Source organism: Desulfitobacterium sp. LBE (assembly GCF_007830365.1).
GTDB lineage: Bacteria > Bacillota > Desulfitobacteriia > Desulfitobacteriales > Desulfitobacteriaceae > Desulfitobacterium > Desulfitobacterium hafniense.
Window position 1 is genome coordinate 3,757,856 of record NZ_VLKD01000001.1, and the last position, 42,160, is coordinate 3,800,015.

Here is a 42,160-nt window from a genome sequence, read left to right on the forward strand (position 1 = left end):
CAAACACAAGAAAAGGATATTGGCGAACAGCTCATAGTCCAATACTGAGGACTGCCTTACCCAACAAACGATTCGAACAAGCTGGATACCTCAGTTTCACGGGATGTTACTCTGCGAAGTAAGGTGTAAACTTTGGAAGCGCCGTATACCGAACGGTACGTACGGTGCTGTGGGAGGTCGGCTGACCAAATAATGGTTAGCCTCCTACCCGATTGCAGACTTTTCGCGAAGATTGCTTACCTGCTCGCTTAAATTCGTTCTCTGCTGCAAATCAAAATCCTTGGGCAGTTTCTGGAGATCTCTTAAGAATAGCCCTGAAGACAGGGGATAGCTGCCCCTGAGTTCAAGGAAGAGGTACTTTAAGCTTTTGGGCAGTATTACTGCTTTTAGAATGACCATAATGTCGATACATCAAAAAATGCTCAAGCATCTTAAGATGCTGCCCAAGGATTTTGCGTTACAATAGTGAAGTGACTTCAAAGCGAGCAGGATGCCAAACTTCGCGAAAAGCTAGCAGCGGAAACGGGTTGGGAACAGGACGTTCCCAAGCGGCTACGGAGCAGGAGCGACTTAGCCGGGTACCCATTGGAGCGGAGAGCTTGAGCGTTAGTTTGGCACCGCGCAGCTTTCTGAGCGAACGGTGTAACGCAAAATCATGGAGAGGCTATACCTATAAACAATACGAAAAGACCAATGGCTAACAATTTAATCTTTACCGAGGAGGCCCCCTATGACCCAGAATTTTATCAAAGTCCGCGGCGCCCGCGCCCATAACTTGAAAAATATTAATGTGGATATTCCCAGGGACCAGCTGGTGGTTGTCACCGGTTTATCCGGCTCTGGAAAATCTTCCTTGGCTTTTGACACCATTTACGCTGAAGGCCAACGCCGCTATGTGGAATCTCTGTCTGCCTATGCCCGTATGTTTCTCGGGCAAATGGACAAGCCGGATGTGGATTATATCGAAGGGCTGTCGCCGGCTATCTCCATTGATCAGAAAACGACCAACCGTAACCCCCGTTCTACAGTGGGAACGGTGACGGAGGTCTATGACTATCTGCGTCTCCTTTATGCCCGGGTCGGCCACCCCCATTGCCCCCAATGCGGCAGGGAAATCAGCCAACAGACGGTACAGCAAATGGTGGATCAGATCATGGTCTATCCCGAGCGAACCAAACTGCAAATCCTCGCTCCTTTAGTCAAAGGAAAAAAAGGTGAGCATGTCAAAGTGCTTGAGGATGCCCGCAAGGCGGGATATGTACGGGTAAGGGTGGATGGTGAAAATCGGGACTTAAGCGAAGAGATTAAACTAGAAAAAAATAAGAAGCACTCCATCGAAGTGGTGGTGGACCGTATCGCTTTAAAGCCTGATAGTGCGGTCCGTCTGGCCGACTCCCTGGAAACGGCTTTGAAGCTGGGGGAAGGAAATGTCCTTGTGGACATTATTGATAATACGGAAATCCTGTTCAGTGAAAATTTTGCCTGCCCTGACTGCGGTATAGCCCTTGAAGAGATTTCCCCCCGTCTTTTTTCCTTTAACAGCCCTTATGGAGCCTGCCCTGATTGTACGGGCTTAGGGGCGAATCTGGAAGTGGATATCGATCTGATCATTCCCAATAAGAAGCTGAGTCTCGGCGAAGGAGCCATCGTGCCCTGGGCCAAATCCCAATCCAGCTACTATCCGGCCATGATGGCGGCGGTCAGTGAAGCCCTCGGTTTTACCATGGATACTCCCTTGGCAGAACTCTCTGAGGAGCAATGGAAGGGCCTGCTTTACGGCATTGAAAAGCCCATAAAATACACGTTTATGAGTTTCTTTGACGACAAGCCGAAAATTCATTCAGGACCTTTTGAGGGGCTTATTCCCTTTTTTGAGCGGCGCTACAAGGAGTCCACTTCCGATTATGTCCGAACTGAAATCGAAAACTTTATGAGCGAGCATGATTGCCCCTCATGCAAAGGAAAGCGCCTCAAGCCGGAGGCTTTAGCGGTGACCGTAGGAGAACTATCCATCGATGATTATACCCGCTTGCCGATTACAGAAGCTTTAGAGTTTATCACCCAATTGCAGCTTAGTGAAAAAGAGCAGACCATCGCCCGGCAAATTATCAAGGAGGTTCGGGAACGCCTGGGCTTCTTAGTCAATGTAGGGCTGGATTATCTTACCCTGCATCGGGCGGCGGGGACCCTCTCTGGCGGGGAAGCCCAGCGGATTCGGCTGGCCACTCAGATTGGTTCCAGTTTGACCGGAGTTCTCTATGTCCTGGATGAGCCCAGCATCGGCTTGCATCAGAGAGATAATGAAAAGCTCCTGACGGCTTTAAAGCATTTGCGGGATTTAGGCAATACCTTGCTGGTGGTTGAGCATGATGAGGATACCATGCTGACTGCGGATCATATCATCGATATCGGTCCGGGAGCGGGAGCCCATGGCGGGAAGATTATTGCCGAGGGAAAGATCGAGGAGATCAAAGCCAATGCGGAGTCCATCACCGGGCAATATTTGAACGGCACCCGGAGAATTCCTGTTCCTGCGGAAAGAAGAAAGCTCAACGGCAAGTGGCTGGAGGTTAAAGGAGCCCGGGAAAATAATCTGAAGAACATCAATGTCCGCATTCCCCTTGGGGTTTTCAATGTGGTCACAGGTGTATCGGGTTCCGGAAAAAGCACCTTGGTTAACGAGATTGTTTATAAGACCTTGGCCACCAAGCTTAACAAAGCCACCAAGCTGCGGGCCGGACTCCATAAGACTGTTGAAGGTTTGGAGCACCTGGATAAGGTTATAGATATTGACCAATCTCCGATTGGCCGCTCGCCCCGTTCCAATCCTGCCACTTATACCGGGGTATTTGATTATATTCGTGAACTTTTCTCCCATACTCCCGAGGCGAAAATGCGTGGTTATGCTACGGGGCGCTTTAGTTTCAATGTCAAGGGCGGCCGCTGTGAAGCTTGCAAAGGGGATGGGATCATCAAAATTGAGATGCACTTCCTCCCCGATGTCTATGTTCCTTGTGAAGTTTGCCGGGGAGCCCGCTATAACCGCGAGACCCTGGAAGTGAAATATAAGGGAAAAAGCATTGCGGAAATCCTGGATATGACGGTGGATGAGGCGGTGGAATTTTTCCAGGCTGTTCCCCGGATTTTACGGAAGATGCAAACCCTGCAGGATGTGGGGCTGGGTTATATCCGGCTCGGTCAGCCGGCGACTACCCTGTCCGGTGGTGAGGCTCAGCGGATTAAACTGGCCACTGAACTCAGCCGGCGCAGCACGGGCAAGACGATCTATATTTTGGATGAGCCGACCACGGGGCTGCATATGGCCGATGTGGATCGTTTGCTGGAAGTGCTGCACCGCCTTGTGGATGGGGGCGATACCGTCCTGGTCATTGAGCATAACCTGGATGTGATCAAGACTGCGGATTATCTCATTGATCTTGGTCCGGAAGGGGGCAGCGGCGGAGGCCGGGTGGTCGTTACAGGAACCCCGGAAGAAGTTGCCGCTTGCCCAACATCTTACACCGGCAAATTCCTCAAGAAATATTTGAGCTGATCATTAAACGAGACTTCTTTCAGTGGGGGATTCGACCCCCGCTGAAAATTAGTCGAGTCCATACTGGACTTAGCCGCCCTTGGCACCCGCCGCCTTTAGAGGCGGGGGTCTTAGGGCGGCTAAGTCCAGTGATAAAGATGCGTATGACTGTGAAAGATTAGCGGACGATTCCTCCAAATAGGTTATTAAAATAAGTCATAAGATAGAATTGAACTGCACTTCCCATTGCTGGTAAATAACAATGGGAAGTGCAGTTCAGTTTTTTGGCTTCTTTTTTGTTTTGGACAGATACTCTCTGGTTCTTATTTTAGGCAGATGTCTTTGGCGGTTTTCTTTATACTGAGAAATGGTTTTATGGGTGGTCTTAAAATCAGGGGTACTATGGGGTTATTATAATCTGATAGAAACAGGTTGTAACATGGCTTGAGCGTCAGGGCTTATGCTTTAATAGGGACACGCTTAGTAAGATGACGGATGCAGCAGAGGATAAAACCGATAACTAGAACAGAACCGAGGAAGGAGGCTGCCATAGGAAGAGTGAGAGAGAGGAGCAGCCTTCCAAAGGGCAGGAAGACGCCTACAGGTGTTCCCCAAAAAGAACTATAAACCATGCCAAGCAGGATGCTCAGCAGGATTGTACCCAGCCCAACCAAGCCATTATAGCGGTAATAGGCTGAACCGATCATCCACCCGACCACATAGTAAAAGTATTTTCCTAAGGTGGCAAGGCTGATTCCGATCAGGGAAAAGCCGCTGGCTTCCAGAGGAGAAGGAACGATGAGGGTCTGGATAAGGTTAGCGATGAAGACCTCTTCAGCCTCCAGCTCAATGGCGGAAGAGGATTCCAGGACAAGAGGCAGGTTCAAACCGTTAACAAGCAAATGTTCTAAACCGGTCAACAGCAAAGTGACCAGAGTGATAGCGATAGCCAAGGCAAAAGAGCCTAAGGCTGCACCTTTGAAATAATCTTTGCGGGTCACACCATTCTGAACATAATAAGGGAGAAATGAATAAGCAGCGATAATTCCGATAACCAGCATATAGATTCGTGAAGAAACATGGGCGGATACGAAAAAGCTGGTGTTGGAATTCCCTGTATTGAGGGCGAGGACATGCTGGATGATTTGAACAAGGACAATAATGCCGAGAAAGAAGAGGGTCCAGACTCCCTGGGCCATAAATGAATCTACCGCTACTTTAGGATAAACGGCTTTTTTGGTGTTCATATTATTCCTCCTCCTTGGTCAAATGTATGAACAGCTCCTGAAGTGAAACAGGCCCAATCTGCAATCCTTTGGCCTGAGCGGCGCGCTGCTGCCCCTCGCTAAGGGTACCGTAGATCATGACTGATTTAGTGTTGCCAAGTCTTTGTTCGTTAAGCTTCTGGAGGCTGTGCACGAATTCATCCACCACTTCGGCAGGACCGGTAAGGGAAGAACCCCGGGAGATAAAGTCTTCATAATTTTCCTGAAGGATGAGACTTCCCCGATCCAGGATCAGCACTTCATCGAAAAGGTAATCCATTTCCGAGACCAAGTGGGTTGAGAGGATAAAAATACGAGGATGGCTCTCCTGATCTGCCAGCAGTTCCTGATAAAAAATTTCCCTGGTGGGAGCATCCATGCCTAGATAAGCCTCATCCAGAATGGTAATGGGGCAGCGGCTGGCCAAGCCTGTAACTACGTTAAAGACGGATTGCATTCCCCTGGAGAGGCTTTTCAGTGGTTTATTCATCGGCAGCTTGAAACGTTGCATAAGCTTATGGGCGTAGTCCTTATCGTAGTGGGAGCGATAGCGCTCTGCTGTTTCCAATAAAGTAGAGACATCTTCCGATTCGTCTTTATAGTCTTTCTCGTAGATAAAGCAGACTTGCTCCATCACCGAGGGGTTTTCAAAGGGCTCTTCCCCATTGATGAGAATTTTTCCTGAGGTAGGCTCCCGGAAGGAGGCCAGCAGGGAAAGCAAAGAAGTTTTTCCGGCACCATTGCGACCGATGAGGCCGTAAATTTTACTCTCTGCCAAGGTAAAGGAGATGTTTTTTAAAGCAGGAAAGTTCTTATACTGAAGAGATACATTCTGAACCTCAACTTGAATATTCATAGAATCACGTCCTTTCATCGCAGTAATTAATCCCGTTTCATCTTGTGGATGAGTTCAATGATTTCTTCCGTGGATATTCCCAGTTTACCAGCTTCCTGGAGTAAGCCTACGAGATACTCATTAATAAAGGCGTCCTTACGCTTTTCCAGAAGCCGGGCCCGGGCTCCCTCTGTGACAAACATGCCTAAGCCTCTTTTCTTAAACAAAATACCCTCGTCGATCAATTGATTAACCCCCTTGGCTACCGTTACATGGTTGATCTTATAGAAATTGACCAGTTGATTGGTGGAAGGAGCTTGCTCTCCCTCCTTAAGCTGATTGTTAACAATTTGATCTTCAATCAATTCCCGGATTTGCATGTAGATGGGTTTGCTATTATCCAATGGTTGACTCAAGGAGTAACACCCCCCTTCATAGAATACAATAAGTGTTTAACGCTGGTTGAACGGAACTTCTTAGCCCCTCTTGGGCACCGCTGTCTATAGAGGCGGGGAGGGGAACGCAGTTGGTTCATTGATAAAGTGTCTGGTATTATGGTTATATACTTATGTATATAACCATAATACGAAAAACATCCGGTGTCAAGAAGAGTTGGGGGATTTTCAAGGATTCCATCTTTGGCATGTCGAATTAAATAAATCAAGGAGTTGAAGTCACTTGAAGATTAAACTGGTAGCCACAGATTTGGATGATACTTTGTTAAGGGATGATTTAACCCTTTCGGAGCGGGTTGTTGAAGCTATTCGGCAGGCCAGGGGACAAGGTGTTTATGTGACCTTTGCCACTGGAAGGATGCCCGTTTCAGCCAGACCCTATGCTGAGCAGTTGGGTTTGGATGTTCCGATTATTACTTATAATGGTGCCATGATTCAGGAAGCGATCAGCCGGGAGATTCTGTACCGCAAGGTCATTCCGGTGGCCATAGCCCGGGAAGTGGTTGGTTTCCTGCTGGGAGAAGGGGCTCATCTTCATATGTACCGCAAGGATAGGGTTTTTGTTCAGAAAATGAATGAATGGTCCCAGTCCTATGGGCAAAAAACCAAAGTCACCGTCGAAGAGGCTGACCTTATAACAATCCTGGAAGAGGAAAAAGAGGGCGTGGAGAAGATCATCGTCTTTGGTCCTCCGGAAGAGCTGGCAGATTGGCGGCAAAAATTAGGGCAAAGATTGCCAGGCAGGCTTCATTTGACCTCTTCCAAGTCTTATTTTCTGGAGATGGGTCATCCGGAGGTTAACAAAGGGAACACCTTGCTGACCTTTGCCCAAGGGCTGGGCATCAAGCCGGAAGAGGTCATGGCGATTGGCGATAGCCTCAATGATCTGGAAATGATCCGCTGTGCAGGTCTCGGGGTGGCTATGGGTAATGCTCTGCCAGAGGTAAAGGATGCGGCCGATGTGGTGACTGCTTCCAACGAAGAGGATGGGGTCGCCAAGGCTATTGAGGAGTATGTGCTGCTTAAGCATCGATGAGCCTGGACATGAAAAAGGACAGAAAAATGCCAAAGAGGGTCTTTGCAAGACTCTCTTTGGCAAAATCCAGGGTGAAGTCGGTGAAGTGGTTAAGGTGATATGACGCGAATTTGCGGGGAAATTTCTAAGGTCGCTGTGCCCGTCACGCCGGTCTGGGGATCGGTAATCGTTACAGTAACCCCGGCCAGGGAGTAAGCATCCAGATTCGGACCGAAATCCACTTTCAGCAGGCCCTTGTAGGCTGTGGCAGCAATACCCACATTACTGGTAGCCTTTAGATTAGCCGCAAGAGATGTGTTGGTGATATCACGGCCATCTTGATCCTTTACAATATAGGTTGCATAACCCATGTCGTTACTGCTGCCATCGCTCCATGCTATACCCAGTATGGTTGATGTGATCGTAATTTCATTGATTTTTTGGTTGGGGTTTGGGGGCGGCAATTCAGGTCGGGGAGTGTTGATGGGATACGTGTTGCTGGAGGAACCTGTACCAGAGGTTGAATCAAGAATGACCACTACGCCGCTCATTAAGTCAACGAGTGTAATGATAATGGGTTTATCCGTATCGGGGGCAGAGTTAAACGCTACAGTCCCTATCCCTTTGCTGGGATCGAGGGAAATGGTGGATCTTAGGGAGGCAACCGCAGATAGCTGAGAGCTGGGAATTGCTGTAGTAATATCTTTACCCGTTTCATCAAGCAGTTGGTATCTAAAAGTAGCAGTATCAGCACTGGTTTTGGTATAGTTGCTTAAATTCATCGTCATATGTTTTCCGGTTAAGCCAATCACGGTAACAAGGCAGGAAGCTTGGTTGCCGTCCTTTGTCTTTACCGTAATAGAGGCCGATCCGTTATTTATCCCCACAACTTTCCCCTGATTTACTGTTGCCACAGCGGGGTCGCTGGATAACCAAACAAGCTCATTGCTGTTTCCTTCAGCTGAACCTGCCGGCTTATCCAGTATAGCTGTCAGAGATTCGCTTTGTCCTATGGTTAGGGCGATGTTGCTTTTGTCCAGTCTGATTCCAGTCGGTAAATCAGCAGGGGGATTTAAATCCTGCATGACCTTATCTGCAACGATCCCTGTTCCACCAAACACAATGATATGATCTAAACTTGTCAACCGCTGCTGGTAATACTTTTTCGTGGTATCAGGAGTAGCGTTATTGACGAGAAGAATCGGCTGGGATTTTTGGGCTGCCAGTGCGGAGCCGGCAAGAGCGTCGGCAAATCCTTCTCCATTGGCGATGCAAAGGGCCTCGGTACTAAATAGGTGATTGAATTTTTCATTGACGGCAATATTTCGTGCATATTTATCGGCCCCGACAATGCGCTCAACATGAGGGAATTGACCGGCGACCTGATCCCTGATAACATCTGAATAACCAATGACAAAGGTTTTGGTGATATGAGCAGAATTTAAATCAAGGTATTCTTGGACAGAGCTTGCTAAAGAGTCGCCGGAAACTAAAATAATCGGAATCTGTTCGATGGCCGCAATGGGTGCCACAGAGAGAGCATCCGCAAAATCATCGCCGGTGCAAACGAACAATTGGGAGGGTGAGCTTTGAACTTGGTCGGCAATTTTGAGAGCGGTCTCATAGCGGTTCTGACCGGCCAGCCGGGTTGTGGAGATTCCCATGGCTTGTAGTTCTGCTTCCATAGAAGGTGCAATAACTCCGGTACCGCCAACGATGATGACCTGGTTCACCTCTAAATCGGCTAAAGCCTGTTTCGTGGAAGCCGGCAAACTATCTGAAGTAGTTAAGAGGATCGGTGCCTTATGTTTTTGAGCCAGGGGTGCACTGGCAAGAGCATCCGGATAGTTTTCACCGGACACCAGAATCGCATAGTCCGAATGTGACCATTGTTTGGCAATGGTTGCTGCCGTTTCATACCTGTCCTGGCCGGCTAGCCGATTCACTGTAGGCGTTGTGCTTGCCAAGGTCTGTCCGGGAAAGCTCAAAGCAAAGAGCATGATTAATGTCAAGACAATACTTGCAGCTTTTTTCTCAAACATGTTTATTCGCCTCGCTTTTCTATAATTTTACAATAATACTATAAACCAAAGAAGGCTTTTAAGGCCCTCTTTGGCAAGGGCTGAGATACCTGTGTGAAGGACCGGAGTGGATGGAGCGATCCGTAGATGAATCAGTTTAAGGAGATATGACGCGATACTGCGGAACGATTTCCAAGGTGGCTGTGGTACTCACGCCGCTCCGGGAATCGGTAATGGTGATGGTGACCTCGGGAATGGATGAAGGATCCTCGTCAGGGCCGAAATGTACTGTCAGCAACCCGTTCCTTGCCTCAAAGGAAATGCCCACATCGCCTGTAACCTCTAAAATCGGGACAAGGTATGAAGAACGAGTGACATCACGGCCATCTTGATCCTTTACAATGTAGGTTGCGTAACCTGTAGTATCGGTCGCACCTAGTTTGGTGGAAGTGATGATGATTTCACCGACCTTCTGGTTGGGGTCGATGGGGGGAGTTACAGGTCGGGAAATATAATCAGGATCACCAACAGGATAGGTGACACGGGCGGAATCTGCACTGGAGGCCGGATTAACCAGGCCTACGGCTGATTCTAAACCGCCTGCTGCATCAAAAAGGATAAGGGTAAAAGGTTTGTCGATATCTGAAGGAGTGTTAAAGGTTATGGTCCCGATTCCTTTGCTTAGATCTAAGGAAACATCTGCGTTTAGGGGGGACCTCACGAGTAACGCAGAGGGTGAAAGTTCGGCAGTAATATCTTTGTTTGTCTTATAATCAAGCACCTGAAATTTAAACGTGGCGGTCCCGGCACCAAGCTTGGTATAATCAGTCAAAATAAGGGTCCGGTAGTCGATACCTCGGGCAACCACAATGACACGACAGGAAGCCTCGTGGCCGTCTTCTGTTTTGACCGTAAGAGTGGTTGAGCCAAAGAAGCCTAGAATATGTCCATAGTTGGCTTTCACCATAGGATTACTGGAGGACCAAATAAGATCGTAGTTGTTGAGTTTAACAGGACCTTCAGGTGTATTTCGGTAGACTGTCAGAGTGGCACTCTGGTCTTGCAACAGGTGGATATAGGTCTTATCAAGCCAGATTTCCGATGCCAAATCAGCGGGAGGCGGTACGTTATCTGATGGAAAATCGGCGGCAGATTGTAAATTTTGTATGACTTGCTCCGGAATGACCTCTGTTCCCCCAAAGACAGTAACCTGCTCCAAATCTGTCAACCGCTGCTGGTAATACTTTTTCGTGGTATCAGGAGTAGCGTTATTGACGAGAAGAATCGGCTGGGATTGTTTGGCTGCAAGTGCAGAGCCGGCAAGAGCGTCGGCAAATCCCTCGCCGCTGGCGATGCAAAGGGCCTCGGTACTAAATAGGTGATTGAAATTTTTATTTACGGCAATATTTCGGGCATATTTATCGGCCCCGACGATGCGCTCAACATGAGGGAATTGACTGGCGACCTGATCACTGATAACATCTGAATAACCAATGACAAAGGTTTTGGTGATATGAGCCGCATTTAAGTCAAAGTATTCTTGGACAGAGTTTGCTAAAGAGTCGCCGGAAACTAAAATAATCGGAATCTGTTCGATGGCCGCAATGGGTGCCACAGAAAGAGCATCCGCAAAATCATCGCCGGTGCAAACGAACAATTGGGTCGGTGAGTTTTGAACTTGGCCGGCAATCTTCAGAGCGGTCTCATACCGGTTCTGACCGGCCAGCCGGGTTGTGGAGATCCCCATGGCTTGCAGTTCTGCTTCAATAGAAGGTGCAATAACTCCGGTTCCGCCAATGATGATGACCTGGTTCACCTCTAAATCGGCTAAAGCCTGTTTCGTGGAAGCCGGCAAACTATCTGAAGCAGTTAATAGGATCGGTGCCTTATGTTTTTGAGCCAGGGGTGCACTGGCAAGAGCATCCGGATAGTTTTCACCGGACACCAGAATCGCATAGTCCGAATGTGACCATTGTTTGGCAATGGTTGCTGCCGTTTCATACCTGTCCTGGCCGGCTAGCCGATTCACTGTGGGCGTTGTGCTTGCCAAGGTCTGCCCGGGAAAGCTCAAAGCAAAGAGCATGATTAATGTCAAGACAGCACTTGCCATTCTTTTCTCAAACATGTTTATTCGCCTCGCTTTTCTATAATTTTACAATTAATAGTATAGCATCTCGGGTTTTTAATTCAACCGATCAAAGGAGACTGGGGTACCGGGGCTGATGATTGTTTGATAATTGTTTGCAGGGCTGAACTTCCCTGAGCCGCCTATCATCATGGTTGAGAAGGAAAAGGTACACTTTGACATTGAGAAATATTAATTTTTTATTAACTCCCATTTTCGCGGAACAAAAGGATTGCGTTATACGTCTATTAATGTAAAGGATTCTTGTATACATAAGAAATCTTGACGTACAGGGGAGACAGGCAGTAGAAAAGAGGCGTATAATCGTGAAAAAAGACAGCAGCAAATGGAGAAGACTAGGACTGATAGTGCTCATTATCGGAACCCTTACGTTAATCGGGTGCAGTTCGCTCTCCTTAGAATCCTTTAAAACAGTCAAAGGCTCTAATATGGATCAAGAGGATAGGCAAGGGGCGGGGGGGCAAGGTGAATCTCCGCCGGAAGGCTCCCAGGAGGAGGATGTCACAGCGGAGAAACCTGCTCATGAAGAAGATAATCCTATACAAGAGGGGAATGAAGGCTCCGACACCAATGAAGAAGGGAATGATAATCCAGTTTTTACAGAAATCCCTCCTTCCCAAAACACCCAGGAGAGTCCGGTGACTGCATCGCCGAAACCGGCCCCGCCAGGGACCCCGGTGCGTACTTTTTATGAATTATCCGGCACACCTCCTACGGCTCCGGGCTTAGCCATGAAGCACCGTGTGTTTAAAGAAGAGCCGCCGAAAATTGTCTACTTAACTATTGATGATGGACCATCGGAAAATACAGTCCATATCTTGGATATACTCAAGCAGGAAGAGGTTAACGCTACTTTCTTTGTGATTGGCACCCAGGTCGAGAGATACCCGGAGCTGCTCAAAAAGGCTTATGAACAAGGCAACGCTATTGGCAATCATACCTATTCTCATAATTACAGTGAGATTTATCAAAGCCCGGAAGCCTTTGTAGCCAACCTGAAAAAGAATGAGGAGTTAATTTACAAACTTATTGGAGTGCGCCCCAAGGTGATCCGTACTCCGGGGGGAACCCATGGCAATTTCCATATCAGCTACTACAATGCGGTGGATGCCCAGGATTATCTGGTTTATGACTGGAATGTAAGCACAGGGGATGCCTCAGCTCCTCTGGTGCCGGCGGAGACCCTGATCAAGAATGTCAAGGAACAAGCCCCCGGCCGGGACCGGATCATTCTTTTAATGCATGACGCTCCAGGCAAATGGACGACAGTGGATGCCTTGCCGAAGATTATTCGTTTTCTTAAGGAGCAGGGTTATGAATTTGGGGTGCTGTCCCCTGAAGTTGCCCCCATTCTTTTCCCGGGGGGATTTTACAGTTAAGATTGAGGATAAACTCAGGAAAGGGCTGTGCAAAACCTGATGATGGTTTGGCACAGCCCTGTTTTCGTCTGTATCGTTTTTGAAAAAAAGGATTTTTTATCTTCTGCCGGTGCTGAGGAAACTGTTGAAAAACGGGACCTGTCCCCTTGATTCACTTACTCCAGCCGGTCCTGGATCACGGTGTAGATCTGGGGATCGTCGCCGCCGGGATGCCAGATGGATATGCCACGGAGGTTGTACTGATTGACGATGTCCACGAAAGTAGCGAAGTTCAGGGCATTGGTAAACCAGACCTGGTGAGCTATGCCGTCGGCGGCAGTATAGTTGAAGTGGGGGCCTCTTTGGGGATCCTGGATAATTTGGGCTCCATGCTGCTGAGCCAGACGGATGGCGTCGTCATAGGTAATGCTTCTCCGCGTGGTTCCCCAATCATAACCATAGGTGGGCAGGCCGGCTTCCAGTTTGGCGGGGGGGATGACGGTCACTGCATAATCCAGAACCTGGCGAATCCAGCTGGCTGGGGCAATGGGTCCGGGATTATCCCAGCTGTAATCATAGAGCATGAGGCGGACAACATCCACCGCAGCGCCGATCCCCCCATAATCGTGGCCGATGCTGACGGGCTCATCGGCGCGGGTTTTCGCTTGGATAGCGACGTAGAGTTTTTTGTTATAAGGTGCCAGTGCAGCTTTAAGCTCTCTCAGGAAAAGGACAAAGAGCTCCCGGTCGGCGGCGGCAATATTTTCATAATCAATCTCGATGCCGGTATAATTCATGGAACGAACCTTACTGACGATTTGGGCGACATTGCGTTGACGGAGATCAGGGTTGTTCAATACGGTGGAGATCAATTGCCGATCGTAATTATTGGCGACGAGAGGGATCAGCTCGATGCCCCGGGAACATGCGAATTCAATGAGGGAGGGGTCTTCGGCATTGGGATAAAGGAGCAAATCTCCTGTGGGGGTGAGTTCATACCAGAAGGGAGAAAGGGTTGTCATAAGTTCGGCATGCTGACGAACGACGGCCATGGCCTCCTGCTGTACCCAATAAGGAATCCAGGCCGAAAAGGTATGCCGTCTTCCCGGTCCTCCTTTAGGTATCTTGACCTGCTGGCCGATGCGCAATTGGTAGGGATCGACACCTGGGTTGGCGGCGATAATTTCATTGAGGGATACTCCGAAGGCCAGGGAAAGCTTGTAGAAGGTATCTCCGGCTTTGATGGTATAGAGGACGTAGCCTGGTTGCGGCCCGGGCTGAAAGAGGGCCTGGTAAGTAAGAGGGCCGACAATACCGTCGGGGTTCAGTCCCCGGTCCTTCTGAAAGCGGATGACAGCCGCCTCCGTCTTAGGGCCAAAGATCCCATCAATGGGTCCGGGGATGTATCCCAGCTCACTTAAGCGGACCTGGACTTCGGCGACATCGTTGCCGCGGGACCCTCTGCGTAACATTCTCATCTTATCACCTCTGAATACAGCGCTCTATGACAGTATATTCAGAGGCTTGGGGAAAGGGTGAATGTATAAAATTGTTAATTGCTTTTAAAAATTTTATATATGGGGAGAGTTGGCATAGGAATTGCAATAAAACCAGGATAAGGCTATACTAGAGAGGAAGGGAGTCGATCCTTTTTGCGAATTGTGTTGGTCGCTTTGAATGCTAAGTATGTGCATACCAATCTAGCTATACGCTACTTACGTGCCAGTGTCCAAGGTGAATTCCCCGATGTTGACCTGCGGGAATTTACTATTAATGAGTCTATGGAGCGGATTGAAGCAGAATTATATGAAGCCAAGGCAGATGTCATTGGCTTTTCATGTTATATATGGAACTTGAAGGAGACCCTGGCCGTCATTCGTCGGCTGAGGCCTGTCTCTCCCCATACCCGGATTGTGGTAGGGGGTCCGGAGGTTTCTTTTGAAGGGGAAGCATTTTTAAGAGAGAATCCTGAAATTGATGGAGTGGTTCTGGGGGAAGGTGAGATCACCTTCCTGGAACTCCTGCGGGCCTGGGAATCAGGCGCCAGCCTCTCCCAAGTACAGGGGCTGGCCTGGCGGGCTTCTTCCCGGGAGATCATCCTCAACCCGCCCCGCCGGCAGCTGGCCATGGCCGAACTGCCTAATCCCTATAACCATGAAGAAGAGCTTAAAGGGCGCTTGGCCTATGTGGAGACAACCCGGGGCTGCCCTTTTAACTGCCAGTACTGTCTTTCCTCCACCTTTCAAGGGGTCAGGTATCTTCCCCCGGAACGTTTCCGCCAGATTCTGCGTCAAACGTTGCGCTATGGAGCGCGGACCATTAAATTAGTGGATCGCACGTTTAATGTGAATAAAGAGCATGCCTTGAGGATTTTGGATATTGCCCGGGAAGAAGCGGCCCATTACCCGCCGGAGGCAGGTATCCGGGTCCATTGCGAGATGGCGGGGGAGCTGTTGGATGAGGAGTGGCTTCTTTATTTGCAGGATTATCCTCAGGACCTGGTTCAGTTTGAGATTGGGGTGCAGTCCACCCATCCGGAGACTCTGGCCGCGATTCACCGCCCTCAGCATTTTGAGCGCTGGGCAAAGTATATCCGGGAGATGCAAAGGTTGAATAAAGCCCATCTGCATCTGGATCTCATCGCCGGTTTGCCTAAAGAAGGCTGGGAGAGTTTCCGCAGATCCTTTAATGAGGTCTATGACGTTCAACCGGATATGCTTCAGTTAGGCTTTTTGAAAGTGCTTAAGGGGTCGGGACTGCGTGAGCAAAGGGGGGAATATGGGCTGGTCTTTGCTCCGGATCCTCCTTACACCATTTTGCAGACCGATGATTTAAGCCATGACGAGCTGCTCCGGCTTCACCGGCTGGAGGAACTTCTGGATCGCTATTATAATTCGGGCCGCTTCAGTCATTCTTTGGCTTGGGCTGTCGGGAACTATCCCACTCCCTTTGACTTTTATCATGAGTTTGCTGAGTTTTGGCACGGGCAGGGATGGTTCAGGCAGAGCTGGTCGGCTAAAGCGCTTTTTGAAAAGCTCTGGGATTTTGCTGCCGCTCAGAAAAAAGCCTGGGGTGCTGAGCTGACGGCAGCCCTGAGAGAGCGGTTGAGATTGGATTATTATCTGTGGGAACGGCCCAATGGTGTTCCGGACTATCTGCTTCCAGCCGAGGGTGCCCTGCCGCCCAACTATGGGGAGATGAAATTTTCCCTTCAGCAGCATCGGGGCTGGGAGCAAATCATACCGGAGTTTCCCGGGATGGACCGCCGGCAATGGAGCCGGGCGACGGCTGTAGAGTATTTCCAGGAGCCGCAGCCCCGCTGGCTGCTGTTTTTTTATAACAAGGGGCGGACTCAAACCTATCCCGTCCCGGAAGATTTTTTCAATGAAGTGTATTAGATTTCATAATATTTAGATTTCAGCATAATGTTGGAGTTCAGCATAGTGTTGGATTCTAAATGAGAGTTATGAGACAAAGTATCTAGAGAAGTATAAGGAGAATGTCATGGTTAAGGGTTTAGTTAAACAACTCCGTCATAGAATGCTAATAAGCGGGTTTTTGATAGTTATCCTTCTGCTGGCGGGCTGTGGGGAGGATCCCCGGCAAGGGTTGCCCGGGGGGGCTGCTCCGGCGGTGATCGAGCTTTGGCATTCCCTTGCCGGGGCAGAAGGAGAGGCCTTGGCTAAAGAGGTCCAAAGAATTATGGACGGTCACCCCGAAGTGCTCATTCATTTGGAATATATAGCAGAAGGGGAAATAGCCCAGCTTGCTTATCTTGCTCAAGCCGGCGGGGAGGGGCCGGAGCTGTTCTTAACCACCGCTCAGGCCTTGACGGAGCTCTTCCAACAAGGAGCCCTGGCCCCTGTTCTGGGCAACGGGGATTCCTTTATTGGTTTAACGTCTCAATTTCAATATGGGGAAAAGCTTTATGCCCAGCCCTTAGCCACGGATGTTCCGCTTTTTTTCTATCGGACGGATTTGGCCCAGTTGCCTGCTTCTCTGGCGGATTTCCATACAACCAAGGGAGTGCTGGCCTTAACTGCTCTTGACACCAGGAATTTGGCTCCCTGGTGGTCGGCTCAAGGAGGGAAATTAACCGGCAATGGCCAGCCTGTCCTTCAGGATCCGGCCAATCTGATTTTTCTCCAGCAGCTTTTGGCTTGGCGGGAAGGAAATCTTTTGCTGGTCGACCCTAATGCCTGGAATCTGTTCCTTAATGCTCAGGCTGCTTATACCATCGCCAATGCCAGTCAGGCTCAAGGATTAAGCGCAGATATACCCTGGGGAAGTGTGCCTTTAACGCAATTGACTGCCGGGCAAGGGGAAATTTTAACGACGAGAACTCTGGGTATCGCCAATTCATCCATCAAAACTTCCGAGAGTTTAAGTCCGCTGATCCGCTTAGTGGAAGATGAGCTGCTCTCCGCCGATTCCCAAGGGGCGATTGCCAAGGCGGGCAAGCGTTTTCCTGCCAGCAGTTCATTCTATGGCCGCGAAGAAGCTCAGACGGGAATTCTCCGCCAAGTGGGGCTGGGTCTGGCTCAAGTCTGGTCCTTACCGGGAAATGCCTTGGAAGGAAAACTGATTCCGATCCAGGACAAGGCCTGGCAGAAGGCCTGGAGCGGGGTTGTGCCGGAGGAAGCGTTGGCCGAGGCTCAGACGGAGGCGGTAAAAGCCCTTGAAGCAAAATAGCTTCAGGGTATGCAGTGTAGAGAAGGGGGAGTGGTTATGCTGTCAAAGCAGGTACGATTGCTGGTGATTACGGGACTTTCGGGAGCAGGTAAGACCCAGGCGCTGCAAAGTCTTGAGGATCAGGGATATTTTTGTGTGGATAATCTGCCCCCATCCTTAATTTTGAAATTTGCGGAGCTCTGTACTCAGTCCCAAGGCAAGGTGACTCGTGCGGCCATCGTCTGCGATTTGCGGGGCGGGGAATTTTTCTCCTCACTGGCGGAAGCCTTGGGGGATTTGCACAGGGAGGGATTTCATTATGAGATACTCTTCCTGGAAGCCTCGGATGAAGTGCTGGTGGGGCGCTATAAGGAATCCCGGCGCCGGCATCCCCTGTCTCCCAGCGGCGGAATTCTGGAAGGGATTCAAATGGAGCGGCAAATGCTGACGGAGCTCCGGGGGGTAGCCCACAAGATTATGGATACCTCCAATCTGTCTTCCCAGCAGCTGCGCCATCAGGTGGCTGAGAGTTTCGGAAATGAACAGGCTTCAGGACATTTAGCAGTCTCCGTAGTCTCCTTTGGTTTTAAATATGCCATTCCTTTGGATGTGGATTTACTGATCGATGTGCGCTTTCTTCCCAATCCCTTCTATGTTGCTGAGCTGCGGCCTCTTACCGGAGAGCACCCTCAGGTGCAGGATTATATCTTCAGCAACCCGGTAGCCCAGGAGTTTGTGGATAAGTATCTGGGCCTTCTGGAGTTTATCCTTCCTTATTATGTGAAGGAGGGCAAGCGGCATCTGGTCATTGGGGTAGGCTGTACAGGGGGACAGCACCGTTCGGTGGCTATTGCGGAACGGATTGGGCTTTTTCTTCAGGAGCGCAATTATATGATGAGTGTTAAACACCGGGACGCTGCCCGCAATCGGAAGGGTGATAAATCAAAATGAAAGTTAAATTGATCAAATCACTCCCCAGATCCCTGAAATGGCTTTACCCTAACTTAGGTGTTAAACGCTGGTTTTTACTGGCGGTGCTCGGCGTGTTCATCTTTGCCGCAGGCTTTTCCGTGATGAATGATGGCATCGCTCTGGGCTACCTGGAACTGCAATTCCGGGAAGGAATTTACCGCCTGACGGGCAGTGCGCCCCGTACGGCTGTTCCCATGGGTCTGTTCATCAGTGCTTTGGGAGCGGGGGCGATGGTGATTGGTTTTAAAAGGATGCTTCATTCCATTATTTCGGTGCTCTTGCCTGATGAAGAAGCCCGGATTGTGGATGTTATGTATTCACGGCAGCATTTGCGGCGGGGTCCGAAAATCGTGGTCATTGGCGGCGGGACGGGCTTATCAACTTTGCTGCGGGGTTTGAAGAATTATACCCGCAATCTCACGGCCATTGTCACCGTAGCCGATGATGGCGGGAGCTCAGGCAAGCTGCGCAGTGAAATGGGCATTCTTCCGCCGGGGGATATCCGCAACTGCCTGGTGGCCTTATCGGATACGGAGAATATTATGGAGAAATTATTCTCCTACCGCTTTGATGCGGGTACCTTGAAAGGGCATAGTCTGGGAAATCTGGTTTTAGCGGGGATGGCGGATACCTTTGGGGACTTTAAAAAAGGCATCGAGCACGTGGGTGAGGTGTTTGCCCTGCGGGGCAGTGTCTATCCCTCGACCATGGAGCAGGTGGTTTTAACGGCGGAGCTGGCCGACGGGACCATCGTCAAGGGGGAAACTCAGGTCAGAGATACTCAAGGGCGGATTAAACGGGTCTATCTGGAGCCGGAGGATTGCCAGCCGGTTCCGGAAGCGTTAAGAGCCCTGGAAGAAGCGGATCTGATTGTTTTAGGGCCGGGCAGCCTTTATACCAGCGTCCTCCCCAATCTGCTGGTGAAGGAACTCAAGGAAAAGATTCAGGAAGTGGATGCTCCCTGTATTTATGTCTGCAATATCATGACTGAACCGGGGGAGACGGACCAATTCCAGGTCTCGGACCATCTCCAATCCCTTATGGATCACTGCGGCGCCGGGTTTGTGGATGTGGTGGTGGCCAATAAACAAGGGATACCCGAAGAGCTGCTGAAGCGCTATGAGGAGGAAGGCTCCTATCCGGTACAAGGGAACAGGGATAGTGTGGAGTGGCTGGGAGCTAAGTATGTGGAAGCGGACCTTCTGCAGGAAGGGGATACCCTGCGCCACCACTCGGACCGTCTGGCGCGGCTCCTGATTCGCTTGCTTTTTAGTTTAAAACCCATGGGAGAGCGGATTGCTTTAGTGGATTCTTATTTGCTGAACCAGAAGCTGAGAGAAGAGTCCTAGTGCTTTTCCTCTGGGGCTGTGAAGTACTGGTAAAGGAAGTGGAAGAATGTCCTTTAGTGCTGAAACCAAAGATGAGCTGGCTCGGATCGAGGAAGGGAAGCGATGCTGCAATCTGGCCGAATTGGCTGCCTTAGTGCGGATGGATGGGACATTGCAGATTGCCAATCATTCTTATGCTTTGAATGTGATCACGGAAAGCGCCCCGGTGGCGCGCAAAGTGTATCGTTTGGCCAAAAACCTGCTGGGATTGCCCGTGGATATTATGGTGCGGAGGAAGCTGCGCTTAAAAAAGAATAACTCCTACATGGTGAAAATCTACCCCCGGACCTTAGAGGATCTTCAGCAGCTGGGGCTTCTGGATGAAGAGGGGGAGATATTACCGGGTATTCCTAACTTTTTGGTGAAAAAGAAATGCGATAGAATAGCCTACCTGCGCGGGGCCTTTTTGGCAGGAGGCTCCATCAATAATCCCGAGGGAACGTACCATCTGGAGATTATCACCAATGATTCTCTTCATGCTGAGGCCTTAAGCAAGCTGCTTAATAAATTTCATTTGGGGGCCAAGGTCAGCATGCGTAAAAACTGGCATGTGGTCTATATTAAAGAGAGTGAGCATATCGTTGAATTTCTGGGCTTTATCGGCGCCCACCGGGCTCTGTTGGAATTCGAGAATGTTCGTGTGCTCAAGGACATGCGCAATCAGGTCAACCGCCTGGTCAACTGTGAAACGGCTAACCTTAATAAGACGGTGGACGCGGCAGTGCGGCAAGTGGAGAATATCCAAAGGGTAGCCAATACCATCGGTTTGCAGGCCTTGCCGGAGCCGCTGCGGGAAATTGCCGAGCTGCGGCTGGAATATCCTGATGCCAGTTTGAAAGAGTTAGGGGAGATGCTGGTCCCCAAGGTAGGCAAATCGGGAGTCAATCACCGGATGCGCAAGATCGATGAGCTTGCCGAAAAGCTGGAGGAACAGAGTAAACGAGTCAGGAAAGGAGGATAAATGTGCGCATAGGATATGGCTTGAACCTGGAGCAGACACAGAAGTTGATCATGACGCCGGAGTTGCGTCAAGCGATTGCCGTTTTACAGTTATCCGCTTTAGAACTCTCCGGTTATGTGGAGCAGCAGATGCTGGAAAACCCTCTTCTCGATGTGATTGACGATTCCGCCGACAAAAGCGCGGATCATACCCAGGAAGATTCCCCGGCTCAAGAGAAGAACGAGGGGGCGGAGGAAGGGCCCTGGGATATGAACTGGGAAGAGTATTTTCAACATCAGGAAGAACGCATCAGCAAGGAGTATGACCCGGACGCCGGGCAAAGCACCCGCTTTGAGCCTTTTTTAACGTATCAGAAAGTATAAGTTTTTTGGGGATCCCCCTTTACTAGAGTATTTGGTAAAATGGAGTTATGGAAACAAACATATTGAGACGGATATTCTTCGATGAGAATAACCATTGGGATAGATTTGTAGAGAAATACGGGACACGAATAAGACCGATTGTGGTAAAAGAGGTCGAGAAGTTCCGTAACTGTGGTAACCCTAAAAATGGATTTAAGCTCTTAGTGTGTGAAGGCTGCCATGACATACGAATAGTACCGTACCGTTGTAAGGGGAGATTTTGCACAACGTGTAGCAGTGGAGAAACAGAGGAGTGGAGCCGAATGATGGCTGAAGACGTCATGCAGGTTAATCATCGACATGTCATCTTCACAATCGATGAAGGGCTAAGAGTGATCTTTCAAAAACACCGACACTTGCTAAAACCCTTAATGGATGAGGCGGTCAGGATAGTTCAAGAGTGGTTTAAGAAGAAGTGCAAATTGACCCCGGGTGTCATAGCCGGACTGCATACCTTTGGATCCCGAATGAACTTCAATCCCCATGTCCATATGCTCGTGACCATGGGTGGAATGAAGAAAGATGGAGAATGGAAAAGCTATGACTACATTCCATTTCCCTTGCTAAGAAAGCAATGGCAAACGGTGGTCTTAAAACTCATTCGAAGCCACTTAAACGAGGAGGAAAAGAAGAAAGTCCAGCAATTGCTACAGAAAGCCTATTCAGCCAATGGAGAAGGTTTCTATGTCTATGCCCCGAAACAAAGAGGGAATGTCAAGGTGCAACTAGGATATATAGGGCGTTATATTCGTCGGCCGGCAATAGCCCTGCATCGGATTGAAGAATATGACGGTGAGTATGTAACGTTTAAGTATCATGATAAAAATGAGGGGCAAGAGAAACGAGAAAAGCTCACAGTGGAAGAGTTTATCACGCGATTAATCGTGCACATACCGGATGAACAGTTCAAAACCATTCGTTATTATGGAGTCTATGCTCGTCGGATTAAATCACAATGTAAAACACTAGTGTCCGCATGGCAGAAAGAAGTGAGGAAATGGATTGTAAAAGTTAAAAAGACAATAGCACGCAGGAAATGGGAGCAACGGCTCAAGGAACAAACAGGAAAAGACCCCATGGTATGTCCCCATTGTCAGTGTTATTATGAATACAAGGGAGAAGTGTGCCTAAAAGCCGGACACTTAGAAATTAAGCATGCGAGATGTGAGACAAGCAGAGCATGCCTGGAAAGGATGATCGATCATTTCGCCGGTATCCAAAAAACGCAAACCAAGCAAAAAGAAGAAGCCTCAAAGTGTGGAGAATTCAGTCAACTACATTTGTTTGCAGTGTAATGGACAAGAGGAGATTGCATTGAAGGTGGTCAGGGAATTTGATGCTATGGATGATGGTGACCCAACGGTTCCTCCACAGTTTAGTTGTGAAAAATGTGGGGGAGAAATGTATCCAGAGTATTATAAGGGACTTCACGGTTACGACTATAAAATTTCAGATGTGAGAGAGCAATAAAAGGACCGAGGCCGCAGCCTCGGTTTTTCTTTAGCGGCAGGTCCTTCCCTTCAGGAGCATTTGCTGGAACAGATTCATATTCAAAAGGTTCCCATGTCCCAGAAGCTGCTTGAATATATTGTCGGCAATTTGGACGATAACGGCTATTTAACCCTTTCTTTAGAGGAAATAGGGAAGCAGCTCCAGCTTCCCCTTGAGGAAGTGGAAAAAGGCTTAGCGGTGATTCAAGGTCTGGACCCTTTGGGGGTGGGGGCAAGAAGCTTGGAAGAATGTCTGTTGCTGCAGCTTCCCCTGCTGGCAGACTACCCTCCGGAGCTGCCTGAATTTCTTAAGTATCTGGAGGATTTAGCTGCCGGTCGTTTGCAGAGGATCGCCGCCCAGCTCAAAATTACCCCCAGTCAGGTTCAGGATATGGCCGATTTAATCCGCACCCTGGATCCTAAACCCGGCCGGAGCTTTGCCGGGACCGGCGAGGTGCGCTATATCGTTCCCGACGTTGTGGTTGAAGAGGTTGAGGGCGAATATATTATCCTGGTCAATGATGTGACCGTACCCCGTTTGGGAATTAATCAGGTCTACCGCAAGGCTCTAAGTCAGAATAATGAATCAGAGATTCGCAAATTTGTCGAGCAGAAACTCAATGCGGCAGCCTGGCTGATTCGCAGTATCGAGCAAAGACGGCTCACTCTTTATAAGGTTGCGGATGCTATTATCAGACGCCAGGAAGAGTTTTTGCGGCGGGGCATCCGCTATTTAAAACCCCTCAATCTCAAAGACATTGCGGAAGAGATCGGGGTCCACGAGTCCACGGTCAGCCGGGCTACGGCTAATAAATATATCCAAACCCCCCGGGGGATTTTTGAGTTTAAGTTCTTTTTTGCTACGGGGCTGGGCAGTGAACAGGGCATGACCACGGAAGGAATTAAACAAGCCCTGAAAGAGATCATCGCCGCCGAGGATCCCAAGAGTCCCTATTCTGATCAAAAGCTTTCCGAGATTCTTAAAGAAAAGAATATGGAGATTTCACGGCGAACCGTGGCAAAATACCGGGATGAACTGGGGCTCCCGTCCACGGCGCTGCGGAAACGCTATTAGCCGCTGATGAGCAGCCGCAGATTGGTGCGGATGGGCAGGGATGAGGAAGGAATTTTAGAAAAGGGTGCTGAATAATAACAGTAACTCTTTTGTTAATATTGTCCAGGTTATGATGGGTTTGGTCTCAAGAGTAGAATTTTCCTTGGAGCGGTATACTAAGATGATAGAAAGTGCTAAACTTAGACAGGTTGAATTGGCATGAAATTGCTGTTGGCATACCACATAGACATAAATAGCAAGTCTAAAAAAAGATATAGTTTAAAAACGATTAAGCGAAAGAGGAAAGGAGAAAATACTTAATGATGAATAAGAAAGGGCTTAAAGACATTACGGTACGTGGAAAACGTGTTTTTGTGCGGGTTGATTTTAATGTGCCTATGGATGACCATGGCAATATTACCAACGACACGAGGATTCGGGCGGCTCTGCCTACCATTCACTATCTGATTGACGAAGGGGCTAAGATTATCCTCGCTTCCCATTTAGGACGCCCCAAGGGAAAACCGGATCCGAACTATTCCCTGGCTCCGGTGGCCAAACGTCTTGGTGAATTGCTCAAGGGGCCGGTGGCCATGGCGACCGATTGTATCGGTCCGGAGGTAGAGAAAGCAGCAGCTCAGCTGCAGGAAGGTGAAGTCCTTCTTCTAGAAAATGTCCGTTATCATGCCGAGGAAGAAAAGAATGAACCGGAGTTTGTCAAGCAATTAGCCCGCTTAGCTGAAGTGTATGTTAACGATGCTTTCGGTACAGCCCACCGGGCTCATGCTTCCACAGAAGGAATCGCTCATCATCTTCCCGGGGTGGCCGGCTTTCTCCTCCAAAAGGAAATTGAAAGTATGGGCAAGGCTCTGGAGAATCCGGAGCGGCCTTTTGTGGCCATCATTGGCGGAGCCAAGGTCAGTGACAAAATCGGGGTCATTGAGAACCTGCTCCATAAAGTGGACGCTTTGATCATTGGCGGCGGCATGGCCAATACCTTCCTGAAAGCTCAGGGCTATTCTCTGGGCAAGTCCCTGGTGGAAGGGGATAAATTATCCCTGGCTCAGGAGATCCTTGATCAAGGGCGGGAACTCCAGGTGGACATTCTTTTGCCTCAGGATGTGGTGGCGGCCAAAGAATTTAAAGCCGATGCGCCCTATCGGGTCACCGCTGTCCGGGAGATCGCCGAGGACGAAATGGCTCTGGATATCGGACCGGAGAGTGCCGGACTGTTCAGTGCAAGAATACAAAAGGCCCGGACTATCGTCTGGAACGGCCCCATGGGTGTCTTTGAAATGGAACACTTTGCCAAGGGGACGGAGAAAGTTGCTCAGGCTGTGGCCTTATGTCCGGGTCTGACCATTGTCGGCGGTGGAGATTCCGTGGCCGCCGTAGAAAAAATGGGTGTAGGGGAGCAAATGAGCCATATCTCCACAGGAGGGGGGGCTTCCCTGAAGCTCCTGGAAGGCAAGACCCTGCCCGGTATAGCGGCACTACAAAACATCTAAACTTATCCCATCTTGAAAGGAGCTCATTTCATGGCCAAACGACATCCTATTATCGCTGGAAATTGGAAGATGAATAAAAGTCTCCGGGAGACTCAGGAATATGCGGTAAAGCTCTTAGGAGTGCTTGGCGAAGTCACTGCAATCGACGTTGTCGTGTGTGCGCCCTTTACAGCCTTAAATGTTCTCAAGAATGAGCTGGAGGAGAGCGTCATTCATATTGGGGCTCAGGATATGTTTTATGCCCCCGATGGGGCTTATACGGGAGAGATCTCTGCGGCGATGCTGGTGGATGTTGCCTGCACCTATGTCATCCTCGGACATTCGGAGCGCCGGGAAATTCTCCGTGAAACGGATGAAGAGATTGCCAAAAAGGTGAAGGCGGCCCTTAAGGCAGGGCTCACCCCCATTCTCTGTGTGGGTGAAAACTTAGCCAACCGGGAAGAAGGCAAGGCCTTTGCCATCGTGCGCGGCCAGGTGGAAAAGGATCTGACGGATCTTGCCCCAGATGATTTGAAACGGGTGGTCATTGCCTACGAACCTATTTGGGCTATCGGCACGGGTAAGACAGCCTCCAGTGAAGATGCCCAGGAGATGTGCGCCATGATTCGCTCTACTTTAGCCGGAATTGCCGGTGTGGTTGCCGATGAGGTCAATATCCTCTATGGGGGCAGTGTTAAGGCGGACAATATTGGTGAGCTCATGAGTCAGCCGGATGTGGACGGCGCTCTGGTGGGCGGGGCCAGCCTGGAAGCCGAAGGATTTGCCCAATTGGTTCAGAATGCGGTGGCTGCTCTATGAAGCCTCTGCTCTTGATGATTCTGGACGGATGGGGTTATAATCCCCAGAGCGCAGGCAATGCTGTGGCTAAGGCCCCCAAGCCCCATTTCGACAGACTGCTTGAGGAGTATCCTCATACCCTGATCGTTGCTTCCGGGGAGGAAGTGGGATTGCCCCCAGGCCAAATGGGGAACTCGGAAGTGGGGCATTTGAATATTGGGGCAGGCCGGGTGGTCTATCAGGAATTCACCCGGATTTCCCAAGCCATACGGACCGGTGAGTTTGCCCGGAATACGGTTTTGCAGGAAGCTATGGAACGGGTCAAGGATGGGCCCAATGCTCTGCATCTGATGGGGTTGCTCTCGGATGGAGGGGTTCACTCCCATAGTGAGCATCTTTTCGCCCTTCTGGCGATGGCCAAAGACATGGGGGTCAAAAAAGTGTTCATCCATGCCTTGCTGGACGGCCGGGATGTGCTGCCCCAAAGTGCCAAAGGGTTCATGACTCAGCTTAATATGAAATGCCGGGAATTAGGCCTTGGTCAGGTTGCCACCGTCAGCGGACGTTATTATATGATGGATCGGGATAAACGCTGGGAACGGGTGGAAAAGGGTTACCGGGCTTTAGTGAATGGGGAAGGTCTGAAAGCGCCTAATTCTTTGGCAGCCATTGAACAATCCTATGATGTCAGGGTCACGGATGAGTTTGTGGCACCTACAGTCATTGTCGACTCGGCAGGGGAGGCTGTGGGACCGCTTCGGGACGGTGACAGTTTTATCTTCTTCAATTTCCGCTCCGATCGGGCCCGGGAGATCTCCTATGCTCTCTTGGATGAAGAATTTACCGGCTTTGACCGGGGAAAACTTTTGCAACTCCATTATGTGTGTATGACCGAATATGACGATAAGCTGAAAGGGGCGGCCGTGGCTTTTCCGGCTCAGAACTTAGACAATACCTTGGGGGAGGTTCTGGCCAAACATCAGAAAAAGCAGCTGCGCATCGCTGAAACAGAAAAATACGCCCATGTCACCTTCTTTTTTAATGGTGGGGTAGAGGAACCTTGTCCCGGGGAAACCCGCTGTCTTATTCCTTCTCCTCAAGTCCCTACCTATAATCTGCTGCCGGAAATGAGTGCTTATGGAATTACCGAGGAGCTCTTAAAGCGTCTGGAAAGAGAAGAGGATGAGGTGATCATTCTGAACTTTGCCAACGCGGATATGGTGGGCCATACAGGAGAGTTTGAAGCTACGGTCAAAGCCATCGCAGCGGTGGATCAGTGTATCGGGCAAATCGTTCCCCGGGTTTTAGAGCGCCAGGGAACCGTCATTATAACCGCCGATCATGGCAATGCGGAAGCGAAAGTGGACCTGCAAACCGGCCAGCCCTTAACGGCCCATACGACCAATCCGGTGCCCTTGATCCTGGTTAATGATCAGCTTAAGGGTAAAACCCTGCGGGAAGGCGGGGCCCTGCGGGATGTGGCGCCGACGATGCTCCGGCTGCTGGAGATTCCGCAGCCTCAGGAGATGACTGGCAAGTCCTTGATTTGATGAATACTATATTTAGGAGGTAAGCCCTATGAGTTATATCGAAGAGATTTATGGACGGGAGATCCTGGATTCCCGTGGCAATCCTACCGTTGAGGTGGAAGTTCTTTTGGAGGACGGTTCCATGGGCCGGGCGGCTGTTCCTTCCGGTGCTTCCACAGGTGCTTTTGAAGCCGTTGAACTGAGAGATGGGGATGCGAGCCGTTTTCTGGGTAAAGGCGTTCTTAAAGCCGTAGAGAATGTCAATGAGGTGATTGCTCCGGAATTGGAAGGGTTAAACCCCTTTGACCAGCCGGCTATCGATCGGGAGCTTATTGCTCTGGACGGCACTGAGAACAAGGGCAAGCTGGGAGCCAATGCTATTCTGGGGGTTTCTCTGGCTAATGCCAAAGCGGCTGCGGAATGCGTCGGGCTTCCTCTTTATCAATACTTAGGCGGGGTTAATGCCAAAGAACTCCCCGTTCCCATGATGAACATCCTCAACGGTGGTCAGCATGCCGATAATAATGTGGATATTCAAGAGTTTATGATCATGCCTGTCGGTGCCAAGAGTTTTGCCGAAGCTCTGCAAATGGGAACCGAAGTGTATCATAGTCTGAAAGCTGTCCTTAAGGAAAAGTCATTGGCCACTGCCATTGGGGATGAGGGCGGGTTTGCTCCCAGCCTGGAATCCAATGCCGATGCCCTCCTGGCTATTATGGACGCCATTCAGCGTGCCGGCTACACACCTGGCAAAGATATCGCTCTGGCCTTGGATGTAGCGGCTACGGAACTTTATCGTGATGGCAAGTATCATCTTGAAGGAGAAGGCCTGACCAAGACGGCGGATGAAATGATTGCCTACTACGAAGAGCTGGTTGAAAAGTACCCCATCGTTTCCATCGAGGATGGTTTGTCCGAAGAAGACTGGGAAGGATGGAAAAAGCTTACCGAGAAACTGGGAAGCAAGATTCAGCTGGTCGGGGATGATCTGTTTGTCACCAATCCCGCCCGCTTGGCCAGGGGCATCAAAGAAAAATGCGCCAATTCGATCTTAATTAAGCTCAATCAGATCGGGACCCTTACTGAAACTCTGGATGCCATTGAAATGGCCAAACGTGCCGGTTACACAACGGTCATCTCCCATCGTTCCGGGGAGACCGAGGATGTGACCATGGCTCATGTGGCTGTCGCTGTGAATGCGGGACAGATTAAAACAGGAGCTCCCGCCCGGACAGAACGGGTAGCAAAATATAACGAGCTTCTCCGCATTGAGGAAGAGCTGGGGGAAACCGGAGTTTACACGGGCCATGAGGCTCTGGGCCGTTAAGGGCCATATATTGACAGCTAGGGTATAGACTATTGCCATTTGTCAAATTTTTATGCTAAAATAGCGGTACTGGCTAAAACCATAGGGAATGACCGCCACACCCTCTCTGTGTCTTAAAACAGGGGAGAAGTGGCGGTTTACCTGGTATAGGCAGGCGATTGCTTCCGATTGGTTTTCAATAGATTGAGGAGGTGAATAGGTATGGTGATTTTTCTAACCGTAATATTAGTTCTTAGCTCCTTAGGCCTGATCGCAACGGTTTTACTTCAATCCGGTGTGAGTGCAGGTTTGGGAGCTATTGGTGGTGCCAGCGAATCCTTCTTTGGGAAAAAGAAGGGCTTGGACGCTGTCTTTCAAAAAGTTAGCATAGCTTCAGCTGCAATATTTTTGCTGAGTTCTCTGGGGGTAGCCTGGCTCATGAAATAAGGCCAGGTCCCCTGCTCCCTTTATTCAGCTTCCGTAGAAATAGAAGATCATCGCAGAAAGATAATCCTTTTAAAAAAATATCCATTACCTTACCAAAATCAATAATGAACAATCCCAGGTTGTAATTTTAATGGCGCCAAACGGAAACTGAATTAGTATTTGGGGGACACCTGGCTCATTACATAATATAAAAATTTTCATTATTTAGGGGGGTTTTTTGACAATGGATTTTGCTTCAACGCCTATATGGGCTGTCCTAGCAGGTCTCGTCGGGCTGGCATTTGCCTTCTATTTCGCAAGTAGCGTTTTAAAAGAAAGCCCGGGAAATGCTCGGATGCAGGAGATTTCTCTCGCGATTCAAGAGGGTGCCATGGCATTCCTCAACCGTCAGTACAAAACACTGATTCCCTTTGTAATCATAATCTTTCTTATTCTAACTTTTTTAAAAGGCTGGCAAACGGCTGTATCTTTCCTGGTGGGAGCGCTGCTTTCCGCTGTGGCCGGTTATGTGGGCATGGGAATTACCACCCGGGCTAATGCCCGGACCACGGAAGCTGCCCGGACCAGCCTGAACAAGGCTTTGGGCGTGTCCTTCCGCGCCGGGGCGGTTATGGGTCTTTCTGTTAACGGCTTAGGTCTCATTGGGGTTGCCGCTCTTTTCCTATGGTTCCAGGATGCGGAGACCATTAACTCCTTCGCCTTTGGTGCCAGTGCCATTGCCTTGTTTGCTCGTGTCGGCGGTGGTATCTACACCAAAGCAGCCGACGTGGGTGCGGACCTGGTAGGTAAAGTCGAAGCCGGCATTCCTGAAGATGATCCCCGTAACCCTGCTGTTATCGCCGATAATGTCGGGGATAATGTGGGTGATACCGCCGGGATGGGAGCCGACCTGTTTGAATCTTATGCTGCTACCACCATTGCGGCGATGCTGATTGGCGCTGTAGCTTTCAAATCCCTAGGAGGGGGAGTTTCCGGACTTATGCTGCCGCTGATGATCGGTATCGCGGGAATACTTTCTTCGATTATCGCCAGCTTTTTCGTGCGCACCGGGGAAAATGCCAACCCTCAAACGGCTTTAAACAAAGGCTTATGGGGAACTAACCTTCTAACGGCCATTGCTTCCTACGCCATCGTCCAATTGATGATCACTGAACCTGTCTATGTCAGTGAAAGCTTAACGCTGACTGCTAACAATATATTTATTGCTATTGTCTGTGGATTGGTTGTGAATATTCTGATCGGTTTATTGACCGAGTACTATACTTCGAATCAGAAGGCTCCTGCCCAAGCTATTGCCAAAGCTTCTGAGACCGGTGCCGCCACCAATATTATTCAAGGTCTGGCTACCGGAATGAAGAGTACCGCTCTTCCTGTTGTCGTGATCTGTGTTGCTACTTATGTTTCTTTTGCAGCAGCCGGTATCTTTGGTATTGCTATGGCTGCTATGGCCATGCTTTCTACTGCCGGTATGGTTGTAGCCATCGACTCCTTTGGACCTGTTGCCGATAATGCCGGCGGTATCGCAGAGATGGCTGATCTGGATCCCAGTGTCCGCAAGACCACGGATAAACTGGACTCTGTAGGGAACACCACTGCTGCGGTGGCGAAAGGATTCGCCATCGGTTCCGCGGCCTTGACAGCTTTAGCTCTCTTTAATGCTTACTCTGAGCTTGCTCATCTGGATCGAATCGACATCCTGGTACCCACCACGATTATCGGTCTCTTCATCGGAGCTGCGCTGCCCTTCCTCTTCTCTGCTTTTGCTATGGAAGCTGTAGGTAAAGCTGCTTTCGAAATGATTGGTGAGGTCCGCCGTCAATTCCGTGAGATTCCTGGTCTTATGGAAGGAAAGGCTAAACCGGATTATCGTGCTTGCGTGGATATCTCCACTAAAGCTGCTATTCGTCAAATGATTGTTCCTGGACTCTTAGCCATCGGCTCTCCGATCCTGGTAGGATTTTTACTCGGTAAGGATGCTTTAGGTGGAATGCTGGCCGGTGGAACAGTTTCCGGATTGCTCATGGCCATCTTCATGGCTAACGCCGGTGGAGCCTGGGACAATGCCAAGAAGTATGTTGAAGCCGGAAATCTCGGCGGTAAAGGAACCCCCACCCATGCTGCAGCTGTCATCGGGGACACTGTAGGGGACCCCTTCAAGGATACGGCCGGTCCGTCCTTAAACGCCTTGATTAAGGTTATGGGTACGATTTCTCTGATTATCGCGCCGCTCTTAATTTAAAACGACTTAGGCTGGGAAGCAGGGGAGTAAGTTCCCCTGCTTCTTTTTTGCACTGAGCCGGGCAGGAAGGCTGTGGGGGAAGAGAGACTGGGCCGGACGGCGGCCTCTGCTGGAAAAAGGCGAAAGTCTATGTTATACTGAGGATCTGAAAGTTTACACTGTACGTGATAACTCATAGAGAGGAGGAGCTTTGTGGCATCTGAAGGGATAAAAGTCATCTCTGACAATCGAAAAGCCTATCATGATTATTTTGTGGAAGAGAAGCTGGAAGCCGGAGTTATCCTCACCGGAACCGAGATCAAATCCATTCGCAACGGGCGTGTCAATCTCAAGGACAGCTATGCCCGGATCGAAAACGGTGAAGTCTGGCTTTATCAGCTGCACATCAGCCCCTATGAGCAGGGGAACCGTTTTAATCATGATCCCCTGCGCAAGCGCAAACTCCTCCTTAACCGCTCCGAGATCATCAAGCTGGTCGGGAAAGTGCAGCAACAGGGCCTGACCCTGATTCCCACCAAGATTTATCTTAAGCGTGGCCTGGCTAAGATCGAACTCGGGGTCTGCCGGGGGAAAAAGAACTACGATAAACGCCAGGATATTGCCGAACGGGATGCTAAACGTGAGATTGAACGGCACTTCCGGGATCAGGGCAAAGGATATTGATCAAAAAGACTTCTCAATGCGGCTTACAACGCATAGGGGAGTCTTTTTGATGTTCATCCCACATTTCCTCCCGAACTATGTCCGTTTCTTCAGAAGATCATACATTCGCACTTCTCTGCCGGTGCCCTCTTTTGTTATTTCACACTATCTTTCTGAGACAGGCTCATATTTTTGTTTTTGATTTTAGGTGGTTTCGAATTTCTTAAATTTACTCGCCAGGAGAATTGGTAATATCGGGAAAAGGCCAATTGCTGAAAGCTGATAGAGACTAACAAAAACTAATAACAAACAATAAAAGGAATAAATATCAATGGAATATAAACTAATCAAAACTAATTTAAAATGATATAAACTAATAAAAATTAATAAATGTTAATATTTTTTTATAGAATTAGCTATTTATTAGTGATATAATGATGACCATAATTTTATATGAGTATCCGAGCCTGCCGACCTATCCCTTAGTTTACGGTTTTCAGGCCTGAACAGTATCGCTGCGCGCCTTGGCAGCGCGATGCAGGTTCACGGGGTGGTATTGGAAACGATGCCGCCTTCCACGTTGAGAAGGAGAACACAAGACTTGTGCATCTATCATTGCTGATAGGTGTTGTTGCGGCTGTATCTTTCGAGACGGGAGATACGGCCTTTTTATTTAGAGATTTTTGATTTGATTTTGGAGGAAAGTTTATGGTCAATTCAGAGCGGCAAAAAAAAATACGGGCGGCACATCTTAGACTGATGATTTTAGCTGCTATGCTGATTATCGTTTTTTTGGTCTCATTCAACATTGGGCGCTTCGAGGGCATTCCCTTCAAGGAGACTGTTTTAATCATGCTCTCGGCGGTTTTTCCGATTGAAGCAACCTGGCCCCAAAACCATGAAACGGTGGTTCTCTTTATCCGCTTCCCGCGTATTATGGCCGCGGTTCTGATCGGTGCAGCTTTGGCTCTGTCCGGCGCATGCTACCAGACAGTGTTCAAAAATCCGCTGGTTGCGCCGGATATTCTCGGTGCTTCCGCCGGAGCGTCATTGGGAGCGGCCATCGCTATCTTCAGCGGTCTTGGCTATTTTTATATTCAGCTGTTTGCTTTTGTTTTCGCCTTGGGAGCGGTGGCCTTAGCCTGCCTGGTAGGCACACGCATCAAGCGGGACCCTTCTCTGTCTCTTGTCCTCTCAGGCATCTTTATCTCCTCCCTGGCCAGCGCCATTGTCTCTTTGATCAAGTTTCTCGCCGATCCGAGGGACAAACTGCCCGCCATTACCTATTGGCTGATGGGGAGCCTTTCCAATATCACTCTTACTAATATCAAGTGGGCCATCATCCTCATGCTGATTGGCGCCATACCCCTCTTTTTGGTACGGTGGCGGCTCAATGTTTTATCCATGGGCGATGATGAAGCCAAGACTCTCGGCATCGAGACAAAGCAGCTGCGCCGTCTTGTGATCGTCTGCTCGACATTATTAACAGCGGCTTCGATTTCCATCGGCGGCTTGATCGGCTGGGTGGGCCTCGTCATTCCCCATTTGATGAGAAGGTTGGTGGGACCGGATAACAAGGTGCTTATTCCGGCAACGGTCATGGGTGGCGGTGTCTTTCTTCTCCTGGTGGATAATGTGGCGAGATCCCTCACTGCCGTGGAGATCCCCCTGGGCGTGCTCACCGCGATCATCGGCGCTCCGTTTTTTATCGGTCTTATGATGTACGGAAGGGAGGGCTAGACATGCTCTTTGCATTAAAGGACGGTGTTTGCGGTTATTCTGCGCACAAACCGGTTCTCAGGGATATTAACTTCACCCTGACAGACGGAGAAGTTCTTTGCCTGCTGGGCGCAAACGGTGTCGGGAAATCTACCCTGTTTAAGTCGATGCTGGCTTTGATCCCAATCCTTGGCGGTACCCTCAGTATCGACGGTGAAAACATCCTGCGCTGGTCCCGGGCCAAAATCGCGCAAAAGATCGGCTATGTCCCTCAATCGACGAACCCCCCTTTTTCCTATTCGGTCATGGATGTCATCCTGATGGGGCGCGCTGCCCATCTCGGCATGATGTCTTCCCCCAAGAAGGAGGATGAAGAGATTGCCGAATCCGTTGTGGAACGTCTCGGTATTCAGTATCTGGTCAACAAGCGGTATCTGGAGCTGTCCGGGGGCGAAAAGCAACTCGTATTGATCGCCCGGGCTCTTACTCAGCAGCCCCAGCTGCTGATCATGGATGAGCCAACCACCGCTTTGGACTTTGGCAATCAGCAGCTGGTTCTGAATCAGGTCCATCAGCTCTCCCAACAAGGTCTGGGCATTATTATGTCTTCTCATTTTCCGGATCATGCTTTCCTTTACTCACACAAGGTCCTGATGCTCAAAAATGGCGGGATCTATGCCATGGGTGCTCCTGCTGAAGTTATTTCCGAGCAGACGTTGCGCGATCTGTACCGGGTGGAAACCAAAATCATTGCCACCGGAATTATCTCCAACACCACCGGGTCTGAAATCAAGGCCTGCATTTCGATCACCTAAAGGAGGAACGATTGCTTTGCAAACATGCGATCATCCCTGCAGCGCTTGCCAAAGCCGCTGCCACCGGCAGAATACTTCGGCAGCGACCAAAAAAGACGCTTTAGCCAAGCTCGCTTTGGCGGCTGATTTTTCCCTCGGCGTGGAACAGATTTCGCTTGCCGAGGCCCTGCACCGGGTCATAGCCCAGGATGTCCTGGCGGTCTGGGATTCTCCCGTTGCAGATTATGCAACCCATGATGGGATTGCCATAGTTCGTGAAGAGGCGGGTGCTTCAGTCTCCGCCCTTCTTGCGCCTGACCGCTTTCAGATCGTAGGGATGGGCAATGTTATCCCTGAGCCTTTTGATACGGTGCTGGCCTACGAACTCTGTTCCTTTCAAAGTGATGGCAGTGTCCGGCTGCTGGGCCTATCCGAAAAAGGGGAAGGCATCATCCGCCGCGCTTCCAGCATTCGCAAAGGCGAGTTGGTTTTGGGAAAAGGCTTTCTTCTGGAGCCGCGCCATCTGGTGATTCTCCGCTACAGCGGGATCGAACAGGTTTCTGTATATTGCAGGCCGACCGCAGCCATCATTCCGGTGGGAAGCGACCTTACCCTTCCGGGAATAACACCTGCCCCAGGGCAGTACCCGGAAGCAGACGGCATACTGGTGGAGTCTGTGATCCGTTTATGCGGCGGTACAGCCAGGCTGAGGCCCCCTGTCCAAGACGATATGGCGGCCTTGAAAGGTGCTGTCCAATCCGAACTAACCGCTTGTGATATGGTGGTGCTTATCGGCGGCGTTGGCCTGGGTGGAGAAGGTTACCGCGATTTTTCCCGGGCTGCTGTCGAGGATTTAGGCTCGGTTCTTGTTCATGGCCTATCCTTCGGCCCGGGTGGCAAAGCAGCTCTACTTGGTGTCATCGACAACAAGCCTGTTATCGGAATTCCTGGTCCTCCCCACGCCGCTATCTTGGTGACGGAGGAGCTTATTCCGCCGATTATGGAGCTGTTTTTGGATATTCCCTGCTATGAACGGCCTGTTATTACCGCCGAGGCGGGAGTTGATATTTCCGCTAAAAGGACAAGTGACTTTTTTCCCCGTGTCCGTCTCAGTTCAGACGATGGACGCTATATCGCAAATCCCGTCCGTATGGGAGACAACATCGAGACCTTTGCCCGGGCTGAAGGCATTGCCCGTTACCGGCGGGGAATGGAGTATCCTAAAGGTTCTCCTGTAGAGGTGGAGTTGCTTTATAGCGAAAGACAGCTCTCCCGGCAGCTTAAAAAAGAATAAGAAGAGTGCCGGACTATGCCTCAACGGTAGTTTTGCAATGTGTTATTTTTAGGGGAACATATTGCTTAACATATAAAATTTCAACAAAGAGGAGATTAAACATGTTAAAGAAGATGAGAAAGAACGTCGCTTTATTGCTTGCCGCTGCTTTACTGCTCGGGTCTCTCGCAGGATGTTCCGGCACGAAAACTGCCGCTCCTGCGGAACCTTCTGCCCCTGCCGAAGCCTTTACCCGTGAAATCATTGACATGGCAGGCAACACCGTAACCATTCCTGCCCAGGTGAATAAGATAGCCGTTACTTCGTGGAAAGGGGCTTTTGGTTCCCTTGCCCTGCTCGGTCAGCTCGACAAAGTCACCGTCATGGCGGACACGGGCCGTTACACCTGGCTAAGGCAAGCTTTCCCCCAGATCAAGGATATTGCCAACTATGGCTCATTTAATGATGTCAATGTTGAGGAGCTTCTCAGCGCAAACGTCGACATCATTATTTCTCCTGAACAGGCTGCCGATGCCAATAAGAAAATGCAGGATTTAAACATGCCTGTTTATGTCGACGGGGTTACCCCTCCTGATGCGAAATCCGTTCTGGCCGTTGCCCAGGCTGAAATCAACGCCATGGCAGATGTAACGGGGACAAAGGACGTGGCAGACGCTTACTACAAGTGGCAGAATGATCTGCTGGCTGAAATTGAAAAACGGGTTGCCACCATTCCTGAAGCTGACCGCAAGACGGCTTTAGTGGTTCGTACGACGATGGATGAAGTGTTCTGCGAAAACATTTCCTTAGGTTATGGCGTAGTCCTGGCCGGCGGTAAGCTGGCCACAGAAGGTATCAATCAATACTACACTAAGGTCGATCCGGAAGAGATTGTTAAATGGAACCCCGATTTTATTTTCCAGCAGATCGTAACCAGCCCTTATGGAGAAGAAATGGCCCAGTTCTACAACAACTGGAAAAAGGATGAGCGCTACAAAAATCTTACTGCCGTGAAAAATGGAGACTGCTATATCATGCCGATGGGCATCGTTCAATGGTCCGGCGATATTGAATTTGCCCAAGGAGTTCTGTTGATGGCCAAGATGATGTATCCTGAGGTATTTGCAGACATGGATGTTAAGAAATATGCTGAGGAGTTCTATCGGCAATTCCTGGGCTATACCATGACTGATGCCGACTGGGCGGTGATGGCGCCTAACTTTGCCGGGGCCAAGACAACAGGTCTTTCTAAATAAATTTCTTGAAGTACGCCCCCGGCCCTTGGGCCGCGGGGCGTTTCGGCTTCAGACCAGCCGCTTGTGTGAAAGGGAATGATGTTAAAATGCAAAAAGGTATAGTAGTGCCTCCTCAGATGTGTGTTCAGGGATGCCATAACTGTTCCAATGAGTGTGAGCAAAAGGAGCTCTCAGTCCTGTCCCCTGAAGCGGCAATTGCTGAACTGCTCCTGGCCATCGGCGGCCAGTCTGTGGACAGTGAAATCATCCCCCTTGCCGGGGCATTGGATCGTGTCACAGCTGAGCCCATGTTTGCTACTTTCAACATTCCGGAGGCAACCTGTGCGATGCATGACGGCATTGCCGTCGATTGGGAAAACTGTTCCCGGAAGTGGGAGCGGGGAGAACGGGCCCTTGCTGCCGATGAGTTTATACACTGCCCCATGGGCAGCGTCATTCCTTCCGGGTTTGATACTCTGCTCCATGCCGAACAGTGCCGCATAAGCAAAGACAACACGGCAGTTCTGCTTGCCCTGCCTATCCAATACCAAAGCGTCCAGCCGCAAGGCTCTTCCGTGGCGGAAGGGGAAAAGATCAGCGAAGCAGGGGAAAAGCTTACACCTTCCCACCTGGCCATGCTGCAGTATGCCGGAATAACTCAGATCCCGGTCAAACCCAGGCCCCGCATCTCGATTGTGGCCATCGGCAATGAGCTGTGCAGTCCGGGAAGCCGTCCCCAACCTGGCGAGAACATTGACTGCGATAGTATCTTTATTCAAGCCATGGCTCGCCAATGTGGAGCCGAAGCTTTTGTCGCCCCGATCGTTCCCGATTCGGAAGCTGAAATCGAAGCAGCTGTGGAGCGTGAGCTTAAACAGTGCGATATTCTTGTTGTGATCGGCGGCGTTGGCCGGGGGGAACAGAATTATGGCGACTTTACCGTAAAAGCGCTGCGCAAGCTGGGAACGGTTTTGTGCCATGGTGCCGGCATCAGTCCCGGCGGCAAGAATCTGGTGCTGGCCTGTGCGGAAGGCAAGCCGGTGCTCGGTATTCCCGGCCCTCCCCATGCGGCGATTATCATGACGGAACGGTTTCTTCCTCCCCTAATCGAGCATTATCTTGGCTGCCCCTGCTACGAGCCACAGGAGATTGAAGTTACTCTGGAAGCGGATCTGCGCCCCCGGGGAAGCAGCATATGGATTCCCCGCCTCTATGTCTTTAAGGGTGACTCCGGATATACAGCCCGGGTAGTTGACCGTCTCGGTGATACTGTGGACAATTTTGTTAGGGCTATGGCCTCCACCACTGTCTATGGTGATCCGGAACAGTATAAAAAGGGCCGGAAGGTTAAAGCGCGCTTGCTCTACGGTGAAAAGACTTTAGAATGCAAAGTTCGCAAAATGCTTGAGCAGAATGAGGATTGAAAGAGAATCCCTTGATTGCAGGCCGCCATGATCCTCACCGGAACAGAGGATGTTGCCGCCGTTTCGCCGGCTGTGATTTCTAAAATGCCTAAAGTAAAGGAAGTAGGAGCTTTCGGCGGCAAGCAGGAATAGTACTGATAAGGGCTTAGGCGGGAAGATTAAAACCAACTCCAGGATACTCCCAATTAAAGGGAGTATCCTGGGGTTTCTCTTACTCGACCTATGATCCCGCCGACTCTCCCCTAGCCTTGGAGAGGGTCGAACATGTCATCGATGGTCGTCCCGACGATGCGAATATCTCTCTTGCCCGTCAGTTCCCCACTGGGGGAAAGAAAGATATTTCGTTGAATCATCGTGTCCATAGCTGCTTCAATCTCATTTGCAGTCAAGCCCGGTCTGGGATCATCCAGGCTGAGAGCAAACGTTTTATTCCCCGTTGTATTAAAAGTCAGCTTCAACACAGTTTTGTTGATAATAGCCATCTCTTCACCTCCTTTCTGCTAAGTGCTGTAAAAATTACTCTTTAACCGAAGGTTTATTAACGTTATTCGTCGATCAAATCATAATTTTTTCTGAGGATAGTCTGGATGACCACACGCTCGCTCAGGCCGAAAAAAGCTGCCGCCACATCATATATATCCTGATCTGTGGCGTCGGCTTTGATGTTATTCAGGCTTTTTTGCCTGATGATCGGAGCACCGGAAGGGGATTCCCCAACCTGGTATCGAATGACCACTGTCGAGCTCAGTGGATGCGCGATTACCGCCATGTGTGTTCACCTCCTTTACGCTGTAGTATATTGACGGCCGGGAAGACCCGTCCCGTCCCTTTATCCTATGGACTTGCTCCTGGGAAGGTGACAGGGGGAGAGCCATTTTTATAAAAAATAATTATTTTTTGGGTATATTGGTTAAATTTGTAACATTTAGGACCTTGACCACATAGTCTATGAGTAGATCAATCGAAAGGGACGGGTAATGATGATCACGTACTATGCTTTTCCGGCGCTCATGGAGTGCAATGCTCTGTCAGGCCGGTATATCGTCGTTTTCCCGGATTTGCCGGACCTTATTTGCCAGGGGGAAACCCGGGAGAGCGCTTTTCATGATGCGGAGATTTCTCTGGGGCTTCATCTGTATCATATGGAAAAGGACAAGAAACACATCCCGAACGCTTCCGATCCCGCCAGCTGGACGAAGGGGGAGGGGGCCGAAGTCATTGAGCTGGAGGCCGATACACTGAAGGTTCGGCAGGTCATTGATAAGAAGAGGGTTCCCAAATGTATCATGATTCCGAAATGGTTAAAGGATTTGGGGGAAGAACATGAGGTGAATTTTGTCCAAATTCTTATGGAGGGGTTAATGGAAGAGCTGGGTATACCTGATTAAAGGCAGGGAGCTATCATGGAAGAGTTGAGCAGGGAGCGCACTCCCCTTTTAATAGCTGCTGAAATCAATACAATCAAGAATCAGGTGAGCAAAGTTCTCCTCTACAGCGCCATTGAGATCGGCCGCCGTTTGGCAGAGGCGAAAAGTCTGCTCCCTTATGGGGAATGGGGCCGCTGGCTGGAAGAGTCGGTAAGCTACTCCCATAGAACGGCGACCAACCTGATCCGTCTGTTTGAGGAGTATGGATCCCAGCAACCTGATTTGCCAGATTGGCAAGCGCTTGCCAAACTAACTTATACCCAGGGGATCATCCTGCTGGGGGTCCCGGAGGAGGAACGGGCACAGCTTATCGCCGAGCTGGATTTGGAGAACTTATCGACCCGGGAGCTGCAAAAGGCGGTTCAGGAGCGGAATCAGGCCGCAGCGGAGCGGGACCGGGCTGTGGAGGAAAAAGCAGATCTTCAGCAAGCTCTGACAGATCAGGAAGAGCAGCTAACCAACCTGAGCGGCGAACGGGATAATCTGCTGAGCAAAGTGAAAGAGCTGAATCAGGTTAAGGAGAAGAGCGAGGCCAGGGTGGAAAAGCTGAGCCTGGATCTGCAGGGCCTTAAGCAGGAGACCTCCGCTCAGGCTATCAACCGGATGAGCAGCAGGTTGGATGAGGCCTATCACAAGACTAAGGCCAACAAGGTCGCCTTTTTATATGAAAGCATGGATCGCACCTTCCGGGAGCTTTTGTGGGAGATGAAGGAGTTTGCCAAGCAGGAGCCGGAGAGCTATAAGGTCTACAAGAACAAGATTGTCAACTTTCTGACTGAGAGTTTAAAAAAGGAAATGTAATCAGGGAATATAAAATAATGGAACAATGAGATGATAAAATAAAAGACCCTTGATCCGAGTGGTATACCACCGGGCCAAGGGTCTTTTCCCGCACTTTCAGAAAGTATAACGACCTTGCATACTTTCCTCCAGCATAAGTGCAACCTACGGCTTCGCCTTTCTGGATGTGTGATTAAAAGGCAAACAAGTGGGTCGACAGTGTCTTCGGGCGAAGCAACAAAGTTATCATGAACGAGGCACCCCTTTCGTAAATCGTAGGTTGTTTTGGTACAAACTAGTATGGCCGAACCAAAACAGAGCTACATACGAAAGGGGAGCCATACTATGAAGGATGCCACAAAATACGTAGGATTAGACGTTTCAAAAGAAAAGATTGCTGTCGCTCTTGCTGACGAAGGTCGTGGAGCACCGCGTTATTGGGGAGTTGTTCTTAATACACCTGAAGCCGTAAGAACACTTTTTAAGAAACTAGGCGACTCCTCACAACTCAAGGTGTGCTATGAGGCTGGTCCAACGGGTTATTGGCTGTATCGTTTGCTGGTAAGTATGGACATTGAATGTGTTGTTGTGGCCCCGTCACTCATTCCAAAACGACCCGGGGAACGGGTCAAGACGGACCGTCGTGATGCCTTGCGTTTAGCCCAGCTTTTGCGTGCCGGAGAGTTGACCTCTGTTTATGTTCCAACTGAAGAGGATGAAGCGCTTCGTGACTTAGTCCGGGCTCGGGAAGATGCTAAAGAGGATCAACTCAGAGCAAGGCATCGCCTCACCAAGTTTCTTATGCGCAATAACATCACTTCTCCAGAGAACGTCAGAAATTGGTCTGCAGCGCATCGTAAGTGGCTTAATCGTTTAGAATGGAGTAATGCAGCCCTTCGTGTGGTCTTTCAGGAATACCTCCACCATCTCAACGAGATAGAGCAACGTTTACAACGGATAGAACAGGAAATGCATCATCAAGCCCTGTATAGCCCTAAAGCCCCTATCATTCAAGGATTACAATCACTACGGGGAGTAGCAGAGATTACAGCGATAGGGTTAGTGGCTGAAGTGTGTTCCTTTACTAGATTTGAAGGTGCTCGATCCATGATGAGCTATACCGGGCTGGTTCCCAGCGAATATTCCAGTGGAGAAAGACGGAGACAGGGGGCGATCACCAAGGCAGGAAATACCCATGTTCGCCGATTGCTGGTCGAGGCTGCTTGGAGTTACCGATATCAACCGGCACTCAAAGGGAATCTTCTCAAAAGACAGGAAGGACTCCCCCCTCAGGTTCAAGCTATGGCATGGAAGGCTCAACATCGTTTGCATGGTAAATACTCTAAACTTATGGCCAAGGGCAAACCTCCCGGCAAAGTCGTCTCAGCAGTGGCCCGTGAATTAGCAGGCTTTGTTTGGGCCATTGCCAATGAACTGGAGAAAGAGACCGTGTCTTAAGATTCAACGATAACGAATAAAGAACACCCAGTTGAAGG

The 42,160-nt window shown here is 49.8% G+C and carries 33 protein-coding genes, 2 pseudogenes and 1 riboswitch; of the genes and pseudogenes, 27 read left to right on the plus strand and 8 right to left on the minus strand.

Features of this window, described 5'->3' with window-relative positions; all coding sequences use genetic code 11:
* Positions 1 to 527: 527 nt before the first annotated feature.
* Together DESLBE_RS26625 and uvrA are read left to right on the plus strand one after the other, a co-directional pair.
* Positions 528 to 701 carry a hypothetical protein gene (locus DESLBE_RS26625; protein WP_172625332.1) on the plus strand — a complete coding sequence of 58 codons (174 nt, stop codon included), beginning with the start codon at positions 528 to 530 and terminating at the stop codon, positions 699 to 701.
* A 29-nt stretch (positions 702 to 730) separates the two neighbouring features.
* Positions 731 to 3,553 carry an excinuclease ABC subunit UvrA gene (uvrA, locus tag DESLBE_RS17900; protein ID WP_144677760.1) on the plus strand — a complete coding sequence of 941 codons (2,823 nt, stop codon included), beginning with the start codon at positions 731 to 733 and terminating at the stop codon, positions 3,551 to 3,553.
* Between the two features lie 437 nt (positions 3,554 to 3,990).
* Here the strand turns inward: uvrA and DESLBE_RS17905 are convergent, their stop codons facing one another.
* From DESLBE_RS17905 to DESLBE_RS17915, 3 genes are read right to left on the minus strand one after another with little or no spacing between them, the layout of a single operon-like run.
* Positions 3,991 to 4,779 (minus strand): hypothetical protein, encoded by a 789-nt coding sequence (locus DESLBE_RS17905; protein ID WP_005815608.1) that lies wholly within the window; start codon positions 4,777 to 4,779, stop codon positions 3,991 to 3,993.
* A gap of 1 nt (position 4,780) precedes the next feature.
* A complete protein-coding gene (locus tag DESLBE_RS17910; RefSeq protein WP_011462188.1) occupies positions 4,781 to 5,653 on the minus strand; it encodes an ABC transporter ATP-binding protein in 873 nt (290 codons plus the stop codon).
* A gap of 26 nt (positions 5,654 to 5,679) precedes the next feature.
* On the minus strand, positions 5,680 to 6,048 hold the full coding sequence (locus DESLBE_RS17915; protein ID WP_015945427.1) for a GntR family transcriptional regulator: 369 nt from the start codon (positions 6,046 to 6,048) through the stop codon (positions 5,680 to 5,682).
* Between the two features lie 262 nt (positions 6,049 to 6,310).
* Between DESLBE_RS17915 and DESLBE_RS17920 the strand changes: the two genes are divergently transcribed.
* Positions 6,311 to 7,123: a Cof-type HAD-IIB family hydrolase gene (locus DESLBE_RS17920; RefSeq protein WP_144677761.1), complete on the plus strand. Its 813-nt coding sequence runs from the start codon at positions 6,311 to 6,313 to the stop codon at positions 7,121 to 7,123.
* Positions 7,124 to 7,212: 89 nt separating this feature from the next.
* Here the strand turns inward: DESLBE_RS17920 and DESLBE_RS17925 are convergent, their stop codons facing one another.
* Positions 7,213 to 9,144 carry a cell wall-binding repeat-containing protein gene (locus tag DESLBE_RS17925; protein ID WP_144677762.1) on the minus strand — a complete coding sequence of 644 codons (1,932 nt, stop codon included), beginning with the start codon at positions 9,142 to 9,144 and terminating at the stop codon, positions 7,213 to 7,215.
* Between the two features lie 136 nt (positions 9,145 to 9,280).
* On the minus strand, positions 9,281 to 11,248 hold the full coding sequence (locus DESLBE_RS17930) for a cell wall-binding repeat-containing protein (protein ID WP_144677763.1): 1,968 nt from the start codon (positions 11,246 to 11,248) through the stop codon (positions 9,281 to 9,283).
* A gap of 326 nt (positions 11,249 to 11,574) precedes the next feature.
* Here DESLBE_RS17930 and DESLBE_RS17935 point away from each other — a divergent pair, with 326 nt between their 5' ends.
* Complete coding sequence (locus DESLBE_RS17935) at positions 11,575 to 12,648, plus strand: polysaccharide deacetylase family protein (RefSeq protein ID WP_144677764.1); 1,074 nt, start codon at positions 11,575 to 11,577, stop codon at positions 12,646 to 12,648.
* 155 nt (positions 12,649 to 12,803) lie between these two features.
* On the opposite strand, the gene DESLBE_RS17940 is transcribed toward DESLBE_RS17935, so the two are convergent.
* Positions 12,804 to 14,105, minus strand: coding sequence for a glycosyl hydrolase family 18 protein (locus DESLBE_RS17940; RefSeq protein WP_144677765.1), 1,302 nt, complete (start codon positions 14,103 to 14,105; stop codon positions 12,804 to 12,806).
* Positions 14,106 to 14,279: 174 nt separating this feature from the next.
* Between DESLBE_RS17940 and DESLBE_RS17945 the strand changes: the two genes are divergently transcribed.
* The 20 genes and pseudogenes from DESLBE_RS17945 (at position 14,280) to DESLBE_RS18045 (ending at position 38,457) form a co-directional block, all read left to right on the plus strand.
* Positions 14,280 to 16,025, plus strand: a complete 1,746-nt coding sequence (locus tag DESLBE_RS17945) for a B12-binding domain-containing radical SAM protein (RefSeq protein ID WP_144677766.1) — start codon at positions 14,280 to 14,282, stop codon at positions 16,023 to 16,025.
* A gap of 106 nt (positions 16,026 to 16,131) precedes the next feature.
* On the plus strand, positions 16,132 to 17,319 hold the full coding sequence (locus DESLBE_RS17950; protein ID WP_144677767.1) for an extracellular solute-binding protein: 1,188 nt from the start codon (positions 16,132 to 16,134) through the stop codon (positions 17,317 to 17,319).
* A gap of 36 nt (positions 17,320 to 17,355) precedes the next feature.
* Positions 17,356 to 18,249: an RNase adapter RapZ gene (gene rapZ, locus DESLBE_RS17955; protein WP_005815633.1), complete on the plus strand. Its 894-nt coding sequence runs from the start codon at positions 17,356 to 17,358 to the stop codon at positions 18,247 to 18,249.
* Positions 18,246 to 19,619, plus strand: a complete 1,374-nt coding sequence (locus DESLBE_RS17960) for a gluconeogenesis factor YvcK family protein (protein WP_005815635.1) — start codon at positions 18,246 to 18,248, stop codon at positions 19,617 to 19,619. Before rapZ ends, DESLBE_RS17960 begins: the two co-directional genes overlap by 4 nt.
* 46 nt (positions 19,620 to 19,665) lie before the next feature.
* Positions 19,666 to 20,619: a DNA-binding protein WhiA gene (gene whiA, locus DESLBE_RS17965; RefSeq protein WP_144677768.1), complete on the plus strand. Its 954-nt coding sequence runs from the start codon at positions 19,666 to 19,668 to the stop codon at positions 20,617 to 20,619.
* Between the two features lie 2 nt (positions 20,620 to 20,621).
* Positions 20,622 to 20,963: pseudogene (locus tag DESLBE_RS17970) on the plus strand (RNA polymerase sigma-54 factor); the annotation flags it as partial.
* Between the two features lie 65 nt (positions 20,964 to 21,028).
* Positions 21,029 to 22,315: a transposase gene (locus DESLBE_RS17975; RefSeq protein WP_080632402.1), complete on the plus strand. Its 1,287-nt coding sequence runs from the start codon at positions 21,029 to 21,031 to the stop codon at positions 22,313 to 22,315.
* Positions 22,316 to 22,457: 142 nt separating this feature from the next.
* Positions 22,458 to 23,585: pseudogene (gene rpoN / locus DESLBE_RS17985) on the plus strand (RNA polymerase factor sigma-54); the annotation flags it as partial.
* Between the two features lie 299 nt (positions 23,586 to 23,884).
* Entirely contained in the window at positions 23,885 to 25,072 is a 1,188-nt protein-coding gene (locus DESLBE_RS17990; RefSeq protein WP_282433888.1) for a phosphoglycerate kinase, read from the plus strand.
* 30 nt (positions 25,073 to 25,102) lie between these two features.
* A complete protein-coding gene (gene tpiA, locus DESLBE_RS17995; protein WP_144677769.1) occupies positions 25,103 to 25,870 on the plus strand; it encodes a triose-phosphate isomerase in 768 nt (255 codons plus the stop codon).
* Positions 25,867 to 27,399, plus strand: a complete 1,533-nt coding sequence (gene gpmI / locus DESLBE_RS18000; RefSeq protein ID WP_144677770.1) for a 2,3-bisphosphoglycerate-independent phosphoglycerate mutase — start codon at positions 25,867 to 25,869, stop codon at positions 27,397 to 27,399. Before tpiA ends, gpmI begins: the two co-directional genes overlap by 4 nt.
* A 28-nt stretch (positions 27,400 to 27,427) precedes the next feature.
* Positions 27,428 to 28,705: a phosphopyruvate hydratase gene (gene eno / locus DESLBE_RS18005; RefSeq protein WP_144677771.1), complete on the plus strand. Its 1,278-nt coding sequence runs from the start codon at positions 27,428 to 27,430 to the stop codon at positions 28,703 to 28,705.
* Between the two features lie 201 nt (positions 28,706 to 28,906).
* Entirely contained in the window at positions 28,907 to 29,131 is a 225-nt protein-coding gene (gene secG / locus DESLBE_RS18010) for a preprotein translocase subunit SecG (protein WP_005815654.1), read from the plus strand.
* Positions 29,132 to 29,354: 223 nt separating this feature from the next.
* A complete protein-coding gene (locus tag DESLBE_RS18015) occupies positions 29,355 to 31,370 on the plus strand; it encodes a sodium-translocating pyrophosphatase (RefSeq protein WP_144677772.1) in 2,016 nt (671 codons plus the stop codon).
* Between the two features lie 192 nt (positions 31,371 to 31,562).
* Complete coding sequence (gene smpB, locus DESLBE_RS18020; protein ID WP_005815658.1) at positions 31,563 to 32,033, plus strand: SsrA-binding protein SmpB; 471 nt, start codon at positions 31,563 to 31,565, stop codon at positions 32,031 to 32,033.
* A gap of 426 nt (positions 32,034 to 32,459) precedes the next feature.
* Positions 32,460 to 32,619: riboswitch (molybdenum cofactor riboswitch) on the plus strand.
* A gap of 101 nt (positions 32,620 to 32,720) precedes the next feature.
* Positions 32,721 to 33,752 carry an iron ABC transporter permease gene (locus DESLBE_RS18025; RefSeq protein WP_144677773.1) on the plus strand — a complete coding sequence of 344 codons (1,032 nt, stop codon included), beginning with the start codon at positions 32,721 to 32,723 and terminating at the stop codon, positions 33,750 to 33,752.
* 2 nt (positions 33,753 to 33,754) lie between these two features.
* Complete coding sequence (locus DESLBE_RS18030; protein ID WP_144677774.1) at positions 33,755 to 34,546, plus strand: ABC transporter ATP-binding protein; 792 nt, start codon at positions 33,755 to 33,757, stop codon at positions 34,544 to 34,546.
* Between the two features lie 16 nt (positions 34,547 to 34,562).
* The gene (locus DESLBE_RS18035; protein WP_144677775.1) at positions 34,563 to 35,819 is read left to right on the plus strand and encodes a molybdopterin-binding protein; all 1,257 of its coding nucleotides are present in this window, start codon (positions 34,563 to 34,565) and stop codon (positions 35,817 to 35,819) included.
* A gap of 101 nt (positions 35,820 to 35,920) precedes the next feature.
* Positions 35,921 to 37,054: an ABC transporter substrate-binding protein gene (locus tag DESLBE_RS18040; RefSeq protein WP_144677776.1), complete on the plus strand. Its 1,134-nt coding sequence runs from the start codon at positions 35,921 to 35,923 to the stop codon at positions 37,052 to 37,054.
* 86 nt (positions 37,055 to 37,140) lie between these two features.
* A complete protein-coding gene (locus tag DESLBE_RS18045; protein WP_144677777.1) occupies positions 37,141 to 38,457 on the plus strand; it encodes a molybdopterin molybdotransferase MoeA in 1,317 nt (438 codons plus the stop codon).
* 242 nt (positions 38,458 to 38,699) lie between these two features.
* Here DESLBE_RS18045 and DESLBE_RS18050 read toward each other — a convergent pair whose 3' ends face one another.
* Together DESLBE_RS18050 and DESLBE_RS18055 are read right to left on the minus strand one after the other, a co-directional pair.
* Positions 38,700 to 38,939 carry a DUF2922 domain-containing protein gene (locus DESLBE_RS18050; protein ID WP_144677778.1) on the minus strand — a complete coding sequence of 80 codons (240 nt, stop codon included), beginning with the start codon at positions 38,937 to 38,939 and terminating at the stop codon, positions 38,700 to 38,702.
* A gap of 62 nt (positions 38,940 to 39,001) precedes the next feature.
* Positions 39,002 to 39,226, minus strand: coding sequence for a DUF1659 domain-containing protein (locus tag DESLBE_RS18055; RefSeq protein ID WP_144677779.1), 225 nt, complete (start codon positions 39,224 to 39,226; stop codon positions 39,002 to 39,004).
* 211 nt (positions 39,227 to 39,437) lie between these two features.
* On the opposite strand from DESLBE_RS18055, the gene DESLBE_RS18060 reads away from it, so the two are divergent.
* The 3 genes from DESLBE_RS18060 to DESLBE_RS18070 all read left to right on the plus strand — a co-directional run bounded on the left by DESLBE_RS18060 (position 39,438) and on the right by DESLBE_RS18070 (position 42,122).
* Positions 39,438 to 39,845 (plus strand): type II toxin-antitoxin system HicB family antitoxin, encoded by a 408-nt coding sequence (locus DESLBE_RS18060; protein ID WP_144678674.1) that lies wholly within the window; start codon positions 39,438 to 39,440, stop codon positions 39,843 to 39,845.
* Between the two features lie 15 nt (positions 39,846 to 39,860).
* Complete coding sequence (locus DESLBE_RS18065; RefSeq protein WP_144677780.1) at positions 39,861 to 40,685, plus strand: DUF3102 domain-containing protein; 825 nt, start codon at positions 39,861 to 39,863, stop codon at positions 40,683 to 40,685.
* Between the two features lie 324 nt (positions 40,686 to 41,009).
* Positions 41,010 to 42,122: an IS110 family transposase gene (locus DESLBE_RS18070; RefSeq protein WP_144675186.1), complete on the plus strand. Its 1,113-nt coding sequence runs from the start codon at positions 41,010 to 41,012 to the stop codon at positions 42,120 to 42,122.
* Positions 42,123 to 42,160: the final 38 nt, after the last annotated feature.

Bases quoted from the DNA above. Each gene is read 5' to 3' on its own strand.
- DESLBE_RS18065 (WP_144677780.1), top strand. From the start codon at position 39,861: ATGGAAGAGTTGAGCAGGGAGCGCACTCCCCTTTTAATAGCTGCTGAA.
- gpmI (WP_144677770.1), top strand. From the start codon at position 25,867: ATGAAGCCTCTGCTCTTGATGATTCTGGACGGATGGGGTTATAATCCC.
- DESLBE_RS18045 (WP_144677777.1), top strand. From the start codon at position 37,141: ATGCAAAAAGGTATAGTAGTGCCTCCTCAGATGTGTGTTCAGGGATGC.
- DESLBE_RS18070 (WP_144675186.1), top strand. From the start codon at position 41,010: ATGAAGGATGCCACAAAATACGTAGGATTAGACGTTTCAAAAGAAAAG.
- uvrA (WP_144677760.1), top strand. From the start codon at position 731: ATGACCCAGAATTTTATCAAAGTCCGCGGCGCCCGCGCCCATAACTTG.
- DESLBE_RS18055 (WP_144677779.1), bottom strand. From the start codon at position 39,226: ATGGCGGTAATCGCGCATCCACTGAGCTCGACAGTGGTCATTCGATAC.
- DESLBE_RS18040 (WP_144677776.1), top strand. From the start codon at position 35,921: ATGTTAAAGAAGATGAGAAAGAACGTCGCTTTATTGCTTGCCGCTGCT.
- whiA (WP_144677768.1), top strand. From the start codon at position 19,666: ATGTCCTTTAGTGCTGAAACCAAAGATGAGCTGGCTCGGATCGAGGAA.
- tpiA (WP_144677769.1), top strand. From the start codon at position 25,103: ATGGCCAAACGACATCCTATTATCGCTGGAAATTGGAAGATGAATAAA.
- DESLBE_RS17910 (WP_011462188.1), bottom strand. From the start codon at position 5,653: ATGAATATTCAAGTTGAGGTTCAGAATGTATCTCTTCAGTATAAGAAC.
- DESLBE_RS17960 (WP_005815635.1), top strand. From the start codon at position 18,246: ATGAAAGTTAAATTGATCAAATCACTCCCCAGATCCCTGAAATGGCTT.
- DESLBE_RS17940 (WP_144677765.1), bottom strand. From the start codon at position 14,105: ATGAGAATGTTACGCAGAGGGTCCCGCGGCAACGATGTCGCCGAAGTC.
- DESLBE_RS18025 (WP_144677773.1), top strand. From the start codon at position 32,721: ATGGTCAATTCAGAGCGGCAAAAAAAAATACGGGCGGCACATCTTAGA.
- DESLBE_RS17950 (WP_144677767.1), top strand. From the start codon at position 16,132: ATGGTTAAGGGTTTAGTTAAACAACTCCGTCATAGAATGCTAATAAGC.
- DESLBE_RS18050 (WP_144677778.1), bottom strand. From the start codon at position 38,939: ATGGCTATTATCAACAAAACTGTGTTGAAGCTGACTTTTAATACAACG.
- rapZ (WP_005815633.1), top strand. From the start codon at position 17,356: ATGCTGTCAAAGCAGGTACGATTGCTGGTGATTACGGGACTTTCGGGA.
- DESLBE_RS18015 (WP_144677772.1), top strand. From the start codon at position 29,355: ATGGATTTTGCTTCAACGCCTATATGGGCTGTCCTAGCAGGTCTCGTC.
- DESLBE_RS18060 (WP_144678674.1), top strand. From the start codon at position 39,438: ATGATCACGTACTATGCTTTTCCGGCGCTCATGGAGTGCAATGCTCTG.
- eno (WP_144677771.1), top strand. From the start codon at position 27,428: ATGAGTTATATCGAAGAGATTTATGGACGGGAGATCCTGGATTCCCGT.
- DESLBE_RS18030 (WP_144677774.1), top strand. From the start codon at position 33,755: ATGCTCTTTGCATTAAAGGACGGTGTTTGCGGTTATTCTGCGCACAAA.
- secG (WP_005815654.1), top strand. From the start codon at position 28,907: ATGGTGATTTTTCTAACCGTAATATTAGTTCTTAGCTCCTTAGGCCTG.
- DESLBE_RS17975 (WP_080632402.1), top strand. From the start codon at position 21,029: ATGGAAACAAACATATTGAGACGGATATTCTTCGATGAGAATAACCAT.
- DESLBE_RS17930 (WP_144677763.1), bottom strand. From the start codon at position 11,248: ATGTTTGAGAAAAGAATGGCAAGTGCTGTCTTGACATTAATCATGCTC.
- DESLBE_RS17990 (WP_282433888.1), top strand. From the start codon at position 23,885: ATGATGAATAAGAAAGGGCTTAAAGACATTACGGTACGTGGAAAACGT.
- DESLBE_RS17925 (WP_144677762.1), bottom strand. From the start codon at position 9,144: ATGTTTGAGAAAAAAGCTGCAAGTATTGTCTTGACATTAATCATGCTC.
- DESLBE_RS17905 (WP_005815608.1), bottom strand. From the start codon at position 4,779: ATGAACACCAAAAAAGCCGTTTATCCTAAAGTAGCGGTAGATTCATTT.